Annotated in this window: 47 protein-coding genes and 3 pseudogenes (2 of these 50 running past the window's edge); 22 read left to right on the top strand and 28 right to left on the bottom strand. The window is 71.5% G+C overall.

All coding sequences use genetic code 11. From position 1 onward, the window contains the following. The 4 genes from ACIO3R_RS18910 to ACIO3R_RS18895 form a co-directional block, all read right to left on the bottom strand. Positions 1 to 684 carry the start of a glycosyl hydrolase family 18 protein gene (locus ACIO3R_RS18910; RefSeq protein WP_402106904.1) on the bottom strand. Its footprint begins 1,605 nt before the window's first position, so 684 of the gene's 2,289 nt are visible here — the first part of the coding sequence; it begins with the start codon at positions 682 to 684; its stop codon lies off the left edge, out of view. A gap of 158 nt (positions 685 to 842) precedes the next feature. Beyond that, positions 843 to 2,372: a YfcC family protein gene (locus ACIO3R_RS18905; RefSeq protein WP_402106902.1), complete on the bottom strand. Its 1,530-nt coding sequence runs from the start codon at positions 2,370 to 2,372 to the stop codon at positions 843 to 845. Next, positions 2,369 to 3,721, bottom strand: a complete 1,353-nt coding sequence (locus ACIO3R_RS18900; protein ID WP_385039542.1) for a M20/M25/M40 family metallo-hydrolase — start codon at positions 3,719 to 3,721, stop codon at positions 2,369 to 2,371. The genes ACIO3R_RS18905 and ACIO3R_RS18900 overlap by 4 nt, the downstream gene beginning before the upstream one ends. Before the next feature lie 91 nt (positions 3,722 to 3,812). Continuing rightward, positions 3,813 to 4,793 (bottom strand): fibronectin type III domain-containing protein, encoded by a 981-nt coding sequence (locus tag ACIO3R_RS18895; RefSeq protein ID WP_385039545.1) that lies wholly within the window; start codon positions 4,791 to 4,793, stop codon positions 3,813 to 3,815. Between the two features lie 185 nt (positions 4,794 to 4,978). Here ACIO3R_RS18895 and ACIO3R_RS18890 point away from each other — a divergent pair, with 185 nt between their 5' ends. The 3 genes from ACIO3R_RS18890 to ACIO3R_RS18880 all read left to right on the top strand — a co-directional run bounded on the left by ACIO3R_RS18890 (position 4,979) and on the right by ACIO3R_RS18880 (position 7,539). Then, on the top strand, positions 4,979 to 5,602 hold the full coding sequence (locus ACIO3R_RS18890; RefSeq protein WP_402106897.1) for a TIGR03086 family metal-binding protein: 624 nt from the start codon (positions 4,979 to 4,981) through the stop codon (positions 5,600 to 5,602). 143 nt (positions 5,603 to 5,745) lie between these two features. Then, entirely contained in the window at positions 5,746 to 6,537 is a 792-nt protein-coding gene (locus tag ACIO3R_RS18885) for a chitosanase (RefSeq protein ID WP_385039201.1), read from the top strand. Between the two features lie 138 nt (positions 6,538 to 6,675). Then, positions 6,676 to 7,539 carry a chitosanase gene (locus ACIO3R_RS18880; protein ID WP_402106895.1) on the top strand — a complete coding sequence of 288 codons (864 nt, stop codon included), beginning with the start codon at positions 6,676 to 6,678 and terminating at the stop codon, positions 7,537 to 7,539. A 78-nt stretch (positions 7,540 to 7,617) separates the two neighbouring features. Here the strand turns inward: ACIO3R_RS18880 and ACIO3R_RS18875 are convergent, their stop codons facing one another. The 9 genes from ACIO3R_RS18875 to ACIO3R_RS18835 form a co-directional block, all read right to left on the bottom strand. Next, entirely contained in the window at positions 7,618 to 9,066 is a 1,449-nt protein-coding gene (locus tag ACIO3R_RS18875; RefSeq protein WP_402106892.1) for a nucleobase:cation symporter-2 family protein, read from the bottom strand. Between the two features lie 222 nt (positions 9,067 to 9,288). Further along, positions 9,289 to 10,686, bottom strand: coding sequence for an 8-oxoguanine deaminase (locus tag ACIO3R_RS18870; protein ID WP_402106890.1), 1,398 nt, complete (start codon positions 10,684 to 10,686; stop codon positions 9,289 to 9,291). Positions 10,687 to 10,728: 42 nt separating this feature from the next. Next, the gene (locus ACIO3R_RS18865) at positions 10,729 to 12,126 is read right to left on the bottom strand and encodes a nucleobase:cation symporter-2 family protein (protein ID WP_402106887.1); all 1,398 of its coding nucleotides are present in this window, start codon (positions 12,124 to 12,126) and stop codon (positions 10,729 to 10,731) included. Between the two features lie 67 nt (positions 12,127 to 12,193). After that, positions 12,194 to 13,117: a factor-independent urate hydroxylase gene (pucL, locus tag ACIO3R_RS18860; protein ID WP_402106883.1), complete on the bottom strand. Its 924-nt coding sequence runs from the start codon at positions 13,115 to 13,117 to the stop codon at positions 12,194 to 12,196. Between the two features lie 7 nt (positions 13,118 to 13,124). After that, positions 13,125 to 13,517 (bottom strand): hydroxyisourate hydrolase, encoded by a 393-nt coding sequence (gene uraH, locus ACIO3R_RS18855; RefSeq protein WP_385039183.1) that lies wholly within the window; start codon positions 13,515 to 13,517, stop codon positions 13,125 to 13,127. 5 nt (positions 13,518 to 13,522) lie between these two features. Then, positions 13,523 to 14,032, bottom strand: a complete 510-nt coding sequence (uraD, locus tag ACIO3R_RS18850) for a 2-oxo-4-hydroxy-4-carboxy-5-ureidoimidazoline decarboxylase (RefSeq protein WP_385039186.1) — start codon at positions 14,030 to 14,032, stop codon at positions 13,523 to 13,525. Between the two features lie 177 nt (positions 14,033 to 14,209). Next, positions 14,210 to 14,587, bottom strand: coding sequence for a helix-turn-helix domain-containing protein (locus ACIO3R_RS18845; protein WP_385039189.1), 378 nt, complete (start codon positions 14,585 to 14,587; stop codon positions 14,210 to 14,212). Beyond that, complete coding sequence (locus ACIO3R_RS18840; protein WP_363071400.1) at positions 14,584 to 14,835, bottom strand: hypothetical protein; 252 nt, start codon at positions 14,833 to 14,835, stop codon at positions 14,584 to 14,586. The genes ACIO3R_RS18845 and ACIO3R_RS18840 overlap by 4 nt, the downstream gene beginning before the upstream one ends. 85 nt (positions 14,836 to 14,920) lie before the next feature. Then, positions 14,921 to 16,087 carry a lactonase family protein gene (locus ACIO3R_RS18835; protein WP_402106878.1) on the bottom strand — a complete coding sequence of 389 codons (1,167 nt, stop codon included), beginning with the start codon at positions 16,085 to 16,087 and terminating at the stop codon, positions 14,921 to 14,923. A gap of 232 nt (positions 16,088 to 16,319) precedes the next feature. Between ACIO3R_RS18835 and ACIO3R_RS18830 the strand changes: the two genes are divergently transcribed. The 3 genes from ACIO3R_RS18830 (at position 16,320) to ACIO3R_RS18820 (ending at position 19,826) form a co-directional block, all read left to right on the top strand. Beyond that, positions 16,320 to 17,162, top strand: coding sequence for a TIM barrel protein (locus tag ACIO3R_RS18830; protein WP_402106875.1), 843 nt, complete (start codon positions 16,320 to 16,322; stop codon positions 17,160 to 17,162). Between the two features lie 44 nt (positions 17,163 to 17,206). Beyond that, a complete protein-coding gene (locus ACIO3R_RS18825; protein WP_385039196.1) occupies positions 17,207 to 18,106 on the top strand; it encodes a 2-hydroxy-3-oxopropionate reductase in 900 nt (299 codons plus the stop codon). 262 nt (positions 18,107 to 18,368) lie between these two features. Next, positions 18,369 to 19,826, top strand: a complete 1,458-nt coding sequence (locus ACIO3R_RS18820; protein WP_402106871.1) for a catalase — start codon at positions 18,369 to 18,371, stop codon at positions 19,824 to 19,826. A 303-nt stretch (positions 19,827 to 20,129) separates the two neighbouring features. Here the strand turns inward: ACIO3R_RS18820 and ACIO3R_RS18815 are convergent, their stop codons facing one another. Together ACIO3R_RS18815 and ACIO3R_RS18810 are read right to left on the bottom strand one after the other, a co-directional pair. Further along, a complete protein-coding gene (locus ACIO3R_RS18815; RefSeq protein ID WP_402106867.1) occupies positions 20,130 to 20,402 on the bottom strand; it encodes a hypothetical protein in 273 nt (90 codons plus the stop codon). Between the two features lie 496 nt (positions 20,403 to 20,898). After that, on the bottom strand, positions 20,899 to 22,302 hold the full coding sequence (locus ACIO3R_RS18810) for a hypothetical protein (protein ID WP_402106866.1): 1,404 nt from the start codon (positions 22,300 to 22,302) through the stop codon (positions 20,899 to 20,901). A 400-nt stretch (positions 22,303 to 22,702) separates the two neighbouring features. On the opposite strand from ACIO3R_RS18810, the pseudogene ACIO3R_RS18805 reads away from it, so the two are divergent. Continuing rightward, positions 22,703 to 23,051: pseudogene (locus tag ACIO3R_RS18805) on the top strand (IS5/IS1182 family transposase); the annotation flags it as partial. 83 nt (positions 23,052 to 23,134) lie between these two features. Here ACIO3R_RS18805 and ACIO3R_RS18800 read toward each other — a convergent pair. Then, on the bottom strand, positions 23,135 to 24,409 hold the full coding sequence (locus ACIO3R_RS18800; protein WP_402106863.1) for a DUF1266 domain-containing protein: 1,275 nt from the start codon (positions 24,407 to 24,409) through the stop codon (positions 23,135 to 23,137). A 152-nt stretch (positions 24,410 to 24,561) separates the two neighbouring features. Beyond that, positions 24,562 to 26,337: a glyoxylate carboligase gene (gene gcl, locus ACIO3R_RS18795; protein ID WP_402106860.1), complete on the bottom strand. Its 1,776-nt coding sequence runs from the start codon at positions 26,335 to 26,337 to the stop codon at positions 24,562 to 24,564. Positions 26,338 to 26,630: 293 nt separating this feature from the next. Here gcl and ACIO3R_RS18790 point away from each other — a divergent pair, with 293 nt between their 5' ends. The 3 genes from ACIO3R_RS18790 to ACIO3R_RS18780 all read left to right on the top strand — a co-directional run bounded on the left by ACIO3R_RS18790 (position 26,631) and on the right by ACIO3R_RS18780 (position 28,253). Beyond that, on the top strand, positions 26,631 to 27,353 hold the full coding sequence (locus ACIO3R_RS18790) for a hypothetical protein (RefSeq protein WP_385039097.1): 723 nt from the start codon (positions 26,631 to 26,633) through the stop codon (positions 27,351 to 27,353). A 47-nt stretch (positions 27,354 to 27,400) separates the two neighbouring features. Further along, complete coding sequence (locus ACIO3R_RS18785; RefSeq protein WP_385039094.1) at positions 27,401 to 27,937, top strand: GNAT family N-acetyltransferase; 537 nt, start codon at positions 27,401 to 27,403, stop codon at positions 27,935 to 27,937. A 76-nt stretch (positions 27,938 to 28,013) separates the two neighbouring features. Further along, positions 28,014 to 28,253, top strand: a complete 240-nt coding sequence (locus tag ACIO3R_RS18780) for a hypothetical protein (RefSeq protein WP_363020875.1) — start codon at positions 28,014 to 28,016, stop codon at positions 28,251 to 28,253. A 39-nt stretch (positions 28,254 to 28,292) separates the two neighbouring features. On the opposite strand, the gene ACIO3R_RS18775 is transcribed toward ACIO3R_RS18780, so the two are convergent. After that, positions 28,293 to 29,900, bottom strand: coding sequence for an AMP-binding protein (locus ACIO3R_RS18775; protein ID WP_402106856.1), 1,608 nt, complete (start codon positions 29,898 to 29,900; stop codon positions 28,293 to 28,295). After that, positions 29,897 to 31,573 (bottom strand): AMP-binding protein, encoded by a 1,677-nt coding sequence (locus tag ACIO3R_RS18770; RefSeq protein WP_402106855.1) that lies wholly within the window; start codon positions 31,571 to 31,573, stop codon positions 29,897 to 29,899. Before ACIO3R_RS18770 ends, ACIO3R_RS18775 begins: the two co-directional genes overlap by 4 nt. Positions 31,574 to 31,702: 129 nt before the next feature. Here ACIO3R_RS18770 and ACIO3R_RS18765 point away from each other — a divergent pair, with 129 nt between their 5' ends. Next, a complete protein-coding gene (locus ACIO3R_RS18765; RefSeq protein WP_363020878.1) occupies positions 31,703 to 32,545 on the top strand; it encodes a helix-turn-helix transcriptional regulator in 843 nt (280 codons plus the stop codon). 54 nt (positions 32,546 to 32,599) lie between these two features. On the opposite strand, the gene ACIO3R_RS18760 is transcribed toward ACIO3R_RS18765, so the two are convergent. Beyond that, on the bottom strand, positions 32,600 to 33,754 hold the full coding sequence (locus ACIO3R_RS18760) for a winged helix DNA-binding domain-containing protein (protein WP_402106852.1): 1,155 nt from the start codon (positions 33,752 to 33,754) through the stop codon (positions 32,600 to 32,602). A gap of 123 nt (positions 33,755 to 33,877) precedes the next feature. Here ACIO3R_RS18760 and ACIO3R_RS18755 point away from each other — a divergent pair, with 123 nt between their 5' ends. Next, positions 33,878 to 34,759: a DMT family transporter gene (locus tag ACIO3R_RS18755; RefSeq protein ID WP_385039082.1), complete on the top strand. Its 882-nt coding sequence runs from the start codon at positions 33,878 to 33,880 to the stop codon at positions 34,757 to 34,759. 63 nt (positions 34,760 to 34,822) lie between these two features. Here ACIO3R_RS18755 and ACIO3R_RS18750 read toward each other — a convergent pair whose 3' ends face one another. Next, entirely contained in the window at positions 34,823 to 35,407 is a 585-nt protein-coding gene (locus ACIO3R_RS18750; RefSeq protein WP_385039079.1) for a TerD family protein, read from the bottom strand. 280 nt (positions 35,408 to 35,687) lie between these two features. Further along, positions 35,688 to 35,918, bottom strand: coding sequence for a DUF6296 family protein (locus ACIO3R_RS18745; RefSeq protein WP_385353999.1), 231 nt, complete (start codon positions 35,916 to 35,918; stop codon positions 35,688 to 35,690). A 272-nt stretch (positions 35,919 to 36,190) separates the two neighbouring features. Between ACIO3R_RS18745 and ACIO3R_RS18740 the strand changes: the two genes are divergently transcribed. The 3 genes from ACIO3R_RS18740 (at position 36,191) to ACIO3R_RS18730 (ending at position 38,077) form a co-directional block, all read left to right on the top strand. After that, complete coding sequence (locus tag ACIO3R_RS18740; protein ID WP_402107151.1) at positions 36,191 to 36,643, top strand: DUF5709 domain-containing protein; 453 nt, start codon at positions 36,191 to 36,193, stop codon at positions 36,641 to 36,643. A gap of 83 nt (positions 36,644 to 36,726) precedes the next feature. Next, positions 36,727 to 37,569, top strand: a complete 843-nt coding sequence (locus ACIO3R_RS18735) for an alpha/beta fold hydrolase (RefSeq protein WP_402106848.1) — start codon at positions 36,727 to 36,729, stop codon at positions 37,567 to 37,569. 139 nt (positions 37,570 to 37,708) lie between these two features. Further along, on the top strand, positions 37,709 to 38,077 hold the full coding sequence (locus ACIO3R_RS18730) for a nuclear transport factor 2 family protein (protein ID WP_402106844.1): 369 nt from the start codon (positions 37,709 to 37,711) through the stop codon (positions 38,075 to 38,077). A 48-nt stretch (positions 38,078 to 38,125) separates the two neighbouring features. Here ACIO3R_RS18730 and ACIO3R_RS18725 read toward each other — a convergent pair whose 3' ends face one another. From ACIO3R_RS18725 to ACIO3R_RS18715, 3 genes and pseudogenes are all read right to left on the bottom strand, one after another. Next, positions 38,126 to 41,950, bottom strand: coding sequence for an ABC transporter ATP-binding protein (locus ACIO3R_RS18725; RefSeq protein WP_402106841.1), 3,825 nt, complete (start codon positions 41,948 to 41,950; stop codon positions 38,126 to 38,128). Further along, positions 41,947 to 42,983: pseudogene (locus ACIO3R_RS18720) on the bottom strand (LLM class flavin-dependent oxidoreductase). Before ACIO3R_RS18720 ends, ACIO3R_RS18725 begins: the two are co-directional and overlap by 4 nt. 9 nt (positions 42,984 to 42,992) lie before the next feature. After that, positions 42,993 to 43,361: pseudogene (locus tag ACIO3R_RS18715) on the bottom strand (hypothetical protein); the annotation flags it as partial. Positions 43,362 to 43,464: 103 nt separating this feature from the next. On the opposite strand from ACIO3R_RS18715, the gene ACIO3R_RS18710 reads away from it, so the two are divergent. After that, positions 43,465 to 45,891, top strand: a complete 2,427-nt coding sequence (locus ACIO3R_RS18710; RefSeq protein WP_402106839.1) for an endonuclease/exonuclease/phosphatase family protein — start codon at positions 43,465 to 43,467, stop codon at positions 45,889 to 45,891. A gap of 19 nt (positions 45,892 to 45,910) precedes the next feature. Here the strand turns inward: ACIO3R_RS18710 and ACIO3R_RS18705 are convergent, their stop codons facing one another. From ACIO3R_RS18705 to ACIO3R_RS18695, 3 genes are read right to left on the bottom strand one after another with little or no spacing between them, the layout of a single operon-like run. Then, on the bottom strand, positions 45,911 to 46,828 hold the full coding sequence (locus ACIO3R_RS18705; RefSeq protein ID WP_402106838.1) for an alpha/beta fold hydrolase: 918 nt from the start codon (positions 46,826 to 46,828) through the stop codon (positions 45,911 to 45,913). 45 nt (positions 46,829 to 46,873) lie between these two features. Continuing rightward, a complete protein-coding gene (locus ACIO3R_RS18700) occupies positions 46,874 to 48,121 on the bottom strand; it encodes a beta-ketoacyl-[acyl-carrier-protein] synthase family protein (protein WP_402106836.1) in 1,248 nt (415 codons plus the stop codon). Continuing rightward, on the bottom strand, positions 48,118 to 48,351 hold the full coding sequence (locus ACIO3R_RS18695) for an acyl carrier protein (RefSeq protein WP_385353987.1): 234 nt from the start codon (positions 48,349 to 48,351) through the stop codon (positions 48,118 to 48,120). Before ACIO3R_RS18695 ends, ACIO3R_RS18700 begins: the two co-directional genes overlap by 4 nt. Positions 48,352 to 48,625: 274 nt before the next feature. On the opposite strand from ACIO3R_RS18695, the gene ACIO3R_RS18690 reads away from it, so the two are divergent. From ACIO3R_RS18690 to ACIO3R_RS18665, 6 genes are all read left to right on the top strand, one after another. Further along, complete coding sequence (locus ACIO3R_RS18690) at positions 48,626 to 49,387, top strand: nitroreductase family protein (protein ID WP_385036382.1); 762 nt, start codon at positions 48,626 to 48,628, stop codon at positions 49,385 to 49,387. Between the two features lie 239 nt (positions 49,388 to 49,626). After that, entirely contained in the window at positions 49,627 to 51,180 is a 1,554-nt protein-coding gene (locus ACIO3R_RS18685) for an N-acetylmuramoyl-L-alanine amidase (protein ID WP_385353983.1), read from the top strand. A gap of 261 nt (positions 51,181 to 51,441) precedes the next feature. Next, positions 51,442 to 52,884, top strand: a complete 1,443-nt coding sequence (locus ACIO3R_RS18680) for an MFS transporter (RefSeq protein WP_402106833.1) — start codon at positions 51,442 to 51,444, stop codon at positions 52,882 to 52,884. 82 nt (positions 52,885 to 52,966) lie between these two features. Next, positions 52,967 to 54,520 carry an FGGY family carbohydrate kinase gene (locus ACIO3R_RS18675; protein ID WP_402106831.1) on the top strand — a complete coding sequence of 518 codons (1,554 nt, stop codon included), beginning with the start codon at positions 52,967 to 52,969 and terminating at the stop codon, positions 54,518 to 54,520. Between the two features lie 74 nt (positions 54,521 to 54,594). Continuing rightward, positions 54,595 to 56,268 carry an FAD-dependent oxidoreductase gene (locus ACIO3R_RS18670; RefSeq protein WP_385036386.1) on the top strand — a complete coding sequence of 558 codons (1,674 nt, stop codon included), beginning with the start codon at positions 54,595 to 54,597 and terminating at the stop codon, positions 56,266 to 56,268. Beyond that, positions 56,265 to 56,983 carry the 5' portion of an FAD-binding oxidoreductase gene (locus ACIO3R_RS18665; RefSeq protein ID WP_385036387.1) on the top strand. Its footprint extends 835 nt past the window's final position, so the window shows 719 of its 1,554 coding nt (coding positions 1–719); it begins with the start codon at positions 56,265 to 56,267; its stop codon lies off the right edge, out of view. Before ACIO3R_RS18670 ends, ACIO3R_RS18665 begins: the two co-directional genes overlap by 4 nt.

The raw sequence follows: 56,983 nt of genomic DNA, 5'->3' as shown, positions 1-56,983 counted from the left end.
CGGGGCACTCTCGGCGGAGGTGTTGCCCCGGGTGTCCTTGGCCCGGACGGTGAAGGAGTAGGCGGTGGCGGGCGTCAGACCGGTGACCGTGGCGGAGGTCGTCGCGGTGGCCGAGCCCACCACCTTGCCGCCGGCCAGGATGTCGTAGGAGGCCACGGGGAAGTCCCCCGCTGTGGCGGCCGTCCAGGAGAGCGAGGCGGTGCGGGCGGTGACGTCGGTCTTCTTCAGTCCGGCGGGCGCGCCCGGCGGGGCGTCCGCGGAGCCGTCGCACTTGTCGCCGTTGATCCGGCAGCCGGTGGGCGCGGTGATCGGTCCGGTGGCGACGAACCAGAAGCTGTACGGCTCGGTGGTGCTGTGTGCGGCGACCGTGCCGTTGTAGTGGGCGTTGACCGCGGTGATGTGGCTGCCCTGGGTGGTGACGGTGCCGTTGTAGGAGCTGCTGATCGCGACTCCGGACGGCAGGTCGAATTCGAGGCTCCAGCCGGTGACGGCCGCGTCGGTGTCGTTGTGCAGGATGTATGTCCCCTTCCACCAGGGGCCGTTGTCGGCCGAGGTGAAGGTGGCCGTCAGCTTGCCCGCCGCGTGGGCGGGGGTGGCCTGGAGGGACAGCAGGGCGAGTAGGAGGGCGAGGGCGGCGACCAGCGCGGTCGCCGTTCTCCGTCTGAGGGGCATGTGCTCGAACATGGTTCTCCCTTGTGGCAGGGACCCGTGCGGGGGTCCTGAGGGGGGAGCGGGTGTCCTTCGTTCCATGGAGCACACGGGAAACTAATTGGTCTGGACCAAACCGTCAAGAGGTACAGACCACTTACGGTTCGACGGCTGTCCGCACGCCGGCCCCGCGGTCACGTCCACACCGCACCCAGCGCGACGAACCCGCAGATCAGCACGGCCAGGACGGCGAGCAGCGGCCAGACGAAGCGCAGGTACTTGTCGTATCCCACCTTGGCCAGCGCCACCCCGCCGATCGTGACCGCCGTCGTGGGCACCCACAGGTTCATCCAGCCGCTCGCCGCCTGCCAGGCCGTGACGACGACCGCGCGCGAGACGCCCGCGAAGTCGGCCAGCGGGGCCAGGATCGGCATGGCCAGGGTCGCGTGGCCGGAGGTGGACGGGATGAGGAAGGCCAGCGGGAGGTTGACGACGAACACGACGACGGCGAACACCGCGGAGGAGGTGCCGGACACCAGGCCCTCGATGGAGTGCAGGACGGTGTCGGTGATCCGTGAGTTGTTCATGATGACGGTGACCCCGCGGGCCAGCACGATGACCAGCGCCGGCGAGATGAAGTCGGCGGCGCCCTGCACGACCGTCGCGCTGATCTTCTGCTCCCCGAACCGGGCCACGATGCCGACGAGGACGGCCGCCACCAGGAAGAGCGCGGCGAGCTGCGGGAAGGACCAGCCCAGTTCGAAGCCGTACGGGGTGGCGTCGGCGTCCCCCGTGAGGGCGCTGGACCACGGGACCACCGAGAAGATCATGAAGGCGAAGGTCAGGCCGACCAGGACCAGGACGACGCGGTGGAGCGGCGTCAGTTCGGGCGGTTCGCCCGCGTCGGCCTCGGCGTGTTCGCGGTCGCCGGGCAGGAAGCCGGAGAGCGAGCGGCCCGGGACCTCGCGGACGCGCTTGGCGTACCGGATGACGTAGGCGATCGTCACCGCCGTCAGCACGACCCACATCACCGCGCGCAGCACGATCCCGTCGCCGAGCGAGATGTCGGCGGCGGCGGAGGCGACGCCGGTGGCGAACGGGTTGACGGTGGAGCAGAGCACGCCGACGCCCGCGCCGAGGATGATCGTGCCGGTGGCGACCATGCGGTCGTAGCCGAGGGCGAGCATCAACGGGACGATCAGCCCGTAGAAGCCGAGGGTCTCCTCGGCGAAGCCCTCGACCGTGCCCAGCAGCGAGAAGACCAGCATCACGCCCGCGATGAGCAGTGCGCCGCGGTCGCGGAGCCGGTGCGCGAGGCGGCCGATGCCCAGGTCGAGCGCGCCGGTGGCGAAGACGACGGTGATGAACGCGCCGATCGCGATGACGAAGAGGAACACACCCGCGCTGCCGTACAGTTCACCGGCCATGTCCGGGCCGACCTCGCCGGTCCTGGCGTCCTGCACTCCGTACAGGCCGTTGACCGGGGAGAGGAAGAGGTCGTTCAGCCGGTCGACGACGCTCCGGCCGGAGTCGACGCGGTGGTACGTGCCCTGGATCGGCGCACCGGCCTTGGTCCGGTCGTACGCGCCGGACGGGATCAGGAAGGCCAGGGCCCAGACGGCGAGCGTGACGACGACCAGCACCGTCAGGGCGCTGGGGAAGACGAACTTCCGTCCGGACGGCGGTTTCTCCTGCGGCGGGGTCCCGGTGTCCAGCGTGCTCACGCGGTGCTCCCGCCGCGGTGCGCGGCCGCGTACTCCCGCAGGAACGCGGCCTCGGCGATGACGGCGGAGCGGAGTTCCGAAAAGAGGACGCGTTCGTTGGGCGCGTGCAGATTACACATGCTGTCCTGGGCACCGAAGAGCAGGATCTCGGCGCCGGGCACGGCCTTGGCCAGGCCGTTGACGAGCGGGATCGAGCCGCCGCTGGCGACGAAGGCGGGTTCCGCGCCCCAGCCCTCGCGCAGGGCGGTCAGCGCGGCCCGGTAGGCGGGGCCGCCGGTCGCGGGCTCGAATCCGGGGCCGGTGTCGCCCGGGGTGACGGTGAGCGGAATCCCGAACGGACGCAGTGCCTCCAAGTGGGTGACGAGCAGCCCCTGCGCCTCGCGGGGGTCCTGCTCGGGGTGGAAGCGCAGGTTGAGCTTGGCCCTGGCGTACGGGACGACGGCGGAGGCGGCGTGGTCGACGCCCGGGGCGTCGATGCCGACGACGGTGACGGCGGGCCCGCTCCAGAGCCGCTCGCCGAGGCTGCCGGACCCGATCAGCGGAATCCCGTCACGGACCCCGGCCAGGGTGCGGAACTCCTCCTCCGTGTACGTCGTGCCGCTCCACTCCTCGCGGCGCAGGCCCTCGACGGCGACGTCCCCGTGCACGTCGTGCAGGGTGGCCAGCGCCTTGAGCAGGGCGAGCAGGGCGTCGGGGGCCGCGCCGCCGAACTCACCGCTGTGGCGCGGCTCGTCCATGGTCCGCACCTCGACCACGACCTCCGAGGCGCCGCGCAGGCCGGTGGTGAGGGTGGGGCTGCCGGGGCGGAGGTTTCCCATGTCGGCGATGACCATCGCATCGCAGGCGAAGCGGGCGGGGTCGGTGGGCGGGTAGTCGTCGAAGGCGCTGCCGTACTCCTCCTGGCCCTCCAGGACGATTCTGAGGCCGGTCGGCGGCCTGCCCCCGTACGCCCTCAGCACGCCGAGGTGCACGATCAGGTTCGACTTGTCGTCGGCGATGCCGCGGGCGCGCAGTCCGCCCTCCACGGGGGTGGGCTCGAAGGGCGGGGAGAGCCACAGGCTCTCGTCGCCGGCGGGCTGTACGTCGTAGTGGCCGTAGAGCAGCACGGTCGGGGCGTCCGGTGTCGGTGGCGGGACCTCCGCGACGATGACCGGTGCGGTGTCCGGCAGGTCGAGGCGCTCGACGCGTTCGACGCCCGCGCCCCGCAGCAGGTCCACGAGGAGGTCGTGGGCCTGCCGCACGGGCTCGGCGGGAAAGCCGGGGAACGCGACGGACGGGATGGCGGTCAGCCGCTCCAGGTCCGCGGTGAGTCCGTCCATCAGTGTGTCGACGCGGGAGCCGAGATCCATCGCCCATCCCCTGTTCCTCGTGGAGTCCGTCAATGAGGTTCCGGGATCAAATGGATCACAGGGGGCGGCCCCTCGCACGCCTGAGGGCCGGTCAGCCGCCGAGCACCACCGTCCGCGAGGCGGAGAAGTCCCCCCACTTGCCGTCCGGGAGTCTGGCGCGGATCTTCATGGCGTAGCGGGTGCCGCGCGGGTCGCTGACGGTGAGCCGGTAGTGTGCCCGGCCCGTGGGCGGCTTGCCTCCCCAGACGATCGTGGTGGTCAGCCGGCCGTCCAGGTAGAGCTGGTAGGACGGGATCTCGCCGCCGGTCACGGGCTGCTTCCAGTCCAGGTCGACGGCGTACTCCTTGCCCTGGGCGGTGCTGGTGATCCGCAGGTCCGTGGGGGCGGTGGCGGCGGGCGCGCCGGGGGCGGACGCGGTGGTGAGGTCGAAGGCGTTGCTGTCCTTCGACGAGGTGTCGGCGGCATCACGGGCGCGGACGGTGAAGGTGTATATCGTGCCGGGCCGCAGCCCGGTCAGCCGCGCGGTGGTCTGCGTGCCGGGCACGCTGTGGATGCGCGAGCCCTCCTGGTAGATGTCGTACGAGGTGACGCCGACGTCATCCGTGGAGCCGCCCCAGGACAGCGTGGCCGCCCGGCTGCCGTCGGCCTTGCCGCGCAGCTTCACCGGCCGGGTCGGTGCCTCGTGGTCGGCCGGGGTCGGGGCGGGCGTGGTGACGGAGGCGGCGGCGCTCGGCGCGGAGAGGTTCCCGGCCGCGTCGCGGGCGCGGACGGTGAAGGTGTACGCGGTCGAGGCGGTCAGGCCGTCGATGTCGATCATCACCCGGGCCGCCGGGACGGTCTTGACCTTCTTGCCCTTGCGGTAGATCTCGTACGCGGTGACGGCCTTGTCGTCGGTGGCCGCCTCCCACATCACGTGCGCGGAGGTGGCACTGCCGGCCTGCGCGGTCACCCCGCGCGGCACCGTGGGGCTACTGGTGTCGGCCTCGGCGCCGGAGCCGCCGCAGGCGGTGAGCGCGGCGAGGAGCAGGGCGGCTGAGCAGGCCAACGCGGCGGGTGCGTGGGGGCGTTGCACGGTCTTGCCTTCCGTCCGGCAGCAATGGTCCAGACCTGTATCGCACGGCGTGGGGGTCGCCGACAAGAGGACGGAGCGGAACGTTCCGCAATGTGCCGGTGTGCACCGCGCCCGGAGCGAGGAGTCCGGGGCACCCGGCGCGTCGCCGGGCGATGAGTTCGGGGCGCGCGGGGAGTCTGCACTGTATGGACGACAGGACGAAGACGGACGACACGACCGAGACCGCTCCCCCGCAGGATCTGGAACCCGCGGCCCGGCAGCTCACCGGGCTGCTCGACGCGGTGGACGACGCCTGGCTGTCCGCGCCGACCCCGTGCCCCGGTGTCACGGTGAGCGCCCTGCTCGCCCACATCGGCGGGCTGGCCGTGGCCTTCCGCGATGCCGCGCGCAAGGAGCTGGGGCCGACGACCGACACGGCGCCCTCGGTGGCGGAGATGGTGCTGGAGGACGACTGGCGCGGCACGCTGCCCGGGGCGCTGGATGCCATGGCCACCGCCTGGCGCTCCCCCGGCGCCTGGCAGGGCATGAGCCGGGCGGGCAGCGTGGACCTGCCGGGCGAGGTGGCGGGCATGGTCGCGCTCAACGAGCTGGTGCTGCACGGCTGGGACCTGGCGCGGTCGACCGGGCAGCCGTTCCGGGCCGAGGAGGCGCATCTGCACTCCACACTGGCGCTGCTGGCCGCCCTGGGCGACAGCCCGCCGGCCGGCTCGCCGTTCGGCCCGCCGGTCCCGGTGCCGGACGACGCGCCGCTGCTGGACCGGGCGGTCGCCCGGAGCGGCCGCCGCCCCGACTGGCGGCCCGGCGGCTGAAGGGCCGGTCGCGGGGGCGGGCGGCCGTCCGACCGGCGGACGAAGAACGCCGTGTACGGGCGAGGATCCCTCCCGCGACCTGGCAGGCTGGTGCGGTGAAGCTCAGCACGCGTTCCCTGATCGCCTCGGCCGCCGCCCTCGTCATGGCCGCGGCCGTGCTCTCCGGATGCTCGGCGGCGGGACCGGGCACCGCCTACGGCAAGGGGTCCGCGGCGACCGGCCTGGAGGATCCGGCGAAGAAGGACATCGCCATGCAACTGGTCTCCAGCGCGGAGAACTCCTCGCTGGACTGGAAGTCCCAGTACGGGTACATCGAGGACATCGACGACGGCCGCGGCTACACCGCGGGCATCATCGGCTTCTGCTCCGGCACCGGCGACATGCGACGCGTCGTCGAGCGGTACGCGAAGGCCCGGCCCGGAAATCCGCTGGCGCGGTTCCGGCCGGCGCTGCGGGCGGTGGAGGGCACCGACGCGCACACCGGGCTCGGCCGCCGGTTCACCGAGGCATGGGCGGACGCGGCCGGCGACGCGGCCTTCCGGTCGGCGCAGGACGCCGAGCGGGACGCCTCGTACTTCGGCCCCGCGGTCGCGCAGGCCAAGGCGGACGGGCTCGGCGCACTGGGCCAGTTCATCTACTACGACGCCTATGTGATGCACGGGTCCGGCGACGCGGACGGCACGGTCGGCTTCCGTACGATGCGCCGGCACGCGCTCGCGAAGGCCCGCGCGCCCTCGCGGGGCGGCGCCGAGGTGGCCTATCTCGACGCGTTCCTGGACGCCCGGGTCGCGGCGATGCGCGAGGAGCCCTCGCACCACGACACCAGCCGGGTCGAGACGGCCCAGCGGGTGTTCGTGCGCGAGGGCAGACTCGGCCTGGAGACACCACTGCGGTGGAAGGTGTACGGCGACAGCTACCGGATCGAGGGTCCTTAGCCGGCCGGCCTCCCCGTCCCCCGGTCCCGGGGCCGTTCCCAACCCATCTGTGTCACAGGGGTGTACGGCAGTCGTTCCACTCTGATAGGAAAGCTTCCTAACAGAAGAATCGGAACGACGAACTCCTTTGGAGGACTGGTGAACGCTCCCCACAAGCGCACCGCACGTCGCAACACCCGTACCCTGCGCGTCGCGCTCGTCGCACTCGGGCTGACGCTCACGGCTGTTCCCGCCACCGCATTCGCCGGCACCGCCCCCGCGCCGCCGGCCGCTCACCACCAGGAGGCTGCCGCGACCGGGCTCGACGATCCGGCGAAGAAGGACATCGCCATGCAACTGGTCTCCAGCGCGGAGAACTCCTCGCTGGACTGGAAGTCCCAGTACAAGTACATCGAGGACATCGACGACGGCCGCGGCTACACCGCGGGCATCATCGGCTTCTGCTCCGGCACCGGCGACATGCTGGACCTGGTGGAGCTGTACACGCAGCGCAAGCCGGGCAACCCGCTCGCCCAGTACCTGCCCGCCCTGCGCGAGGTGGACGGCAGCGACTCGCACGAAGGGCTCGACCCGGGCTTCCAGGCCGCCTGGAAGAAGGCCGCGGCCGACTCGGCGTTCCAGCAGGCGCAGAACGACGAGCGCGACCGGGTGTACTTCGACCCGGCGGTCAGCCGGGGCAAGAGCGACGGACTGGGCACGCTCGGCCAGTTCGCTTACTACGACGCCATCGTCATGCACGGCGACGGCGGCGACAGCACGAGCTTCAGCAGCATCCGCAAGCGGGCCCTCGCGAAGGCGAAGCCGCCGGCCCAGGGCGGCAACGAGGTCACCTACCTCAACGCCTTCCTGGACGCGCGGGTCTGGGCCATGCAGCAGGAGGAGGCCCACTCGGACACCAGCCGGGTGGACACCGCCCAGCGGGTGTTCCTGAAGAACGGCAATCTGAACCTGAACCCGCCGCTCGACTGGAAGGTGTACGGCGACAGCTTCCACATCGGCTGACGGATCCGGGCACGGCTGTGGCGCGTACGGCCCCTCTCACGGGTAGGGCCGTACGCGCCACAGCACTGTGACGGGTCGTCAGTGCACGCCCACAGAGGGCGCGTTCACCTCTTCCAGCTCCTTCACCCCCGCATCCGCCTCGGCGTCCGGCTTCCGGCCCAGGTGGTTGAAGGCCAGGTTGAGGACGATCGCCACGACGCATCCGGTGGATATCCCGGAGTCAAGCACGACGAGCAGGTCCTCGGGGAAGGCGTGGTAGAACTCCGGCGCGGCGATCGGTATCAGGCCTATGCCGACTGCGGCGGCCACGATCAGGGCGTTCTCGCCCTTCTCCAGAGCGGCGCTCGCCAGGGTCTGGATGCCGCTCGCGGCGACCGACCCGAAGAGCACGATGCCGGCGCCGCCGAGCACCGGCAGCGGTACCAGCGCGATGACGGACGCGGCCACCGGGAACAGGCCGAGCAGGATGAGGATGCCGCCGCCCGCGGCGACGACGAAGCGGCTGCGGACCTTGGTCATCGCGACCAGCCCTATGTTCTGGGCGAAGGCGCTGCACATGAAGCCGTTGAACAGCGGGCTGATGGCGCTGCCCAGGGTGTCGGCGCGCAGACCTCCCTCGATGGTCCGCTCGTCGGCCGGCCGGTCGACGATCTTGCCGAGGGCCAGCATGTCCGCGGTCGACTCGGTCATGCAGACCAGCATGACGATGCACATCGAGACGATCGCGGCGATCTCGAACTGCGGTGCCCCGAAGTGGAACGGGGTGGGGAAGCCGACCGCGTCGGCGTCCTTGATGGCGCCGAAGTCGGTGATGCCGACCGGGATCGCGACGAGTGTGCCGGCGATGAGTCCGAGCAGGATCGCGATCTGCTGGAGGAAGCCGCGGAGGAGTTTCCTCAGCGCGAGGACGATCACCAGGGTGACCGCCGCCATGATGATGTTGGTGGTGGAGCCGTAGTCGTCGGCCGTGGCGTTGCCGCCCTGGGACCAGTTGAAGGCGACCGGCAGCAGGGAGACACCGATCAGGGTGATGACCGTGCCGGTGACGACGGGCGGGAAGAACCGGACCAGTTTACAGAAGTAGGGGGCGAGGACGAAGCCGAGGAGGCTCGCGACGATGATCGCGCCGAAGATGACGGCGATGCCGTCGTGTCCCCGGTCCTTGCCGATCGCCACCATGGGCGTCACCCCGGCGAACGAGACGCCGTTGACGAACGGCAGCCGGGCGCCGATGCGCCAGAAGCCGAGGGTCTGGAGCAGGGTGGCGATGCCCGCGGTGAACAGGCTCGCCCCCATGAGGAAGGCGGTCTCCTTCGGGCTGAGGCCCACGGCGGGGCCCACGATCATGGGCGGGGCCACCACACCCGCGTACATCGCGGCCACGTGCTGGAGGCCGCTGGTGAACATCTTCAGTGGGGGAAGTGTCTCGTCGACCGGATGAGTGCGGTCGGGCCGGGCCGGCTCAGAGGTGTCCTCGGGGTCGGGTGCTGCGTCTGCGTCATTGCGAAACCTGGGCGTAGCTGCCACGGCGGTTCCTCCGGTCGGGTACACGTCTGCGGCGACGTGGGTATCAGGGAGGTGGTGCGTTGGTGCAGGTCGTGCAGCTGGTGCGGCAGCTCGGTTCAGCGGTACGGGGACGCGTACGTCTGGTACGCGTCCCCGTACCGGTTGCCGTGGGCCCCGCTCGGGTCCACGGCGGCCGGTCGAGGGCCGTCCCCCTCGGCCGGCCGGTTCGGGGGCGCCGGGCCGTCAGGCCCCGGCGGCGATCTGCGCGAGGCGGCGGGCCTCGTCGCGGGTGGCGCGGGCGAGGGCGTCCTCGTCCACGGTGATGAGGCGGTTGCCCTCGACGACCGGCTTGCCGTTGACGAGGGAGAGCGTGACGGGGGCCGCGGCGCCGAGGACCAGGGCGGTCACCGGGTCGGCGATGGAGGCGTGGGCGAGGGTGTCCAGCTTCCACATGACCAGGTCGGCCAGCTTGCCGGGCTCCAGGGAGCCGATCTGCTCGGCCCGGCCGAGGACCTGGGCGCCGCCGTACGTGCCCAGGCGCAGTGCCTGACGGGCGTTCAGGGCGCCTTCGCGGTGCGGGCCGAGGCGGTTGACGAGGAGGGCGTTGCGCAGTTCGGTGTGGAGCTCGCCGGACTCGTTGGACGCGGTGCCGTCGACGCCGAGGCCGACCGGGACGCCCGCGGCGAGCATGTCCGGGACCCGGGCGATGCCCGCGGCGAGCCGGGCGTTGGAGGACGGGCAGTGCGCGACGCCGGTGCCGGTGCGGGCGAAGGCGGCGATGTCGGAGTCGTTCATGTGGACGCAGTGCGCCATCCACACGTCGTCCCCGAGCCAGCCGGTCGACTCGAAGTAGTCGGTCGGGCCCATGCCGAACAGCTCGTGGCAGAACTTCTCCTCCTCCACGGTCTCCGAGCCATGGGTGTGCAGCCGCACTCCGCGGCGGCGGGCCAACTCGGCTCCCTGCCGCATCAGTTCGGTGGACACGGAGAACGGGGAGCAGGGTGCGACGGCGATCTGGGTCATCGCGTCGAAGGAGGCGTCGTGGTGCGCGTCGATGGCCGCCTCGGTGCCGGCCAGGGCGCCTTCGAGGGTCTCCACGGCGAAGTCCGGCGGCAGCCCGCCGTCCTTCTCGCTGCGGTCCATGGAGCCACGGGCGAGGGTGAACCGTACGCCCGTCTCGCGGGCGGCGCCGATGATCGCGCCGGTCAGGTCGCCGGAGCCCCGCGGGTACACGTAGTGGTGGTCCATCGCGGTGGTGACACCGCCGCGGGCCATCATGGCGAGCGAGCCCTGCGCGGCGGCGCGGACCATCGGCTCGTCGATGCGCGCCCAGGTCGGGTACAGCGCGACCAGCCAGTCGAAGAGGTTGTGGTCGGTGGCCAGGCCGCGGGTGATCCACTGGTAGAAGTGGTGGTGCGTGTTGATCAGACCGGGCGTGACGAGATGCCCGGTGCCGTCGATCCGGCGTACGACGTTCTCCAGACCGTCCGGTGCCCGGCCGGCGCCGACGGACTCGATGCGGTTGCCCGCGACGACGACATGGCCCGAGGCGTACTCGGTGTCGTCGGCGTCGACGGTGGCGATCGAACAGTTCTCGATGACGATGCGTTCCACGCGCTCGGGCACTGCCTGTGCTGCCATGGTGCTTCCTTCTCTCATCAGCGATGTGGGCACGGCAGGACCCTAGGAGGATTTGAGTGCCACGGCCGTGCGGCTGTGGGTGCCGAGATGGTGGAAGAAGAGATTGAGCAGGACCGCGACGAGCGCTCCGGCGCTGATGCCGGAGCCCAGTACGGTCTGTGCCCAGGAGGGGAATCCGGCGTAGAAACCGGGTGCGGCGAGCGGGATGATGCCCGCGCCGAGCGCCACGGCGACCAGGATGATGTTCGAGCTGTCGTCGAGCCCGGCCTCGGAGAGCGTGCGGATGCCGCTCACCGCGATCGAGCCGAACAGGACGATACCGGCGCCGCCGAGCACGGGCATCGGGACGAGCGAGACGACCGCGCCGAGCACCGGGAAGACGCCGAGGATCAGCAGGGCGCCGCCGGCTGCCGCGACGACGTAGCGGCTCCGTACCTTCGTGAGGGAGACCACGCCGACGTTCTGCGCGAAGGCGCTCGTCGGGAAGCCGCCGAAGACCGGTCCGATCAGGGTGGCGATGCCGTCGGTGCGCAGCCCGCGGGTGATGGTGCGGCCGTCGGTGCGCCGGTCGCAGATCTCGCCGAGGGCCAGCATCCCGGCGGACGACTCGGTCATCAGGACGAGCATCACGATGCAGAGGGAGAGGATCGCGGCGGGCCTGAACTCCGGTGCGCCGAAGGCGAAGGGGGTGGGCAGTGCGGCGAGCGGCGCGGAGCGCAGGGCGGAGAAGTCGGCGAGGCCGAAGGGGATGGCGGCCAAAGTGCCGATCAACAGCCCCACCAACAGGGCCACTTGCTTGAGGAAACCGCGTCCGAACCGCTGGATGACCAGAATGACGGCCAGGGTGAAGGCGGCCAGCGCGAGGTACTTCGTCGCGCCGAAGTCCGCCGCGGTCTTGTCACCGCCCTGCGCCCAGGAGACCGGGACCGGCATCAGGGTGACGCCGATGAGGGTGATGACGACGCCGGTGACGAGCGGCGGGAAGAACCGCAGCAGCCGGCCGAAGAACGGACCGATGAGCAGACAGAACACGCCTGCGACGAGCACCGCCCCGTAGATCGCGGGGAGTTGGTGACCCGGCGCGCTGGTCTCCGCGATGGCGAGCATCGGGGCGATCCCCGCGGACGAGGCGGCGTTGACGAACGGGAGCCGGTTGCCGGCGAAGCCCCCGATGCCGAGGGTCTGCAGGAGGGTGGCGCAGCCGGCGATGAGGAGGCTCGCCGCGATCAGCCGGGTCATGCCGGCCGGATCGAGTCCGACGGCCTGTCCGATGACGAGCGCAGGGGTGACGACGCCCGCGTACATGGCGGCGATGTGCTGGAGCGCGGCGGGCAGGAGCCGCGACGGAGCAGGCTTTTCGTCCACCGGATGGATCGGACCGTCCGGCTGGGTGGGACCTGGGCCTATCGCTTCCGCGGGCCCAAGTGCAGGCTGTGCCATGGGAGTTCCCTCCGGCCCGACCGGTCCCCGCCCGCTGTGGACGGACGGGAACCGGCGCGGTGCCGCGTCAGAGGTTGGTCATGTCGACCGGGATCCGCGGCTCGATGCCGTCCCTCAGTACGGTGGCCTCGATGAGCCCGTACGGACGGTCGGCCGCGAAGTAGACCTCATTGTCGTTCTTGAGGCCGAACGGCTCCAGGTCCACCAGGAAGTGGTGGTTGTTCGGCAGCGAGAAGCGGATCTCGTCGATCTCGCTGCGGCTGTTGATGATGCGCGAACCCATCTGGTAGAGGGTCTGCTGGAGGGAGAGGGAGTACGTCTCCGCGAAGGCTTCGAGCATGTGCTTGCGCGCCTGCTCGAAGGACTTCTCCCAGTTCGGCATGCGGGCCTCGTCGCTGGTCCAGTTGTAACGCCACCGGGCGGACACGTCGGTGGCCAGGACGCGGTCGTACGCCTCCTTGAGCGTCGTGTACTTGTCCTTGACGTAGCCCCAGAACTCGGAGTTGGTCGAGTTCATCACCGAGAGTTCCTTGAGGCCGGAGATGACCTCCCACTTCTCGCCGTCGTAGGTGATCTGGGAGGTGCGGGTCTCCTGGCCCTTGCGGACGAAGGAGTGCTTCACCTCGTCGGCGCCGATGAACCGCGAGTTGCCGCCGGAGGTCTCGATGCGCTCCCAGGAGTACTCCTCGATCCGGATCCGGGCGGTCTGGATCGGCTCCTGCGACGACACGAAGTGCCGGGCCAGGTGGATACCGAACTGCTCGGCGGACTCGATGCCGTACTCCTTGGCGAACGCGAACACCGTGTTCTTGGTGGTGTCGGTCGGCAGGACGTTCGCGTTGGAGCCCGAGTAGTGGACGTCGTCCATGTCGCCGGAGAGGGCGACGGAGACGTTCAGGTCCTTGATGTGGTGGGTGTCGCCGTCCCGCGTGATCCTGACGACGCGGTTCTCCGCTTTGCCGTACTGGTTCTGGCCGAGAATCGTGGGCATGTGTCTGCTAGCTCCCTCGGTATACGGAGTAGCCGAACGGGTTGAGCAGCAGCGGTACGTGATAGTGCTCGCCCGGGGTGACGGCGAAAGTGATCGCCACCTCCGGGAAGAACGCACCGCTGTCCCTTACGCGGGGGGCGTCCTGCTGCGCCTCGGCTTGCTTCTTGGCTGTGAAGTACGACTCGGTCTCGAAGTCGAGCCGTACGTGGGTGGTGCCCTCCGGCAGGGCCGGCAGGTCCTTGCAGCGCCCGTCCGCATCGGTCGCCGAGCCGCCGAGCGCCACCCACCGCGCGTCGCTGCCCGTGCGGGCCGCGAGCGAGACGGGAACGTCCGCGGCGGGGCGGCCGGTGCTGGTGTCCAGGATGTGGGTGGACACCGATGCGGTGGCGAAGGTGGTCAAGGCCTTCACTCTCCTTCTGTGACGAGACGGGTCAGCCTGATGCGGTTGATCTTGCCCAGTTCGGTGCGCACATGTCCGCGCTCCTGCTCGGGCGAGTTCCCGGACCGGGCCTTCACCGCGTCGCGCATCTGCTCACCGGTGGCCCCGGTGGCGCAGATCAGGAAGACGTGTCCGAACCGCTCCTGGTAGGCCAGGTTGAGTTCGAGCATCTCGGCCTTGAGCTCCTCGGTGGCGCCGGCCATCCCCCGCTGTTCGCGGGAGGAGGTCGGGTCCCCCGGCTTCGGGCGGCCGATGGGCGGGTGACCGGCCATGGCCTCGGCCAGGTCCTGCGCGCCGAGGGCCGCCGTGGCGGCGTCGCTCGCGGAGAACAGGGCTTCGGCCGTGGCGTAGGGGCGCCCGGAGAGGATCGCTCTTCCCCAGGCCGCACTGGCACAGACCTCGTGCAGCGCGGCGGCCGCCTCGTGGTCCGCCAGGGTGTTGAACCGGGCCGGGCCCGGTGTGGAGCTCGAAGTCACGGGAGCCTCCGTGGCTGTCTTTCGCTGTGCGTCGGTCGGGCTGCGGATAGCTAACGCCCTCCACAACACCACGTCAACACTTTGTTGAAATTACGTTCATGTAAAAGGCCGTCGCCCGATGATCCGGACGACGGCCTTCCGTGACGCAGCGCGGACCGCACCCGTCCGCGGGCCCGACTACTCGCTCTTCGGGCCGATATCCCTGTTCAGGTAGTTGTAGACGGTGAACCGGCTGACCCCCAGGGCCCCCGCCACCGTCTCCACCCCATGACGTACGGAGAAGGCACCGCGTGCCTCCAGGCTCCGCACGACCGTCTGCTTGGTCCTGCGGTCCAGCTCGGCGAGCGGCATGCCGTGTCGGCGCTCCATGGCGGCCAGGATGTGATCCAGCGAGTCCGAGAGCTGCGGCAGCCGGACCGCTATGACGTCCAGCCCCTCCCAGGCCAGCACGACGTCGTCGGGCTGCGCCTGCTCGGGGCCGAGCAGCTCGCCCCCCATGGCGTCGACGAGCGGCTTGACCGCGGCGACGAGGGGGTGGTCCGCGGACTCGGTCACTTGGAGTCCTCCCCGATCACGTTGACCTGAAGGGAGACCCGGGTGGCACCTGATGCCAGGGCCTTGCGCAGGAGGGAGTCCACCGCGGTGAGCACCTCGTCGGCGCCGCCCTCGGCCGTGTTGCCGAAGGGGCCGACGTCCACGGCGTCCAGGTCGGCGGACTGGACGACCTCACGGGCGACGACCGCGTGGGCGGGCGCCTCGTCGAGATCGAAGGGCTCGGTGGTGAACTCCACTCTCAAGCGCACGGTGCCTCCATGGTGCGTGTTCACCGCGGCGGGGAACCCCGCGGCTCGGGCACGACACTAACGGACGGGCACCCCCGCACGGCCCTCAGAGCGGGAGCACGCAGACCGCCGCCGGGGCGGCGAACGGTGTCCCCGCGGACTCCAGCGCGCCGCTTCCCCCGTCCACCCGGAACACCGTCACCGTGCCGGACTTCTGGTTGGCGGCCAGCAGCAGCGACTCGTCCGGGGAGAAGGCGATGTGCCGGGGGAAGTCGCCACCCACCGGCACGGTGTCCAGCAGCCGGAGCGCGGCCCCGCCGTCCTCGACGGCGTACCTGGTGAGGCTGTTGTGCCCGCGGTTGGCGAGGTAGGCGAAGCGGCCGTCACCGGTGACCAGGAGCTGGGCGGGGTAGCTGGTGCCGCTGCCCGTTCCGGTGGACTGCGGGGCGCCCGGGGTCAGCACGCCGGTCGCGGGGTCGTATCCGCAGACCACGACCGTGTTGTCGACCTCGCAGGCCAGGTACGCGTAGCGGCCGCCGGAGTGGAAGGTGAGCGAGCGCGGTCCGGCGCCGGGGCGCAGCGCGGCGTACGAGAGCTGCTCCAGGGTGCCCCGCTCCTCGTCGAGCCGGTAGGTGTACACCGTGTCGTTGCCCAGGTCGACGGCGAGGATGTGGCCGCCGGGGGCGGTGATGATCTGGTGGGCGTGCGGCCCGTCCTGGCCGGGTCCGGGCGCGGGTGCCGTGTGGGCGACCAGGTCGGTGCGCTCCCCCGGCGTGCCGTCGGCGGCCAGGGGGTGCACGGCGACGCTGCCGGAGGTGTAGTTGGCGCTGAACAGCCACTTTCCGCCGGGGTGGACGGAGAGGTGGCAGGGTCCCGCGCCACCGGTGTCCCGCGTGCCCAGCACCCGGAAGGTCCCGTCGCCGGCGAGCGCCACCGCCGTGACGCCGCCCTGCTGCTGCTCGTCGACCGCGTAGAGCGTGGTGCCCGTGGGGTGCAGCGCGAGGAACGACGGGTTCTCGACGCCGGTGACGACGGTGCGGCCGGTGATGGTGCCGGCGGCCGGGTCGTAGGAGGCGACGCCGATTCCGGTGCCTCCCGGGGTCGTCGAGGTGTAGGTGCCGAGGAAGAGCGTCGCGGTCCCGCGCGCCCCCTCTCCGGCCGTGCGCGGGGACCGTGCCTGACGTCCGGAGCGGGGAAGCGAGGGGGCGGCGGCGAGGGCACCGCCCGCCAGGAGTGCTCCGAGAAGGGTGCGGCGGCTTGTGGGGGTGGTCATGCGAGGCACCTCGTGGGGTCGGCTGCGTCGGATGTGTCAGCCACAGTGGCCTCCCCCGACAGCTGCCGCAAGAGGCGCACCGGCCATTGCGCAGGGCGCAACGGCAGTCGGCGCCGACCGGTCCGACCGGCCCGAATTCCGGGCACCCCCTTGACAGCCCGCCCACCCCCCGGGCAATCTTCCGTTAAGCAGAAACTAACTTCCGCAATACGGAAGGAGCGCCGAAACCCTCATGGGCTACCCGGACCAGCGCTTCGATGTGAACCTTTCGATCCTCTTCACGGAACTCCCGCTCCTGGAGCGCCCCGCGGCAGCAGCCGCGGCGGGCTTCACCGCGGTCGAGCTGTGGTGGCCGTGGATCGAGACCCCCACCCCTCCGCAGGCCGAACTCGACGCCCTCAGGAAGGCGCTCGACGACGCGGGCACCGAACTGGTGGGGCTGAACTTCTACGCCGGACAGCTGCCCGGCCCCGACCGCGGCGCACTCTCCGTGCCCGGCACGGAGTCGGACCGCTTCCGCGCCAACATCGAGGTGGCGGCCGACTTCGCCGCCTCGACCGGCTGCAAGGCGCTCAACGCGCTCTACGGCAACCGGATCGACGGCGTGGACCCCGCCGTGCAGGACGAACTCGCCCTGGAGAACCTGGTCCTGGCCGCCCGCGCGGCGGACCGGATCGGGGCGGTCCTGCTGATCGAGACCCTGAACGCGCCGGAGTCGCCGCGCTATCCGCTCGTCAGCGCACCGGCCGGGATCGAGGTCGTCGACCGGATCAACGCGGCGACCGGCCTCGGCAACGCGAAGTTCCTGATGGACCTGTACCACCTGTCGATGAACGGTGAGGACCTCAGCCAGGTCATCACCGCGTACGCCGACCGGACCGGTCACGTCCAGATCGCCGACAATCCGGGGCGCGGCGCGCCCGGCACCGGCTCGCTCCCCCTGGAGCGGCTCCTGGACGAGCTGGCGAAGGCCGGTTACGACGGCTGGGTCGGCCTGGAGTACAAGCCCGGGGACCGGCCGAGCGCCGAGTCCGTCGAGTGGCTCCCGGCCACCGCGCGGGCCGCCCGCCGATAGCGGCGGACTCCCCCTCGTACACACGCTTATCGGAAGGCACCCTCATGAGCAACAACCTCCCCAAGGTCGCGTGGATCGGCCTCGGGATCATGGGCTCGCCCATGTCCGAGAACCTGATCAAGGCCGGTTACGACGTCACCGGTTACACCCTGGAGCAGGACAAGGTCGACCGGCTGGCCGCGGCCGGCGGCACCGGCGCCTCCTCGATCGCCGAGGCGGTCGGGAACGCGGACGTGATCATCACAATGGTGCCCGCCTCCCCGCAGGTCGAGGCCATCGCGTACGGCCCCGACGGCATCCTGGAGAACGCGAGGCGCGGCGCGCTGCTGGTCGACATGTCCTCGATCACCCCGCAGACCTCCGTGGACCTCGCGAAGCACGCCGCCGAGAAGGGCATCCGCGTGCTGGACGCCCCGGTCTCCGGCGGCGAGGCCGGTGCGATCGAGGCCGTGCTCTCCATCATGGTCGGCGGCGAGCAGGCGGACTTCGACGCCGCACGGCCGGTGCTCGACGCGCTGGGCAAGACCATCGTGCTCTGCGGCCCGCACGGCTCCGGCCAGACGGTGAAGGCCGCCAACCAGCTCATCGTCGCGGTCAACATCCAGGCCTGCGCCGAGGCCGTCGTCTTCCTGGAGAAGTCCGGGGTCGACCTCGCCGCCGCGCTCGACGTCCTCAACGGCGGACTGGCCGGCTCGACCGTGCTGACCCGCAAGAAGGCCAACTTCCTGAACCGGGACTTCGCGCCCGGCTTCCGGATCGACCTGCACCACAAGGACATGGGCATCGTCACGGACGCCGCCCGCAATGTCGGTGCCGCGCTGCCCGTCGGCGGAGTCGTCGCCCAGCTCGTCGCCTCGCTGCGCGCACAGGGCGACGGCGGCCTGGACCACTCGGCGCTGCTCCGCTCGGTCGAGCGCCTCTCCGGCCAGCCCGTCCAGGACTGACCCGCGGGCGCGCGGCCGGGCCCCGAGCGCACCCGGCCGGCACGACCCCGCCGGGTGCGCATCCCCCCGGCCCACAGACTTCCGGACGGCATCGGCGCTGACACCTGTCCTGTCGCGCCCAGGCGCCGGCGCCGTCCGGAACACCTCTCCACCAGGAATTTCAACAAACTGTTGACGTTTGGTTCGGGGCGTACCTACGCTCCTGGAGCCCCCAGGACGTCGCAGTTCAGCAGCTCCCCGTACGGAAGGTCGCCCCGACACCATGACGCAGCGTGTGCTTACGACCGAGTCAGGCGCCCCGGTCGCCGACAACCAGAACTCCGCCACCGCCGGCGTCGGTGGCCCGATCCTCCTCCAGGACGGTCACCTCCTGGAGAAGCTCGCCCGCTTCAACCGGGAGCGCATCCCGGAGCGCGTGGTGCACGCCCGGGGCTCCGGCGCGTACGGCTACTTCGAGGTGACCGACGACGTCACCGGCTTCACCCGCGCCGGCTTCCTCTCCGAGGTGGGCCGCCGCACCGAGACCTTCATACGGTTCTCCACGGTCGCCGACTCGCTCGGCGGCGCGGACGCGGTACGCGACCCGCGCGGCTTCGCCCTCAAGTTCTATACGGACGAGGGCAATTACGACCTGGTCGGCAACAACACCCCGGTGTTCTTCATCAAGGACCCGATCAAGTTCCCCGACTTCATCCACTCCCAGAAGCGCGACCCGTTCACGGGCCGTCAGGAGCCCGACAACGTCTGGGACTTCTGGGCCCACGCCCCCGAGGCGACGCACCAGGTGACCTGGCTCATGGGCGACCGCGGCATCCCCGCCTCGTACCGTCACATGAACGGCTACGGCTCGCACACCTACCAGTGGACGAACGCGGCGGGCGAGGCCTTCTTCGTCAAGTACCACTTCAAGACCAACCAGGGTGTGCGCTCGCTCTCCGCAGAGCAGGCCGCGGAGCTCGTCGGCAAGGACGCCTCCTCGCACCAGACGGACCTGCTCCAGGCGATCGAGCGCGGCATGAACCCGTCCTGGACCCTGCACGTGCAGGTGATGCCGGCCGCCGACGCCGCGGACTACCGGTTCAACCCGTTCGACCTGACCAAGGTGTGGCCGCACAGCGATTACCCTCTCCAGCGGGTGGGCCGGCTCGTACTGGACCGCAACCCGGACAACGTCTTCGCGGAGGTCGAGCAGGCCGCGTTCTCCCCGAACAACTTCGTGCCCGGCATCGGCCCCTCGCCGGACAAGATGCTCCAGGCCCGACTGTTCGCCTACGCGGACGCGCACCGCTACCGCCTGGGCGTCAACCACACCCAGCTCCCGGTGAACGCGCCGCGCACGGCCGTCGTCGACAACTACGGCCGCGACGGTCTGCACGCCACGCGGCAGGGAGCGCGGCACGACAAGAACTACGAGCCCAACTCGTACGCGGGCCCGGCCCAGACGGACTCCGCGTTCTCCGCGCCGCTGGCCGTCCAGGGCTGGACCGGCACCCACGAGGCGCCCGCCCACACCAAGGACGACGACTTCTTCCAGGCGGGCGAGCTGTACCGGCTGATGTCGGACGACGAGAAGGGCCGGCTGATCGCCAACATCGCGGGCGGCCTGTCCCAGGTCACCCGGGACGACGTGATCGAGAAGAACCTCGCCCACTTCCACGCCGCCGACACCGAGTACGGCAAGCGCGTGGAGGAGGCCGTCCGCGCCCTGCGCGAGGACTGAGCACTCTCGTTGGGCCCCCAAACCCTGCTCGCGTCGTTGCACCCGCCCGGATGAGGGGTTGCGCGGGGCGCGGGCAGGACGGGGGTGTCTGGCGGATCCCCGCGGCGTCGCGGGGATCCGCCAGACATCCCCGGGGCCGCGGCGGGTGTGCGACGCCAGTGCGGTGGTGCGGGTGGCGGTCCGGGTTCCAGACCTGAAGGCCCCGGACCCGCTTTCCTTCGCCCCCGCCGCGGCCCCTGTTGTCTTCCCCGAACCGGGCGTGGAGTACGGATTACGGTCCCGTGCTCCACGCCCTTCTCGGGTTCACGGAAGGGCGTGCCTCGTAGCCTCCAGCAGTACGGCGGTGCTCGCCTCGGGATCGCGGTTCATGGTGAGCGCCTGATGGGGCAGCCGGGCCAGGCGCCCGGCGAGATCCTTGGTGGAGGTTTCGGCGGGCAGGAGCCCGAAGACGTCCGGGTACCGGTCCTCGGTGGCCGAGCCGAAGAAGTCGGCATCGGCCACGCCCTGGGCCGCCGTGGTCAGCGCGGGGACGGCGCCCGGAACGATCTCCGGGAAGAGGATTCCGACGACCGGCAAGCACGCGGGCTCCAAGCGCGGCGTGCTGTTCCTCGTCGACGTCGGCGCGGATCACCGGGCCGGTCGCGGTGCCCGGGTCGATGTCCGCAGCCGTCCACCACAGGACCAGGTACCTGCTGACCCAGTCGGTGATGGCCGAGGCCTGGCTGATGACGGTGACCGATTGGTTGCCGGCCGTCGTGATCCGGGTCGCGAAAGTCACGAAAGGGACATCTCCTTGAGTGTCGAGCAGAGGTGGTGGTAGGCGGCCCCCACCTTGGCTTCTGCCGCCGCGAGGCCGCGTTTCTCTTCGGCGCCCGAGCCCGGGAGACACACGGTGGGGTTGCCGCAGGAGAAGTGCAACGGCATTCCGAGACAGGCGCCGTTCCACGGGGCGGAGGTGGCCACCCGGCCCGGCCGATACCGGCGGCGATACGGCCGGGCCGGGTGGCCATCTCCGCCCGGATCGCCTGGACGGAGATGTGGACGGCCCGACCGTCGAGACGCACGCCTGGGGCTACTTCTGGGTGGAGCAGGGGTCGCAGCAGGAGGGGGCCGGTTCGACGCAGATGGTGACGGTGTCGGTGTTGTTGGTGGTGTCGGGGTCCTTTTCGTTGCTGGTGGCGGTCGCGGTGTTGCTGGTCCGGCCGGCCTTGGTGGCCTTGGCCCTCAGTACGAGGGTGGCGGTGGCGCCGTCGGCCAGGTCGCCCACGGCCAACTGCCCGGTGGCCGGGTCATAGCTTCCGGGTGTGCCGTCGGCGGACAGGAAGGTGAGGCCGTCGGGGAGCTGGTCGGTGACGGTGACACCGGTGGCCTGGTTCGGGCCGGTGTTGTGGACGGTGATGCGGTAGGTCACGGTCTGGCCGACGGTGACGGTGGTCGCGTCGGCTGCCTTCGTCACGGTCAGGTCGGCGGCCGGTTTGACCTGTGTTACCTGCTCGTTGGAGGTGGACGTCAATGGCTCTGGCTTGTCGCCGAGCCTGTTCTCGTAGGAGGCGGTTGCGGTGTTGCTGATCTGCTTGCCGCCGCTGGCCCGGTCGATGGTGACCCGGTACTCCGCCGTCGTTCCTGCCGGCAGGGACTCGGTGTTGGGCAGGCTGCCCCCCTCCGCGCCGGAAGCACCGTTGCCGAGGTGGAAGGCGACCCTGTTCGCCTGAGCGTCGTAGTACGCCTGGTCGTCACCTTGCGTATCGCTCTTCGCCCCGGCATTCGGGCCGTCGACGATACGCAGGGAACCGGGCAGATACGTTGTTCCCTGCGGGATGACGTCGGTCAGGATGAGGTTCTCGGCCCCGCCGCCTCCCTCGTTCTTGGCGGTGATGCGGTAGGTGACGACGTCGCCCACCTCCAGCGGCCCCGCGGGAACAGCGGTCTTGGCGAGCACCACGTAAGGGGCGGTGCCGAAGAAGATGCCGTCCAGGAAGTTGCCGATGCTGGGATTGCCGCCGGCGGCAGAGATGGAACGGAAGGCGAAGCGCGTCAGCGTCTGGCCCGCGGGGACGGTGTAGATGCCTGTGTAGTAACCCCATGCGGTGTTGCCGTCGGTGAAGCGCCTCTGCTGCACCGTGGAGCCCGGCGCGCCGATGTCCAGCGCCATGGTGTCATCCCCCTGGCGGCCACGGTGATACAGCCGCCAGTACAGCTTCGTACCGGGCGTAGTCGGCAGGTCCTGGTAGAGCGTGGAGACCTGGTACGCGTTGAGTTCGGCGAACTGGGCGCCCTCAGCTGCCGGCACACCGTTGAAACCCGAATGCCACAGCTCAATCATGTGGTCGGAGGCGGTGGTGAGCCAGCCCGGGACCCGCTTGGCCGCCTGCGTCTGCGAGGAGTCCGGCAGGATCTCCACACCGGTCACGGCGGGTTGTTCGAAGCTGCCGTTGACCAGGGCGACCCGGAGCGGAGCAGCAGGAGGTGTAGTCATGGTTCTTCCCTTCGAGACGACACTGCTGGAGTGCACCGCCGACCGGCCGAACATCTGCGCACCGTGGCGGAGCCGAGACCCCCAGAAGCGCACCGCATTCGAGTGAACACGTAAAGTGATACTCGAATGGGGTCAGCCACCCCCGCGCGGAAAGTTTGCGAAGCCGGCCCCGGGACGCCCCCGCCATCGGCACACCGCTCCCGCCACACACGCCTCCCATCTCTCTCGTGCCACCACTGTCTTGACCGAAAGCCCCTGTTGCACCCCTTACGCCCACCCTTGCTCAGGGTGAATCAGCTACCGAGAAGTTGACGCTCCCGGCACAGTGGCGGCGGCCGCGCAGGAACCAAAGGCCCGGCACTCAACCTGGCCGGGTATCCGGTCCAGGACCGGATCGGACTCCGGAGCCAACGTGCGCGACAACCAGGCCTTCACTCCGCCCGTGCAAGGGATACCGCCCATCCGCTCTCGGCGCGGACCGCAGTGTCGTAAACCTGGGAAGCGACATGCCGACAAGGGCTACGACTACTCCCACCTGCGGCGATGACTACGCGAGCGCGGGATCCGGCAGCGCATCGCTCGCAAGGGAGTCGAGCCCTTGCAACGACACCGGGCCGTCACCGCTACGCACCTTGTCGTGGCTCACCGACTACCGCCGACGCCATCGAGGCAGAGCCGACCACTTCCACGCCTTCACGAGCATCGCCTGCACTCTCGTCTGCTACCGCAGACTCACCCCAATGAGATGACTCCCAAATCTCGAGCCAAGAGCCGCCCCCGGCAGCGCCGTCCGCACACCCCGGGCCCGCCTGCCACGACCCGCCCGCACACCTCAGGTCCAGGGGAGCGTGCGCCACGGGCTGGCCGGGTCCCCGGTCAGGGCACGGTGGGTCGCGAGGGCAGTCTCGTACCACTCGCCGAACTCCTCTTCGTCGAAGTGGAGGCAGCGGCCAAGAACGTAGGCGGCCGAGAAGCTCTCCCACGAGCGGTAGTTGAGCTGGACGAGACGGCCGGCACCGACCACGGCCGCCTCCGCCTCCTGCAAGGAGCACAGACGCGCGGCGAGGCCCCAGCGGGCCATGCCGGACGCCCGGCCGTAGTCCCAGGCCTCGACGCTATGGACGAAACCCCCTTCGGGCAGCAGGTCGTCGGCACGGAACCGCGCCTCGTAGCGGGCGATGCGGCCGATCAGCCGCTGCACGCCGGTCACTTGGCCCTCCAGCTCCGCGGCGGTGACGGTGCGGCCCTGGGTGACGCCGTCCGCGGTCAGGCGGGGTTCGGTGGCGGCCTCTGTGCGGCGGCGCACCACATTCGCCGCAGCCTGGCGCCAGTGGTCGACGTCGACGGGGCCCGCGAAGTCCAGGGCCATGGAGCGGCGCAGTCGCAGGACGAACTCCCAGACGCCGCTGACCATCCCGGCGCTCAGCAGCAGCTCCTGAGTGTCCTGCCAGTCCTCGCGGGTGCTGACGCCCCACCAGCGTTCCAGCGTGCGCTTCTCGTTGCGGTAGCCGCTGCCGTGGTAGGCCATCGAGTTCCAGTAGTGTCCGTTGCGCACGTTGATGTGCGCGCCGGCCGCGAGACCGAAGGCCACGAGGCCGGTGCGTGGCCCGCCCGTCTCCAGGGTGTGGACGGCGTCCCGGGCCAGCCCCGGCCGTTCCACCGAGGCGAAGTGGCGCTGCCACAGGGCGCGGCCCTCCGGCCCGGCCGGCAGGACGCCCTCGCAGGGGCTGCCGGGGTTGACAACGAGGTAGGGCGGGTCGTTTGGACGCCAGGCCTCCGCGAACCAGCCCAAGTCATAGCAGTTGTGGACGGGGTCGGCGACGGGCGGTGGCAGCATGCCGCCGGTGTAGACGGCCAGGCACATGGTCTGGGTCTGCGGGCTCCAGTAGGGGTGGAAGCGGTTGTTGCCCGGGTTCGCGTCGACCCACTCCCGCGACTGCATCATGTACAGGTCTGCCTGGGCGACGAGGTCGTAGTACGCGGGCCAGTCGCCGCGCGCCTTCGCCTCGTACAGCCCCCGTTCGACCGCGCTCGGCGCCTGCCAGCCCTGCGCCGGGGCCGTCGGACCGGGCAGGGCTCCTCCGTTGTGACCTGCTGTCAAACCCATGGGCAAACCTTAAGGGGGGCTCGGCACGGCCGCCCTGCCGAACTCCTCAAGCGGGTGCCACAGGTGCGAGTCCTGGCGGGGCGCGAGCCGAAAGAGCACCTACGGACCTCCGTAGGTGCTCCTTCCGAGACGGGACCGCGGGCCCGGCGAACTCAGGCCTTCGCGTACGGCCTGATCGCCGTCGGGGCGTGCCCCGGCTCCGTCGCCAGGTCCTCGAACTCGTTGACCGACGCGATGTCCGTACCGCTCATCGAGATGTTCGTGATCCGCTCCAGGATCGCCTCGACGACCACCGGCACCCGGAACTCCGCCGCCAGCTTCTTGGCCTCCTCGAGGGCCGGCAGCAGCCGGTCCGGCTCGGTGACGCGGATCGCCTTGCAGCCCAGGCCCTCGACGACCTTGACGTGGTCCACGCCGTAGGCGCCCAGCTCCGGCGAGTTGATGTTCTCGAACTCCAGGTTGACCTGGAAGTCGATGTCGAAATTGCGCTGCGCCTGCCGGATCAGCCCCAGGTAGGAGTTGTTCACCAGGACGTGCACGTACGGGATGTGGTGCTGCGCGCCGACCGCGAGCTCCTCCAGCATGAACTGGAAGTCGTAGTCGCCGGAGAGCGCGACGACGGAGGCCTCGGGGTCGGCCGTCGCGACACCCAGCGCGGCCGGGATGGTCCAGCCGAGCGGCCCCGCCTGGCCGCAGTTGATCCAGTGGCGCGGCCGGTAGACGTGCAGCATCTGCGCGCCCGCGATCTGGGAGAGGCCGATGGTGGTGACGTACCGGGTCTCGGGGCCGAAGGCCCGGTTCATCTCCTCGTACACCCGCTGCGGCTTCAGCGGCACGTTGTCGAAGTGGGTGCGCCGCTGGAGGGCCGCCCTGCGCTCCTGGGTGGACGCGGCCCACCTTGAGCGGTCCTTCAGTTCGCCGGCCGCCTTCAGCTCGCGCGCCACCTCGACGAACAGCTCCAGCGCGGCCCCGGCGTCGGAGGCGATACCGAGGTCGGGGGCGAAGATCTTGCCCAGCTGGGTGGGCTCGATGTCGACGTGGACGAACTTCCGGCCCCGCGTGTAGACGTCCAGCTTGCCGGTGTGGCGGTTGGCCCAGCGGTTGCCGATGCCGAGGACGAAGTCGGACTCCAGGAAGTTCGCGTTGCCGTAGCGGTGCGAGGTCTGGAGGCCGACCATGCCGGCGTTCAGCTCGTGGTCGTCGGCGAGGATGCCCCAGCCCATCAGGGTCGGGACGACCGGGACGCCGGTCAGTTCGGCGAACTCCACCAGGAGTTCGGAGGCGTCGGCGTTGATGATGCCGCCGCCCGCGACGAGCAGCGGCCGCTCGGACGCGTTCAGCATCTCCAGCGCGCGCTCGATCTGCTTGCGGCTCGCGGCGGGCTTGTGCACCGGCAGCGGCTCGTACAGATCGGGGTCGAACTCGATCTCGGTCATCTGCACGTCGATCGGCAGGTCGATGAGGACCGGGCCGGGACGGCCGGTGCGCATCAGGTGGAACGCCTGCTGGAAGACGCCGGGGACCTGCGCGGCCTCCAGGACGGTGGTGGCCGCCTTGGTGACCGGCTTGGCGATCGACGCGATGTCGACGGCCTGGAAGTCCTCCTTGTGCAGGACCGCCGTCGGGGCCTGGCCGGTGATGCACAGGATCGGGACGGAGTCGGCGATGGCGGAGTAGAGGCCGGTGATCATGTCGGTGCCGGCGGGGCCCGACGTACCGATGCAGACACCGATGTTCCCCGGGCGGGCCCTGGTGTAGCCCTCCGCCATGTGGGAGGCGCCCTCGACGTGGCGGGCGAGCGTGTGATGAACCCCGCCGGAGGCCTTGAGGGCCGCGTAGAAGGGGTTGATCGCCGCGCCCGGCACACCGAACGCGTTGCTGACGCCTTCGCGCTTGAGGATCTCAACTGCCGCTCGGGCAGCGGTCATTCGAGGCATTGAGTGCTCCTGCTCGGACCTGGGTGGAGTCGGGCTCTGTCGCGCCACCTGAGAGCGCCAATTCCGCATTACGGAAACTTGATTCTGCTATACGGAAGCAAATCTAAAGTGCGCCCGGACAGCCGTCAAGGGAGGCGGCTCAGTGCGGGACCCGAGCGGAGGCGGTGGCGCGAAGTGGCTCAAGTCCCTCCCCCGGACCTCGCTCTTGGTGGAGCATGGGGGTACGGAGCGGAGTCGGCCCGGAACCCGGGCCGCCCGCGGTCCGTGCGGCGAAGGAGGCCAGGGTGGAGTCAGTGCCGGTACGGTGCCCGGCCTGCCGCCGGGACCACACGTACGCCACACCCGCCTACCCGTGCCCGTGCGGCTCGCCGACCGCCCCGCCGCTGATGCGCGGCGCCCCCGTCACGACGATCACCCACCGCACCTGGAACGACGACTGGGTGACGGTGCGCTGTCGGGCCTGCGGGCGGCACGACCAGTGGCCGCAGCCCGAGCTGTGCTGCCCGTGCGGCGCGGTGCTGCGGCTCCCGGTCCGCCCCGTGGCGTCCCCCGGCCGCCCGCCGGGGACCGGGTCGCGGCCGGTGCGCCCGTCGCACATCCCGCTGCCACGTACGGCCGCGGCCCCGAGGCCGGCGTTCCGGCCGCTGACCATCCGTACGGCTCGTGACGCGGTCGGCGCCGCCGCGCTGTATCTGAGGTGGCTCGGCTACCGGGATGTCCTCCAGCCAGCCGAGCGCCCCGCGTCCCGGATCGACCTGCGGGCGGCCGGGCTGATCGCCCAGGTCGACTCCACCACCAGGGCGACCCCGCTGCGCGAGGTCGAATGCCTGTGGCTCAACGCGCTGAGCACCTCGGTCTCCGCGGTGCTCTTCTCGCTCGCCGGATACACGCCGGACGCCCGGGAGCGCGCGGACGGGCTCGGCATCCCGCTCTTCGTCATGGATCTCACCGGGAGCCCGCAGCCGGTGAACGGCCCGGCGGACGAACTGGTCAGCACGGGCGCCTGAGCGCCGTTCCCGTACCGCTCGGCGGGCGGCACGCTCCATACTGAGGTATGCGTATCCGCCCCGCCCGACGCTCGGATCTCCCACTGCTTCAGGACATCGAGCGTGCCGCGGGCGAGCCCTTCCGCACCGTCGGCATGTCCCGCGTGGCCGACGACGAGCCGCCGTCCCTGGACGTTCTGGACGAGTACCGCCGGGCCCGCCGCGCCTGGGTGACCGTCGGCGCCGACGACCGGCCGCTGGGCTATCTCGTCGCCGATCCGGTCGACGGCGCCGCCCACATCGAGCAGGTCTCGGTCCATCCGTCGGCCGCCCGGCGCGGGCTGGGCGGCGGCCTCATCGGCCATACGGACGGCTGGGCGGCGGCCGAGGGGCTGACCGCGCTCACCCTCACCACGTTCTCCCACGTTCCGTGGAACGCGCCGTACTACGCCCGGCTCGGCTTCCGTGTGCTGACGGAGTCCGAACTCACCGACGGACTGCGGAAGATCCGTGCCGAGGAGGCGGAACACGGCCTGGACCGGTGGCCGAGGGTCTGTATGCGCCGGAACGTGCCGCACCTCACAGAAATCAACCGGCCACAGTGAGTGCTATCGGTCACGTTCGAGCCAGGGGCCACAGATGTTCGGTCGGTTGTCGGTGGCGGGCCTTACAGTGGGGCGCATGGTCTTAACTCCACGGCTCACTCCACCCAATGCGCCGGCGCACGCCACCCAGCCCGCCCACCTCGCCCAGCCGGCCCACCCCGCCGCTGTCGAGGCGAACGAGGCGATCCGCGCGCTTGTGGACGCACGCGCCGGACAGGACTGGTCCTCCGTGGAGTCCGCGGCGTACGAGGTGCTCCTCATCGAATGGGCGGCCGCCACCCGGGCCGCCGCGGGCGACATCATCGAAGCCGCCTGACAGCGCCCCGGCCCCGCTCGCACGGACCCCGCCGGGGCACTACCGGCCGTAGTTCTCACGCAGTTCGATCTTCCGGACCTTCCCGCTGACCGTCATCGGGAAGGTTTCGAGAATCTCCAGCAGCCGCGGCACCTTGTAATGCGCCAGCTGTCCGCGGCAGAACGCCGCCACCTCCTCCAGGGTCGGCGGGTCCGCCGGGTCCCCGGGAATGACGCAGGCCAGGATCTCCTCGCCGTACCGCTCGTCCGGCACCCCCACGACCTGCACATCCGCGATCTTGGGGTGGCTGTAGAGGAACTCCTCGATCTCGCGCGGATACACGTTCTCACCACCGCGGATGATCATGTCCTTGATCCGGCCGACGATCTGCACGTACCCGTCCTCGCGCATCACCGCGAGGTCCCCGGTGTGCATCCAGCGCCCCGCGTCGATCACTTCGGCGGTCCGCTCGGGCTGCTCCCAGTAACCGAGCATCACGCTGTAGCCCCGGGTGCAGAGTTCACCCGAGGCGCCGCGCTCCAGTGTCACGCCCGTCGCCGGGTCGATGACCTTGACCTCGATGTGCGGCATCACGCGCCCGACGGTGCCGGTGCGGCGCTCCAGGTCGTCGTCACGGCGGGTCTGGGTGGAGACCGGGGAGGTCTCCGTCATCCCGTAGCAGATGGACACCTCGTCCATGTGCATCTCGGCGACGACCCGCTTCATCACCTCGACCGGGCAGGGCGATCCGGCCATGATGCCGGTCCGCAGCGAGGAGAGGTCGTACGAGGCGAAGCCGGGGAGGTTCAGCTCGGCGATGAACATGGTGGGGACGCCGTACAGCGAGGTGCAGCGCTCCTGCTGGACGGCGGCCAGCACGGCGGCGGCCTCGAAGGCGGGGGCCGGGATCACGATGCAGGCGCCGTGCGAGGTGATCCCGAGGTTGCCCATGACCATGCCGAAGCAGTGGTAGAAGGGGACCGGCAGACAGACCCGGTCCGCTTCGGTGTAGGCGACCAGCTCCCCCACGAAGTAGCCGTTGTTGAGGATGTTGTGGTGGGAGAGGGTGGCCCCCTTGGGGAAGCCCGTGGTGCCCGAGGTGTACTGGATGTTGATCGGGTCGTCGCAGGACAACCCGTCCTCGCGCGCCGCGAGTTGTTGCGGAGTCACCGCCTCTTTGGCGGCCAGCAGCTCGTCCCAGGTGGGGTCGCCGATGTAGTGCACGGCGCGCAGCGCGGGGCAGTTGGGGCGGACCTCGTCCACCAGGGCCCGGTAGTCGCTGGTGCGGTGCGCGAGCGTGGCGACCAGGAGCGTGATCCCGGCCTGCTTCAGTACGTACTCCAGCTCGTGCGCCCGGTACGCGGGGTTGATGTTGACCATGACGGCGCCGATACGGGCGGTGGCGTACTGGACGAGCACCCACTCGGGGCAGTTGAGGGCCCAGATGCCGACCCGGTCCCCCTTGGCCACCCCGGACGCCATCAGCGCGCGGGCCAGGCCGTCGACGGCCGAGCCGAACTCCGTGTACGTCCAGCGTCGCCCGGAGACCACGTCGACCAGCGCCTCGCGCGCGCCGAACGCGTCGATCGCCCGGTCGAGACTGCGTCCGATGGTGTCGCCGAGCAGGGCGGTGGTGCCGGTGCCGTGGGCGTAGGACAGCTCGGTCACGTCAGGTCTCCCTCGGCGTACTCGGCGCCGGTGCCCCGGGCCGTGGCCTCACGCAGCTCGATCCGGCGGATCTTGCCGGAGACGGTCTTGGGCAGCTCGGCGAACTCCAGCCGCCGGATCCGCTTGTACGGGGCGAGGACCGCGCGGGAGTGGGCGAAGAGCACCTTGGCCGTGTCGGGTCCGGGCTCCCAGCCCTCGGCCAGCACGACGTACGCCTTCGGGACGGCGAGCCGTACCGGGTCGGGGGCCGGTACGACCGCGGCCTCCGCGACGGCCTCGTGCTCCAGCAGGGCGCTCTCCAGCTCGAACGGGGAGATCTTGTAGTCGGAGGCCTTGAAGACGTCGTCCGCGCGGCCCACGTAGGTGATGTAGCCGTCCTCGTCGCGGGAGCCGATGTCCCCGGTGCGGTAGTAGCCGCCGGCCATGGCCTCCGCGGTGCGGTCCGGGTCGCCGTGGTAGCCGGTCATCAGGCCGACCGGCTGGGTCGACAGATCGAGGGAGATCTCGCCCTCGCCGGCGCCGGGCTCCCCGCTGACCGGGTCCAGGAGCACCACCTTGAAGCCGGGGCTCGGGCGGCCCATCGAGCCGGCCTTCAGCGTCTGGCCGGGGGTGTTGGCGACCTGGACGGCCGTCTCCGTCTGGCCGAAGCCGTCACGGATGGTGACGCCCCACGCGCGCCGGACCGTCTCGATGACCTCGGGGTTGAGCGGTTCGCCGGCCGCGACGACCTCACGCGGCGGGGTCTTCAGCTGGGAGAGGTCGGCCTGGATGAGCATCCGCCAGACGGTGGGCGGGGCGCAGAAGCTGGTGATCTCCGAGCGGTCCATCTCGGCCATCAGCCGGCCCGCGTCGAAGCGGGTGTAGTTGAAGATGAAGACGGTCGCCTCGGCGCTCCACGGGGCGAAGAGGTTGGACCAGGCGTGCTTCGCCCAGCCGGGCGAGGAGATGTTGAGGTGCACGTCGCCGGGCTTCAGCCCGATCCAGTACATCGTCGACAAGTGGCCCACGGGGTAGGAGACATGGGTGTGCTCGACCAGCTTGGGGCTGGCGGTGGTGCCCGAGGTGAAGTAGAGCATCAGCGGTTCGTCGGCGTCGGTCTCCCGGTCCGCGGTGAAGGTCTCCGGCTGCTCGTCGGCCCCGCTGTAGGAGAGCCAGCCCTCGGTGTCCGCGCCGACGGCGATCCGGGTGTAGCGGCCGGGCACCTCGGCGAACTTGCCGGTGTCGGCGTCCCTGACCAGCACATGGCGGACCCGGCCGCGCTCCACCCGGTCGCGCAGGTCGGCCGGGCCCAGCAACGGGGTCGCGGGGATGACGACGGCGCGCAGCTTCATCGCGGCGAGGGCGGTCTCCCACAGCTCCACCTGGTTGCCGAGCATGACGAGGATGCGGTCGCCCTCCCGTACGCCCTGGGCGCGCAGCCAGTTCGCGGCCTGGTTGGAGCGGGCGGACATCCTGGCGAAGGACGTCTCGGTGCGCCCGCCGTCCTCCTCCACGATGTGCAGGGCGGTGCGGTCGTTGTTCCTGGCGATGACGTCGAACCAGTCCAGGGCCCAGTTGAAATGGGCGCTCCGGGGCCAGCGGAAGCCCTCGTAGGCCGCGTTGTAGTCCTCGCGGTGCTCCAACAGGAAGTCCCGGGCGGCCCGGAACGTCTCCGTCGCACTGGTTGCCGACATGTGCCCTCCTCATTGCGGACCGGACCGGTCTCTTAACATGATGTAAACAGTGACCCAGGTCTCACCACCCCCGAACGGGGGTGCCGCTCAGTCGGCTGAACCTCTGGGGCCGGGGAGAGAGGCGTCATCGTGCCGGAATCCGTCGATGCGGTGGAGATGCAGGCCGCGCTGCTGCGGCTGCGCCGGACGAGCGGGCTGCCCGTGGCGTTCGGGGGGCTGCTCTCCGACACCCGCCATGCCAGGATCGCCGAGCTGAACGGGGCGCACACCGCGGCGCTGCGCGGGCTGGTGATCTCGGCCGGCAGCGGACTGGGCGGCAAGGCGATCGCCCTGTCCCGGCCGTGCGCGGTGACCGACTACCACTCCTCGCGCCACATCAGCCACGAGTACGACACGGCCGTGGCCGCGGAGGGCCTGCGCTCGGTGGTCGCGGTACCCGTCGTCGTACGCCGCAAGGTGCGGGGCGTCCTGTACGGGGCGCTGCGCGAGCCCCTCACGCTCGGGGACCGGACGTTCGACGCGGCGGTGGCGGCGGCCCGCGACGTGGAGCAGGCGCTCGCCGTACGGGACGAGGTGCAGCTGCTGCTGGCCGTGACCCGCGAGGAGGTGACCGACCCGAGGGCCGCCCCGGAGGCGTGGGAGGGCGTCCGGGAGGCGCACCGGGAACTGCGCGCCCTGGTGCCCAAGGTCCTCGATCCGGCGCTGCGCGACGAGCTGCTCGCGGTGTGCGGGCGGCTCGCCTCCGCGGCCGGAACCCGGGTGCCGGGGTCCCGGGAGGTGCAGTTGGCGCCGCGCGAGCTCGACGTCCTGTCCTGTGTCGCGGCGGGCGCGACGAACGCGGTGGCGGCGGACCGGCTCGGGCTGCGCCCGGAGACGGTGAAGGGCTATCTGCGCTCCGCGATGCGGAAGCTCGGCGCGCACACCCGGCTGGAGGCGGTCGTCGCGGCCCGGCGGGCGGGGCTGCTGCCGTAGCCGCGGCGGCGGGGCCGGAACAAGGCTCCCGTCCCCGTTCACACGGTCACGCCGTCACCCGTCGAAGTCGACGAACGAGGCGAACCTGATGTCGTACCCGCTGCCGTCCCTGGTCGCTTCCGTCATCACGGTGAGCAGGGCGACGGCCTCCTTCGTGACGGCGTCGCGCCCGGCCGCGTCGAGGCGTCGCAGCTCCTGCACGGTGACGGTGGCCGGTGCGCCGCCCCGTCCGGTGTCCAGCCGCCAGAGGGCCGCGAGGAAGCCGTCGGCCAGGACGCTTCCGTAGCTCTGGTTTCCCACCCCGTTGCGCCCCTTGAAGCGTGGCGGGATGACGCGGGTGCGGTCCGCGTGGCCGAGCAGCACGTTGTCGAACTCGGGCAGGAAGCGCGGCGGGGCGGGGGTGTCCTCGTCGGGGCGCGGGGCGTCGGGCAGGTCGAAGAGCTCGACGCCGTTCTCGTCCCGGAAGGTGACGAGCCGCGGACGGAGCCGGTCGAAGACCTCCCCCAGCCGGGTCAGACCGGCCCATGTCTGCATGTCCCGCACCGACGCCGGACCGAAGGCGCAGAGGTAGCGCAGCACCGTGGCGTCGGGCGCGGGCACCGGCCCGGAGGGCCTGGCGAGCCAGTGCTCGACGGTGGTCAGCGCCACCCGGCCGCTCTTCCCCCACACCCCGCGCGGGGTCACCTGGACCAGCGGCAGCACACAGCGGGCCGCCGTGCTCAGGGCCTGCGGGTCCGCGTCGGGCCACTCGGTGAGCAGCCTCTCGCGGATCTCCTTCGGGGTGCGGGGTGCCTCCTCGACGTACTCCCGGCTGATGTCGCGGAGCCGGTCCAGGTCCACGCCCACGAGCCGCTTCCGGAAGATCCTCAGCTCCCGGTCGCGGGCCTCCTGGACGAGGGGGCGCAGGGTGAGCGCGTCGTCGGCGGTGTGGGTGTGGATGGTGGAGCGCAGGGTGACGATGCGGACGGCCTCGCGCGACTCCATCAGGGCGGCGAGCTCGGCCGGGTCGAAGCCCTCGATGCGGGCCAGGAGCTGGAAGTACGGCGGCCGGGTGTTCTGCGCCTGGAGGCCGACGAGGTGCCGGATCGCCTCCGCGGCCGTCATCGGGGCGCGGCGGAGCAGCAGTTGGCGTTCCAGGGTCGCGCGCCCCAGTGCCCGTGGCGAGAGCACCGCGGGGGCGGAGGCGGAGGTCTTCTTCTGCACGGCCATGGGCGGCACGGTACGCGGCCGTCGGGCCTGTTTGCCGTCCTGGTGCGCGCGGCTCTTCGTACTCCGCCGTGCCGTTGGGCGCGGTACCCGGATCTCGGCGCCTTCCGCCCGCATCATGGACCGGTGATCAGTGTCCTCTTCGCCGTCCTGACCGCGCTCAGCAACGGGTCCGCCTCCGTTCTCCAGCGCCGAGCCGCCATGAACGTCCCGGACCGGGAGGCGATGCATGTGTCGCTGATCGGCCATCTGCTGCGCCAGAAGGTGTGGCTCGCGGGGATCTCGCTGGTGATCGTCGCGGCCGTCTGCCAGGCCGTGGCGCTGGCCACCGGGCCGATCGCGGTGGTCCAGCCGATCTTCGTGATCGAGCTGCCGGCGACCCTGCTGCTGGCGGGGTTCGTGATGCGGGTGCGGGTGCCCCGGCCCGTTTGGTTCGGGGCGGCCGCCGTGACGGCCGGTCTGGCTCTCGGCATGGCGTCGGCCGCTCCGGGCGGCGGGAGCACCTCGGTGCACGGGGCGGCGTGGGTTCCGGCGCTGATCCTGACCGGTCTCTTCGAGGCGGCCCTGATCGCCGGGTCACGGGTCACCCGCGGCAACCCCCGGGCCGCCCTGCTCGGACTGGCCGCCGCCTGCGGATACGCGCTCACCGCCGCCCTCATGAAGGACGCCATGGCGCGGCTCAGCGACGGCGACGGGGTGGTGGTGCTCTTCGAGTCCTGGCAGCTGTACGCCACCGCCGCGGCGGGCGTCGGCGCGCTGTTCCTCCTCCAGAACGCCCTCCAGGCGGGCACCCTGGTCGCGGTCCAGCCGTGCCTGACCCTGGGCGACGCCCTCATCAGCGTCCTGTACGGGGTCACCCTGTTCGGCGAGGAGCTGCGCACCGGCTGGTGGCTGTTCCCCGAGCTGCTGGCCCTGGGCCTGATCACCGCGGGCTGCGTCGAACTGGCCCGGTCACCGCTGGCCTCCGGAAACGCGACGCCCCCGTCCCGCGCGCGCCGGGTGAACTGAACACCACCGCGGTTGCGGAACGGGGACCCCGTGTTCCAGGAACACGCCCCGGCTGTCTGCCGGCTACTTGCTCACGGCGAAGCGCATCAGGGCCTGCTCGTCGCCCTGCTTGATCTTCCCGGTCTCGTTGATCACCTCAAGCTTCCAGCTCCCGCCGACGCGGAACGCCTTGGCCACGGCGCAGCCGTTGTCGTTGCTGAGCAGGCTCGGCCAGATGTCGGCGACCTGCTGGGTGGAGCCGCCCGTCGCGTCGTACACCTTGAAGCTGATGTTGCGCGCGTTCTGGAAGGAGCTGTGCTTCTTGTACGCCGCCGCGATGAAGACGATGGACGTGATGTTGGACGGCACCCTGGCGAAGTCGACGGTCACGGTCTCGTCGTCGCCGTCACCACGCCCGGTCTGGTTGTCGCCGCTGTGCGCCAGCGAGCCGTTGCCCAGCGGGTCCAGCGAGTCGAGCCCGGCCAGCCGCACCGGCTCCGCGCCCTGCATCGCGATGGCGATGAGGTCGAGGTCCGTGCCCTTCTTCTGACGGATCTTCCCCATCAGCCCGCCACTGCTGCCGACAGTGGGATCCCAGGACGCCCCGATGGACAGGTGGGTCACCCCGTCCAGATCCGCGGGGCCGTCTTCCTTCTTCAACGTGATCATGCGTGATCCTCTTCGTGGCGAGATTCCTACAGCTTGAGTGTGCCTGGTGTCTCCCGCGCGCAGCCCACCAGGGGCAAAATTTCGACCAAGTGTTTGACGCCTCGGAACGGATTGTCCTGCGTCGGCACGATGTCATCGGACATGGGCACGTGATACGGGTCAACGGTGTCCATGACTCCCCGGGCGCACGCCTGCCCGCTCCGGGGCGCTGTGCGCCCCGGAGCGGGCAGGATCCGCTCGCCGGGCCGGCCTCCGCGGTGACGTGCGGGCCGGCTCCGGCTCATTCGGCCGGTGTACGCACCACCAGGGGCGTCCCGAGGCGCTGGTGCCCGCCGCTGGCGAGCATCCGCACCTCCGAGCGCTCACTGATCTCCGCCCGGACGATCCCGGTCTCGTCCTCGTAGACCGGGTATCCGCCGGCCCCGGACTGTGCGGTCCGCCGGACGGTCACCGTGTCGTCCTCGACCGCGGACGACTGAAACACCAGCTGGTAGCTCTCCGGGTAATCCATGACGGCCTCTCCGTGGCTGCGTCTGCGGACGGCCTCTCCACACGGCTCTCCGCGCCGGTCCCGCGCTGCTGGGGCGCTCGGCCCACACCTTCCATCGTCCCTCACTCCGGCCGTCACCGCCCACTCGCGGCCGCACGGCTGCGGGCCGGGCACGGGGCCCCCTATCCTGAGGAGGTACGCGAAATCCGAAGGCGATTGGGCTGCTGTGCCCCCTTCTCCCGCGTCGTACGGTGGGCATGACCGGGATCCCCGACATCGGGAAGGGACTCATCATGAAGGATGCCGACCAGGGCGACGAGGTCTACCAGCCCCAGCAGCCGGAGGCCTCCGACCCCGCCGATCTGCTCGACGCGGAAGAGACCCTGGACCACCACGACGTCCCCGACGTCCTCGACCAGGGGTACTCCCCGCCCGAGCGGCCGTGGGCCGTGGAGGACCGGGGAACCACCGCGTCCGAGCAGCACAGCGGCGAGGCCCTGGCGGGCCGGCTGGCCCGGGAGCTGCCCGAGATCGGCGACGAGCCCGGTGACGGCATGGGTGACCTTCCGGACGGGGACGGCGAGCCCTGGGACGACGAGGTCGGAACCGTACGCGCCGGACGCCTCACCAGGGAGCTGGACCGGAACGACCCGGACACCACGGCGGGCGAGGACGTCGGGATCGACGGGGCGGCTGCATCGGCCGAGGAGGCCGCCATGCATGTCGTCCCGGACGGCCGGGTGTGACGACGGCCGAGGCCCGGGAACCCGCCGCTCCCCCGCCGCTCCGCCCGTCCGCAGCGGCAGTGTCGTACCGAAGGAGAGTCAACATGCCGTACATCACCGTCGGCCGGGAGAACTCCGCCGCCATCGAGCTGTACTACGAGGACCACGGCGCGGGCAGGCCGGTCGTCCTGATCCACGGGTTCCCGCTGAGCGGCGCGTCGTGGGAGAAGCAGCTCCCGGTCCTGCTCGGCGCCGGGTACCGAGTCATCACCTACGACCGGCGCGGTTTCGGCCGGTCGAGCAGGCCCGTCACCGGGTACGACTACGACACGTTCGCCGAGGACCTGAACACCGTGTTGGAGACGCTCGACCTCCAGGACGCGGTGCTGACCGGGTTCTCCATGGGTACCGGCGAGGTCACCCGCTACCTCGGCAACCACGGCTCGCGCCGGGTCGGCCTGGCCGTCCTGGTGGCGCCCGTGCCGCCCTTCCTGCTGAAGACGGACGACAACCCCGCAGGCGTCGACCAGAGCGTCTTCGACGGCATCATGAGCGCCGCCGTCGCGGACCGGCCCGCCTATCTGACGGAGTTCCTCGACGCCTTCAACAACACCGACAAGCTCGGGGGCACCCGGATCAGCGAACAGGCCCTGCGGATGCAGTGGAACGTGGCGGCGGACGCCTCGGCCCACGCCACGCTGGCGTGCGTGCCGACCTGGCTGACGGACTTCCGCGACGACCTGCCGAAGAACGACGTACCCACGCTCGTCGTGCAGGGCGACGAGGACCGCATCCTGCCCATCGACTCCACCGGGCGGCGGCTGCCGGACCTCATCCACGACAGCCGCCTCGTGGAGATCCCGGGCGGTCCGCACAACATCGGCTGGACCCATGCCGAGGAGCTCAACACCGCGCTGATGGGCTTCCTGGACGAACACCGGCGCTGACCGGTCCGGTGCCCTCGCCGCTCGCCCGGCCCGCGCTTACTCCGGAGGTAATCGACCGGTTCCGCGAGGTCGGACATCGTGTTCCTCACGAGCACAACCCGCCCGGCGCACCCGCCGGGACCGACGAGAGGACCCCACGATGACCGCCTACGACGACGCCGTCCAGCGCTACTTCGCCGCCTGGAACGCCACCACCCCCGAGGAGCTGGAGAAGGCCGTCGCCGCGGCGTTCACCGAGGACGCCACCTACACCGATCCACTGGCCGCTGTACGGGGACACGACGAGCTGGCGGCCGCCATCAGCGGCGCCCAGCAGCAGTTCCCCGGCTTCGCCTTCCGTCGGACCGGGGCCGTCGACGGGCACCACGCCCTCGTCCGCTTCAGCTGGGAGCTGGTCGCCGCGGCGGACGGCTCGGCGCCCGTCGCCGGTTCGGACGTGGTCACGCTCGCCGACGACGGGCGGATCAGCTCGGTGAGCGGATTCCTGGACCGGGTACCGGGCGCCTGACTCCCGGCACCGGGGGCGCCGACCCGGCCGGCGGACGCACGGTCTCCGTCATCCCGCGTTCCCCTCGACGCGTGCCATGGCGTTCAGGTGGTCGACCGGCGCCGCCGGGCCGTTCTCCCGGAAGGCGTCCCACAGCCGCCGGTAGGGGCCGTGGGCGGCGAGCAGTTCGGTGTGGGTGCCGGTCTCGACGACGGCTCCCGCGTCGAGCACCACCACCCGGTCGGCCCGGACCGCCGTGGTCAGCCGGTGGGCGACGACGACGGTGGTACGGCGACGGGACAGCACCTCCGTCGCCGCGGCCACCCATCGTTCGGTGGCCAGGTCCAGTGAGGCGGTGGCCTCGTCGAGCAACAGGACGTCGGGGTCGACGAGTTCGGCGCGGGCCAGGGCCAGGAGCTGGCGCTGTCCGGCGGAGAGGTTCCGGCCGCGCTCCCCCACCTGCTGGAGGTAGCCGAGCCGCAGTCCGGCCACCATGTCGTGCGCGCCGACCGCGCGGGCCGCCTGCTCGACCTCGGCGTCGGTGGCGTCGGGGCGCCCGTAGGCGATGGCGTCACGGACGGTGCCGCTGAACAGATGGGCCTCCTGCGGGACCACCCCGAGTCTGCGGCGGAAGCCGGGGAGATCGAGCGCGCGCAGATCGTGCCCGTCCACCCGGACCGTGCCGGCGGAGGGGTCGTAGAACCGGGCGAGGAGCTTCACAACCGTCGACTTGCCGGCCCCGGTCGCACCGACCAGGGCGACGGTCTCTCCGGGCGCGATGCGCAGGGAGACCCCGTGCAGGACCTCCTGCCCGCCACCGCCCGCGTAGCCGAAGGAGACCGAGTCGAACTCGATCTCGCCGCGCAGTGCGCGGACCGGCCGGGCGTCCTTCGCGGGCGGGGTGCCGGCGGGGGTGCGCATCAGTGCGCGCAGCCTGCCGAGACCGACGACGGCCTGCTGATACCCGTCGAAGACCTGGGAGAGCTGCTGGATCGGGGAGAAGAACAGCTCGACGTAGAGCAGGAACGCGATGAGCGTCCCCGCGCTCAGCTCCCCCGAGCGGACCTGTCCGGCGCCGACCGTGAGCACGGCCGCCGAGGAGAGCGTGCCGAGGAACTCGACGAACGGGAAGAACGTGCCCATGTAGCGCTGGGCGCGCAGCCTGGAGTCCCGGAAGGACCAGGCGAGTACGGCGAAGCCGGCGGCGTTTCGTTCCTCGCGGCGGAAGGCCTGGGTGACCCGGATCGCGGTGACGTTCTCCTGGAGGCAGGCGTTGACGGCGCTGATCCGCTCCCGGGCCTCGCGGTACGCGGGCACGGAGAAGTGACGGAAGACGGCGGTGGCCACGATCAGCAGCGGCAGCGAGGCGAGCAGCACCAGTGCCAGCTCGGCGTCGATCACCAGCAGGCTGGCCAAGACGCCGAGGACCGTCAGCAGGCTCACCACGGCGGTGATCAGGCCGGTCTGGAGGAAGTTCGACAGGGCGTCGACGTCGGTGGTCATCCGGGTCATGATTCGGCCGCCGAGTTCACGCTCGTAGTAGTCGAGGCCGAGGCGCTGGAGCTGCGCGAAGGTCTTCACGCGCAGGGTGTAGAGGAGGCGTTCGCCGGTGCGTCCGGTGGTACGGACCTGGGCCACGCCGATCAGCCAGTTGGCGGCCACCACGATGCCCGCGGCCGCTGCGGCGGTCATCAGGACGGCCCCGGAACGGTGGGCCACCCCGTGGTCCACTCCCTGCCGGACCAGGACCGGCACGGTGATCTGGGCGGCGGCGTCCAGGGCGACGAGCAGCAGGCCGAGGAGCAGCGGCAGCCGGAAGGGTCTCAGCAGGGCCGCGAGGCCGAAGTCCGCCTCGGCGGCGGTCGCCTGCCGGGTGGACACCTCGGGGTCCGCCGCGGACAGCGGGAGCCTGGACAAGGCGGCGATGAGTTCGGGGCTCGGCGGGGCGGAGCCGAGCACCCCGGCACCGGGGCCCGCGCGTCCGGGCCCGGACGCCGCCACGGCAAGTGCCTGGGCGGCCCGGACAGAGGTGCCCTCCCGCTGTTCGCCGTCCGTCCCCTCGGGGCGGAGCCAGAGGTGCGGGGTGGGGCAGCCGGGCGGTGCGCCGGGGGCGGGAACGGTGGCGGCAGCGGTGGCGTCCGCGTCGGATGAGAGGAGCTGCCGGAACAGGGCTGATCTGTCGCGGAGTTCGTCCGGTGTCCCGGTGTCCGTGATCCGGCCGCCGTCCAGGATCGCGACCCGGTCGGCGAGTTCCAGCGTCGATCTGCGGTGGGCGATGATCAAGGTGGTGCGGCGGCGGTCGTCCTCCCGCAGCCGGTGGTGGATCTCCGCCTCCACCCGGGCGTCGATGGCCGACGTGGCGTCGTCCAGGACGAGCACGGCCGGGTCGCCGATCAGGGCGCGGGCCAGGGCCATCCGCTGGCGCTGGCCGCCGGAGAGCGTGAGGCCCTGCTCTCCGACCACGGTGTCGTACCCCTGTGGAAGGCGTTCGATGAACTCGTCGGCGCGGGCGATCCGGGCCGCGGCGCGGATCCGCTCGTCGGTGGCGTCCGGCACCCCGTAGGCGATGTTGGCACGCACCGTGTCCGACAGCAGCAGGCTCTCCTCGAAGACGTAACCGATGCCGGAACGCAGGGAGTTCAGGGTGAGGTCGCGGACGTCGCTGCCGCCCACCCGTACCGATCCGGACGGCACGTCGTAGAACCGGGGCAGCAGGGCGGCGGCGGTGGATTTCCCGGAGCCGGCCGGGCCGATCAGGGCGAGGGTCTCGCCGGGGCGGATGTCCAGGGTGAAGTCGTCAAGGAGCGGTTCGCCGTCCCCGTGGCCGAAGGTGACGTGCTCCCAGGCGATGGCGGGCGGTTCGTCCGGGAGTTCGCGGGCCCCCGGTGCGTCGGTGATCACCGGGGCCTCGTCGACGACCTCCAGGACCCGTTCCGCACCGGTCCGTGCCTGCTGCCAGACGGTGAGCAGCGTCGCCACCTGGCGTACCGGGGTGACGAAGGAGCCGAGGTAGGTGGTGAAGGCGAGAAAGGTCCCGAGCGAGATCCGGCCGTGCAGGGCCATCCAGCCGCCCAGGGCGAGCACGGCGACCTGGCCGAGCGCGGGGACCGCCTGGAGCGCCGGGTTGTAGCGGCTGGTGAACCGTACGACCCGCAGCCGGGAAGCGAAGAGCCGGCGAACGCGCTGTTCGAGACCGGCGAGTTCGCGCTGCTCCTGGCCGAAGCCCTTCACCACCCGGACGCCGGTGACGGTCGCCTCGACGGTGGAGGCGACCTCTGCGGCCTCCTGCTGGGCATGCCAGTTGGCGGGGAAGAGGTCGCGGCGGCTGCGCAGCGCGATCAGCCAGAGCAGCGGGCCGACGACCAGGGCCACGACGGTCAGCAGGGGTGACAGCACCGCCATGAAGACCAGCGAGAAGAGGAACATCAGCGCGTTGCCGGTGAGGTTCGGCAGGAACTGCAGCAGCGTCTGGATGAGGGTGATGTCGGAGATGGACCGGCTGACCACCTGTCCGGTGCGCAGATCGTCCTGCTGGGCGCCGCCGAGCCGGAGCAGGGCGGCGAACGCGTCGTTGCGGAGGTCGTACTGCACCCCGAGGGACAGCCGGCCCGAACGGTAGCGGCGGGTGAAGCTCGCGCCGAAGCGGACCGCGCCGAGCGTGGCGAGCAGGACGGTCCAGGGGGCGAGCGAGGCGGTGGTGCCGGCCGCCACCCCGTCCACCACGTGCCGCAGCACGAGCGGCAGGGTGGCGGTGGCGACGGCGCCGACCACGGCGGCGCCGAAGGCGAGGAGCAGATCGGTGCGGTGGAGCAGGCAGTAGCCCAGCAGGCGCCGGGCCCATCCGGGCGACTGCTGTGCGGGCGTACCGGTTTCCGGGTTCGGACAGTCCGTCACCGGGCCTCCGCCAGAGCGATGCCGAAGTGGCCCTCACCGCTGTCGACGCTCTCGAACAGCCGGTTGGCGGGCCGGGGCAGTCCGTAGTGGCCGCGCAGGGTCCTCGCGGTGTACTGGGTGCGGAACAGGCCCCGCTCCTGGAGGATCGGCACCACCCGGTCGACGAAGGCCTCCGGGCCGGAGGGCAGGACGGCGGGCATGATGTCGGAGCCGTCGGCGGCCCCGCTGTCGTACCAGTGCTCGATGGTGTCGGCGACCTGCTCGGCCGTGCCGGCGAACGTGCGGTGGCCGCGACCGCCGCCGAGCCGGCCGATGAGATGACGCGCCGTCAGGTACTGGCGCCTGGCCGGCTCCAGTCCGGCGTCCAGCGCGAGGGCCTCGGCCTCGGTGTCACCGATGACGGGCTCGATGCCGGGCAGGATCTTGATGCCGTCGGGGTTGCGGCCGATGGCCTCGGCGCGCTGCTTCACATCCTTGTGGAACGCGATGCCTTCCTCCAGGGTCTGCTGGGCGGTGAACACCGCCTCCGCGTACCGGGCGGCGAAGTCCTTGCCGTCCTCGCTGGACCCGGCCTGTACGAGCAAGAGATACCCCTGTGGGGGGCGTTGTACGTTCAGCGGGCCCTCGACGCGGAAGAACTCGCCCCTGTGTTCGATCTTCCGTCCCGGCCGCCCGAGGCATGGTCCAGCGAGGCGAACCGGCGGGCCAGGTTGCAGGGCTCGTTGTAGCTGGTCGACACGGTGGCGTTGAGGCCGATGTGGCGGGTGGCCCCGGCGAGCGCGGTCAGCGGGACGGTGGGTTCCAGTTCGGCGGACGGCCGCCGGCCGGGGTCGCCCATCAGGACCGGGCTGTCGGCGAGGAACAGCGAGTCCAGCCGGCCGCGTTCGGCGATCCGGGCCGGGTTCTTGTAGTGCTCGATGTCGGAGTTGGCCCCGGCCGGGCTCTCCGGCAGCCGCCAGGACGCCTCGTGGTGGCCGGTGGACATGAGGAAGGCGTTGAGGTGCAGCGGCTTGCGGTCAGGCGTGCGGGACATGGGATTCCTTCACTTCGGAGCGGGTCCGGGGCCGGGACTGGGATTGGGGCTCCGGGATTGGGGCCGGGGCACGCCGAGGGCGTCGAGCAGCGTGTCGCGGTACACCTGGAACCGGGGGTCGCGCCGGGCGCGCGGGGCGGGCAGATCGACGGTGAGGCCGACGGAGATCCGGCCGTCCTCCAGGACGAGTACCCGGTCGGCCAGTTCGACGGCCTCGTCGACGTCATGGGTGACCAGCAGCACCGCGGGGCGGTGGCGCTCGTACAGCTCGCGCAGCAGACCGTGCATCCTGATCCGGGTGAGGGCGTCCCGCGCGCCGAACGGCTCGCCGGCCAGGAGCGGGGCCGGTCCGGATCGCGGACGGCGGCCACGTTGGGCCGGATGGCGCAGCGATTTCTGGAATTAACCTCTGATGCCTTGTCATCGCCGGTTCTACGCGCATAGCTTGTGCTCCCTCATCACACTCTGAGGGGCAGTTTCCGTGCGCATATCCAGACCACGTTCCGTCCTGCTGGCCGGCGCGGTCGCCGTGACCCTCTCGGCGACCGCGCTGCCCGCCGCCTTCGCGGCCCCGTCCTCGACCGCCGTGATCTCCGAGGTGTACGGGGGCGGCGGGAACTCGGGAGCGACACTCACCCGCGACTTCGTCGAGCTGGCCAACGCCGGCTCCGCCGCGTACGACCTGTCCGGGTTCAGCGTCCAGTACCTTCCCGGGGCGCCGTCCGCCGGTTCGCAGTGGCAGGTGTCCCCGCTCACCGGCGCCGTCGCGCCCGGCGGCCGCTATCTGGTGGCCCAGGCCGCGGGCACCGGCGGTACCGTCGGCCTGCCCGCACCGGATGCCACCGGCACCGTCGCGATGGCCGCCGCGAGCGGCACGGTCGCACTGGTCTCCGGCACCGCGCCGCTGACCTGCAAGACGGCGGCCGACTGCGCCTCCGACACTCGTGTCGTCGACCTGGTGGGCTACGGCTCCGCGGTCGTCCGGGAGGGCAGCGGACCGGCGACGGGCGCCTCCGCCACCGCCTCCGTGGCGCGTGCCGCCTCGCTGGCGGACACCGACGACAACGCCGCCGACCTGTCCGCGGGCGCCCCCACGCCGGTGAACGCGGCCGGTGAGACGTCGGGCGGCGAGGGCCCCGGCGACCCGGACAACCCGACCGAGCCCGGCACCGTGCGCGTGCACGACATCCAGGGCACCACCCGGGTCTCCCCGCTGGACGGCCAGGCGGTGACCGGGGTCCCCGGCGTCGTCACGGCGGTACGCACCACGGGTTCGCGCGGCTTCTGGATCCAGGACCCCTCGCCGGACGCGGACCCCCGTACCTCCGAGGGCGTCCTCGTCTACACCGGTTCCGCCGCCCCGACGGTCTCGGTGGGCGACTCGGTGCTGGTCAGCGGCACGGTGGACGAGTACTACCCGTCGGCCACCACGCAGTCCGTCACCGAGATCACCGCCCCCAGGACCACGGTCCTCTCCTCGGGCAACGCGCTCCCGGCACCCGTGGTGCTCGACGCGGCCTCGGTGCCCGGCGGCTATGTCCCCTCCGCGGACGGCGGCTCGATCGACGCGCTGCCCCTCGAACCGGCGAAGTACGCCCTCGACCTCTACGAGTCGCTCGAAGGCACCCGGGTCGAGACCGCCGACACCCGGGTCACGGGCGCCACGAGCTCGTACGGCGAGGTGTGGGTGACCGTCGAGCCGAAGCAGAACCCGACCCGGCGCGGCGGCACGCTGTACGCCTCGTACACCGACCAGAACACCGGCCGGATCAAGGTGATGTCGCTCGACAGCACCCGGCCCGTCCCGGTCGCGAACGTGGGTGACGTGCTGTCCGGCACCACCACCGGGGTGCTGGACTACGACTCCTTCGGCGGTTACAGCCTCCAGGCCACCCGGCTCGGCACGCTCACCGACCGGCACCTGAAGCGCGAGGTCACCAGGGAGCAGAAGCGCGACGAACTCGCCGTCTCCACGTACAACGTGGAGAACCTCGACGCGCTCGACGACCAGGGCAAGTTCGACACCCTCGCCAAGGGCGTGGCGGTCAATCTGGCCTCCCCCGACATCGTGTCGCTGGAGGAGATCCAGGACGACAACGGTGCGGTCAACGACGGCACGGTCGGCTCCGAGGCCACCCTGAAGCGGTTCACCGACGCGATCGTCGCGGCGGGCGGACCCAGGTACTCCTGGCGCTATGTCGCTCCGCAGGACGGCAAGGACGGTGGCGAGCCCGGCGGCAACATCCGTAACGTCTTCCTCTTCAACCCCGCCCGGGTCTCCTTCGTGGACCGGGCCGGCGGCGACGCGACCACCGCGGTGAAGGCCGTACGGACCAAGAAGGGCGTCACCCTGTCGGCCTCGCCCGCCCGGATCAGCCCGCTGGACGAGTCCTGGTCCGACAGCCGCAAGCCCCTCGTCGGTGAGTTCCGCTTCCGCGGGGAGCCGGTGTTCGTCATCGGCAACCACTTCACCTCCAAGGGCGGCGACCAGCCGCTGCACGGCCGCTACCAGGCACCGGCCCGCAGCTCGGAGACGAAGCGGGTCAAGCAGGCGGCGCAGGTCAACACCTTCGTCAAGTCACTGCTGGCGGCGGACAAGTCGGCGCGGGTCATCACGCTCGGCGACCTGAACGACTTCGCGTTCTCGCCGACGATGTCCGCGCTGACCGCCGGGAAGGCGCTCAAGCCGCTGATCAGCACGCTGCCGGCGAACGAGCGGTACAGCTATGTGTACGAGGGCAACTCGCAGACGCTGGACCACATCCTGACGAGCCCCGGCATCCGGCGCTTCGACTACGACGTGGTGCACATCAACGCGGAGTTCGCGGACCAGGCGAGCGACCACGACCCGCAGATCGTGCGGGTACGGGCCGACGGACCCGGCCACGGACACCACGGGCACCACTGATCCCGCGCGGGCGGGCGGCTCAGCCGCCCGCCTGCGGCAGGGCCGCTCCCGCCGAGCCCGCACGCGGACGCGGCATCGCGAGGGGCCCCAGGGCGGGCGCCGCCTCCAGCGGGCGGTCGGTGAAGAAGCGGGCGACCAGGTCCGCGACGTCATCGGGGCGTTCCAGCACCACCCAGTGGTCGGAGTCGCCGATGGTCAGGAACCGGCTGCCCTCGATCGTCGCGGCGAAGGCCCGCTGCCGTTCGGGTGAGGTCACCGTGTCGTGCTCGCCCGCGAAGACCAGCGCGGGCACACCGCTCAGCCCGCCGGAGTAGTCCGGCCGGTGGCCCAGCGCCCGGCGCAGCGACTGCGCGGCGTGCGGGGAGTGGGTGAGCGCGTGCAGGAACGAGCGCCGGACGTAGCGCCGGGCGAGCTCCCTGCGGTGCACGGTGCGCTCCGGGTCCAGGCACATCAGGGCCTCCGCGGTCAGGGTGGCGAGCCCCTCCATGTCGCCGGTGGCCAGCCGGTCGACGGCCCGGCCCCAGTGGGCCCGCTGGGCGTCGCTGATGTGGGCCGGTACGCCGCCGAGCGCCAGCCGGGCGATGCGGCCGGGATTCTGCCGGGCGCAGCCGAACGCGATCGACGTGCCGTAGGAGAAGCCGAAGAGGTTGACCCGGGCCGCGCCCAGGTCGTCGATGATGCCGGTGACGGCCGCGTACAGGATGTCGTCGCCGGTGCCGGGCGGCAGCGGATCGGCGCCGCCCATGCCGGGCAGGTCGGCGGTGACGACGTCGGCCCGCGGTCCGAGGTGCTCGTCCATCTGCGGCCAGCCGTACATCCCCTGGAGCGCGCCGCCGAGGACGATGACCGGCTCGGTGCGGGGCGAGGGCTGTCTCAGGGTCCGGTAGCTGTAGCGCAGCCCGTGCACCGACAGGTTCCGGATGATCTCGTCGGGCATGGTGACCGTCCTTAGAAGGTCCGGCGGTTGGGGTGCGCTGCGTGGTCAGGCCCTGGTGAGGACAAGTGCGGCGTTGTGCCCGCCGAAGCCGAGCGAGGTCTTGACGGCCGCGTCGAACGCTCCGGGCTTGGCCTCCTTGCTCACCACTTCGAGCGGGATCTCCGGGTCGGGGGCGTCCAGGTTGACGGTGGGCGGGACCAGTTGGTGCTGGAGTGCGAGCACGGTCAGCGCGGTCTCGATGCCGCCCGCGGCGCCGAGGGTGTGCCCGGTCATGGCCTTCGTGGACGTGACGAGGGGGTGCTCGCCGAGCACCCGGCGCAGCATCGTCGTCTCGATCAGGTCGTTCGCCACGGTCGAGGTGCCGTGGGCGTTGACGTGTCCGATGTCCGCCGCGCCGACTCCGGCGTCCGCGAGGGCGGCGCGCAGGGCCCGTTCGATGCCGAGGCCCTCGGGGTCCGGCGCGACGGCGGAGTACGCGTCGCTGGACGCGCCGTATCCGGCGAGGTGCGCGCGGACGGTGGCGCCGCGGGCGCGGGCGTGTTCGGGGCGTTCCAGTACGAGGAGTCCGGCGCCCTCGCCGACGACGAAGCCGTCGCGGTGGGTGTCGAACGGGCGGCAGGCCGACTCGGGGTCGTCCCGGCGGGTGGAGACGGCCTTCAGCTGGCAGGCGCTGGCGATCAGCAGCCGGGAGCGGACCGACTCGGCGCCGCCGGCGACGACGATGTCGCACGCCCCGGTGCGCAGCATCTGGTGCGCGGTGCCGAGGGCGACGGTGCCGGACGAGCAGGCGGTGGAGACGGCCTGGCTGGGGCCGTGTGCGCCGAGGTCGGTGGCGACGCTGCTGGCGGCGCCGTTGACGACGGTGAGCGGGGCGAGTTTGGGCGAGACCCGGCGGGCGCCGCGCTCGGTGAGGGCGGTGTGCTGCGCGTCGTAGAAGGGCAGACCGCCGTGCGCGGAGCCGATGACGACGGCGACGCGGGAGCTGTCCCAGACCGAGGGGTCGAGCCCGGCGTCCGCGACGGCCTCGCGGGCGGCGATGACGGCGAGCTGCGAGAAGCGGTCCATGAGGCGCTGGGTCGCCACCCCGAGCACGGCCCGCGTGTCGAGGTCCGTGATGGTGTACATGAAGTCGCAGGGCAGGCCCTGGAGTTCGGGCAGGTGCGGGACACAGGGCGCGGTGGCGGCCTCGGACACCCCGCGCCAGGTGGCCTCGGTGCCGACGCCCGCCGCGGTCACGAGGCCGATGCCGGTGACGGCGGCGGCGAACGGCTCGGGGCGGTACCGGGCGGTCATGCCGCGGCCTTGCGTTGCACGGCGTCGACCAACTGGGCGACGGTGTCGCGCGAGGTGAGCTCGACGTCGTCCAGGTCGACGCCCATCCGGTCCTCGATGAGGAGCCGCAGTTCTTCCAGGGCCAGGGAATCCAGCCTGAGCTGACGGAGCGACGTTTCGGGGCGGATCGCCACGGGATCGGTTCCGAAGTTCGCCACCAGCAAGGTGCTGATCTCGTCTGCCGTGCTCATGGGCACTCCTCCGCTGTCGTACGCGGTGACGCCTTGCCGCGTGAGAGGTCACTGCCATCGGGGGACGCCGGCCGGTCCGGAGGCACCCTTTATACGCCCTGTCGGCAGTGGCTCAGGTCCGCGTTCCCCCGTGCGGTGGGAGGGTTGGGCAGGTGTACGAATCCTCGGGACGCGGGCCGGGCCGGATCGGCGGGGGCGGAACGGGGCCGCCCGCCACCGGGGACCGGCGGACAGGGCTCCTCCTGGAGGGGGTTCGCCCGTAAACTCCGCGATCATGAACACCGAATCCACACAGGCCGCCTCGGTACAGGCCGAATCGGCACCGTCCGCCGAGCTCTCCGCCGACGCCCGCGCCCTGTTCTCCACCATGTCCACGATGCGCGCCATGCGCCGCCTGAGACCGGAACCCGTGCCGGACGAGACGCTGGAGCAGCTCATACAGGCCGCCGTCTGGGGTCCCAGCGGCGGCAACATGCAGTGTTACGAGTACGTCGTGGTGACGGACCGTGAGGTGATGGCGCGTCTGGCACCTTTGTGGAAGCGGTGTGTGGACGCGTATCTGGCGACGACCGGGAAGTACGCGCCGAAGGGCATGGACGACGCGGCGTACGGCCGGATGGTCGCCGCGATCGAGTACCAGCGCGACCACTTCGCCGAGACGCCCGTGCTGGTCGTGCCCTGTTACCGGTTCCCGGAGCCCCGGATCGAGGAGGAGGGCCTGGTCGCGTACGCGCAGGCGCTCGGCCCGGCGGGCGTGGAGCACATGACGAGCACGCAGACGAGGTTCCAGGCGCTCGCCGAGGGCTCCTGCGTCTACCCGGGGGTGCAGAACCTGCTGCTCGCGGCCCGCGCGCTGGGGCTCGCGGCGAACGTCACCATCTGGCACCTGATGCTGGAGCAGGAGTGGAAGGAGGCCCTCGGCATCCCCGAGGACATGCAGACCTTCGCCGCCGTTCCGGTCGGGTGGCCGCAGGGCAACTTCGGTCCGGTCCGGCGCCGCCCGGTGGCGGACGTCATCCACCGCGACCGCTGGTAGGCAGGCCCACCGGCCCGGATCCGGGTATCCCCCGGGTCCGGGCCGTCACCCGGCGGCACCGGGTGCGTGCACCCAGAGCCACACGTCAACTCCATTGGGGTGAAAGAGGGTTCGACACGCGGCACGTTGATTGTCATGCACTCGACAGATCGCTAGCCTGAGCGGGCTCGGCGGCCCCTCGGCCCAACCCTCCCAGGGCCCCGGGGCCGTTCTTCTCCCCCCACAGAGCAGGAGCAGGTATGCCCAGCCGCCCCGCAGCCCACACCAAGGCCCGCGCATCCGCGCTGGCGGCCCTCACCGCCACCGTGCTGGCCCTCACCGGCACCCCGGCCCTCGCCGCCCCGGACCCCGGCCACCCGATGAACCGGGCCTTCGAGCGGGCGGCGAGCCGGTTCGGCGTGCCGCGCGATCTGCTCGCCGCCGTCGGATACGGCGAGACCCGCCTCGACGGCCACTCCGGACAACCCAGCCAGGCCAACGGCTACGGCGTGATGCACCTCGCAGACAACCCCGAGAACCGGACCCTGGAGCGGGCCGCCGACCTCACCGGCGAGTCCCCGGACGACCTCCGCACCGACACCGGGGCCAATATCCTGGGCGGCGCTGCGGTGCTGCGCGGTTACGCGGACAAGCTGGGCCTGGACGCCCGGGACCGGGCGGACATCGACGCCTGGTACCCGGCCGTCGCCCGGTACAGCGGCACCGGGGGTCCGGCCGCCGTCCTCTACGCCGACACGGTCTACACCTTCCTCGCGGACGGGCTCGACACCGTCGCCCCGGACGGCGAGCGCGTCTCGGTGACGGGCCGCCCGGTCTCCCCGCACAAGGGCTCCCTCGCCGGCGCGGAGCCGGGCACCCGCAGCGCCGACTACCCGGCCGCGCTCTGGGTCCCGGCCGACGCGAACAACTTCGCGACGGGCCGCTCGGCAGCGATCGACAAGGTGATCATCCACGTCACGCAGGGCTCGTACGCGGGCTCGATCAGCTGGTTCCAGAACCCGGCGTCCGAGGTGAGCTCGCACTACGTGGTGCGCTCCTCCGACGGCCAGATCACCCAGATGGTCCGCGACGGCGACACCGCCTACCACGCGCGCAGCGCCAACTCCTCCGCGCTCGGTATCGAGCACGAGGGATTCGTCGACGACCCGTCCTGGTTCACGGACGCGATGTACCGGTCGTCGGCGGCCCTGACCGCGTACCTGTGCGACCGGTACGGGATCCCGAAGGACCGGGCGCACATCATCGGCCACAGCGAGGCGCCGGGCAACGACCACACCGACCCCGGCCCGAACTGGGACTGGACGCGCTACATGCAGCTGGTGGGCGGCAGCACCGGGGGCGGCACCACCCCCGACGGGCTGAGCTTCACCGCGTACGCCACCCAGCGCAGCGGCTCGACGGGTGCCCAGGTCAAGGCCGTCCAGCAGCTTCTGAACGAGCAGGGCCAGGCGGCCGGCGCGGCCGACGGCGCCTTCGGCCCGGCCACTACGGCTGCGGTGGCGGCCTACCAGGCGGCGCACGGGCTGGACCGGGACGGCGTCGTGGGAGCCAGGACCTGGACCGCCCTGCTGTCGGCGGGCAGCACGGCGACGCTCCGGGAGGGCGCGACGGGCGACGGTGTGAAGCGGCTCCAGCGGGCGCTGACCGCGACGCTCGGCTCGGCCGTCGGCATCGACGGGAGCTTCGGCCCGGCGACGACGACGGCGGTGCGCGGCTACCAGACGAGCCGGGGCCTGACGGCCGACGGCGTCGTCGGGCCGGACACCTGGGCGGCGCTGCAGGCGGGCCGCTGACGGACCCGGTCACGGGCGGGGCGCGGCTCCCCGCCCGTGACGTGCGGGAACGCCAGAACGTCACGTTTGAGTAACCCGCCGGAAACCCTTGACGTTTCTCCTGACGTCTTCCTAATCTCCTCGTGTAGTCGCACTTCACGTGCTGCGGCGCTTTCCGCAGTGTTTTGACAGGCACAGACATAGACCACCTGTCGGTGGTTTCGTCATGCCTGTTTTTTGTGCTCCCCGTGCCGCCGATGGGTCTTCCTCGAAGGCGGATTCATGGCACAACGTCCGAGCGTCAAAGGCGTCGCCGACGTCGTTGCGCTCATCGATGGGCTGGGAAAGATCACCGGCCGGGCGCAAGTCATCTGGTTTCTCGTGTTCGGCGGGCTGTTCCTCGACGCCTACTCGAACGCGGCGCTGAGCGCCGGTCTGGGACCGATGACGTCCCAGATGGAGCTGACCAGTACGCAGGTCTCGATCCTCACGGCCACCGCTCCGGCCCTGGCGATCATCTTCAACCCCATCGGCGGCTGGCTCGCCACCCGGATCGGCCGGGTCCCCCCGCTGCTCATCGCCAAGGTCTTCGCCATCGCGGGCGCCCTGCTCGCCGCGTTCGCCGGCGACTTCACCGTGGTCTGGCTCGGCCGGGTCCTGGTGGGCATCGCGTACGGCATCGACTTCGCCGTCGCCATGGCCCTGCTCGCCGAGTACACCCCCGCCAAGCTCGGCGGCCGGCTGAACCTGTGGCAGGCCGTCTGGTACGTGGCCACCACCAGCAATCTCGCGCTGGCCCTGCTCTTCTTCAACCTGGACGTCGGCGCGGACATCTGGCGCTGGTCGGTGGGGTCCGCCGCGGTCGTGGCGCTCGCACTGCTGGTGGGCCAGTGGCTGATGCTCAGGGAGAGTCCGACCTGGCTCGCCAGCAAGGGCCGGCTGGACGAGGCCGTCCTCAACCTGGACCGGATCTACCGGATCAAGGCCGTCGCCGGGAAGCCGGACGAGGCGACCCGCGCCGCGGCCGCCGGTCCCGCCATCGGCTTCCGCCAGGCCGGGCTGCTCTTCAAGGGCGAGTACCTGCCGCGCACCATCCTCTCCTCGGTGATCTCGCTCGGGCAGTCGATGCAGTACTTCGCGGTCGGCTGGTACCTCCCGCTGATCAGCCTGACGATCTTCGGCGAGAGCTTCGAGAAGGCCACGATCGGCTCGATGGTGTTCAACGCCTTCGGCATCGCGGGCGGGCTGCTGTCCGCGTACTTCGGCCGCCGGCTCGGGCTGCGGCTCAGCTCCGCCGCCGGTTTCGGCGGGGTCTTCGTCGCCCTGATCGCGATGGGGCTGACCTTCGAGAAGGTCCCGACCGCGGTGGCGTTCCTGCTGCCGGTGCTGTTCATCCTGTGCCACTCCGCGGGCCCCGGCGCCAACGGCAAGTCCATCGCGGCGCTCTCGTACAGCAGTGACGTGCGTGCGCTCGGCACCGGTGTCACCGGAATGGTCGGCAGCTTCGGCAGTGTCGCCGGGCTGTACCTCTTCCCGCAGATCAAGGAGTCGCTCGGCCTGGCCGACACCTTCCTGGTCCTCTCCGTCGTGCCGCTGCTCGGCATGATCACCTGTCTGGCCATCAAGTGGGACCCGATGAAGGCCGCGTCGCCCGACGAGGCGGCGTCGCCGCGCACCGCCGCGGCGGACGAGCGGGAATCCGCGGAGTCCTCGACCGCGCGCTGACCGTCCGCCGCGCCTGCCGCACCACACGATGGTCCCTCTCCCCCTCCGTACAGCTCGCGATGCTCGCAATGAAAGGGCTGCAATGACGCAGACGCTCCCCGGCGCCGCCCCACGACGCGGTGTGCTGGCCATCGACGAGGGCACCACCGGCACCAGGGCCGGAGTCGTCCTCGACTCCGGCGCCGCGCACGAGGTGTTCTACCGGTCGATCAAGGTCAGCCATCCGGACGACCTCTCGGTCGAGCAGGACCCGATGGAGATCTGGACCACCACCCTCGAGGTGGCGCGCCGGGCCATCGGCGCCGCACGGGCGGAGGGCATCGCGATCACCTCGGTCGCGCTCTCCACCCAGCGGGCCACCGCGATGCTCTGGGACCGGGTCACCGGGCGGCCGCTGCTGCCCGCCGTGGTGTGGCAGGACCGGCGGTACGCCACCGAGCTCACCGCTCACGAGGCGGAGTGGGACGCCACCCTCACCGCCCGCCAGGGCCGGCCGGTCGGCGCCCGCGCACCCTTCCTCTGGGCGGCCCGGCAGATCGCCGCGCACCCGGAGGCGGCCGCCGCCCACCGCGAGGGCCGGCTGCTCTTCGGCACCGTCGACACCTGGCTGATCTGGCGGCTGACCGGTGGCGCGGTGCACGCCACCACCCCGACCAACGCCGCGTCCAGCGGGGGCTACCTGCTGGAGCGGCACGCCTGGGACGAGGAGTGGATCAGCCACCTGGGCTTCCCCCTCGACCTGCTTCCGGAACTCCGCTCGGACGACGCCGGATTCGGCACCACCGACCCGGCCGCCCTCGGCATCGCCGTCCCGCTGGCCGCCTCGATGGGCGACCAGCACGCCGCACTGATCGCGCTCGGCGGCCTGGCCGCCGGGCAGGGCATGTGCATGTACGGGACCGGCGCGTTCGTCGACGCGGCGACCGGCACCACACCCGCCCTGCCCCGGCCGGACATCTCCGGGGTGCTCGCCCAGCCCGGCCGGCGGCAGGGCGACATCAGCCACTACAGCCTGGAGGCCTACACCTCCACGGCGGGTTCGGCGCTGCGCTGGCTCTGCGACGACCTGGGCCTGTTCGCCTCGCCGAAGGAGCTCGGTGAGGAGGCCGGCCGGGTCCCCACCCGGCCGGGCCGCACCCCGCGTTTCGTCCCGGCACTCGCCGGGGTCCGTACGCCGGTCTGGCATCCGGAGGCCACCGCCGCCCTCACCGGGCTCACCCTCGCCACCACCCGGGCCGATCTGGCCCGCGCCGTCCTGGACGGCATCGCGCACTCGGTGTGCGACCTCGTCGACGGGGTCGCCGCCACGATGAACGCCCCGTTCACCCGGCTCCGGGTCGGCGGCGGAGTCGCGGGCAGCGACCCGCTGCTGCGCATCCAGGCCGACCTGACCGGCCTGCCGCTGGAGCGGGTCGCCGACTCGGCCACCGCGAGCCTGCGCGGCACCGCCTATCTGGCCGGCGTCGCCCAGGGCCTGTGGGGCTCGCTCGAAGAGGTCGTCGAGGCGCAGCCGCACGGCCGGATCTTCGAGCCGTCACTCGGCGCGGACGAACGGACCGCCCAGCGGGCCGCCTGGCGCGACGTGCTGATCGCCCACCTCAAGGATCCCGCGCTCACCCCCCTCACCCCCCACTGACGGCCCCTCACCGTCAGCCGGCGGCCGGTACCCGACCACGCGGCCGCCGCACCGAAACACCAGGAGTTGATGTTGTGATCACCATGCCCGCCCGGAAGCCCCGGCGCAGTGCCGCGGCCACCCGCCGGACGCCCCTGCTGCTGGACCGCGCGGCGGCCAAGCGCCGGCTGGCCGACGACACGTACGACGTGCTCGTCATCGGCGGCGGTATCACCGGCGCGTACGCCGTGCTCGACGCGGCCTCGCGCGGGCTGCGCGCGGCGCTGGTCGAGAAGGACGACTTCGCCTCCGGCACGTCGTCGAAGTCCTCGAAGATGGTCCACGGCGGCCTGCGCTACATCGAGCAGGGCAACGTCAACCTCGTACGCCACTCGCTGCTGGAGCGGCACCGCTTCCGCAAGAACGCCCCGCACCTGGTGCACCGGCTGCCGTTCCTCTTCCCGATCCTGGAGAAGGAGGGCATCTTCGACGCCCGCCTCGCCAAGGGCTTCGAGGGACTGCTGTGGACGTACGACCTGGTCGGCGGCTGGCGGATCGGCAAGCTCCACCAGCGGCTCACCGTGCCGGAGGTCCTCGCGCAGGCGCCGACGCTGCGCTCGGAGAACCTCCAGGGCGGGCTGATGTACTTCGACGCCCGCACCGACGACGCCCGCCTCGTCCTCACCATCGTGCGGACCGCGGCGGCGCTGGGGGCCACGGTCCTCAACGGTGCCAAGGCCGAGGGGCTGCTGATGCGGTCCGGCAAGGTCGCCGGGGCCAGGGTCGAGGTGGACGGCGACAGCGTCGACATCCGGGCGGACGCCGTCGTCAACGCCACCGGGGTGTGGACCGACGAGCTGGACGCGAAGGCCGTCGACGGCCACAAGCCGCAGGTACGGCCTGCCAAGGGCGTCCACATCGTGGTGCCGTGGGACAAGGTCCGGATCAACTGCACGGTCACCGTGCCGATCCCGGGCCGCGCCCGCCGCGCGACCTGCACCCGCTGGGGCAACAGCGTCGTGCTGGGCACCACGGACGAGGACTACCAGGGCTCCCCCGACGACGTGCACTGCACCCGTCAGGAGATGGACTTCCTGCTGGAGGGCGCCAACACCGCCTTCGAGGGGAAGCTCACCCCGGACGACGTGACCGGTTCCATTGGCGGGCTCCGCCCACTGGTCGGCGGCAAGGAGGGCGCGACGCTCGACATGCGCCGCGACCACCACATCAGCATCGGCCGCACCGGCATGGTGACCGTGACCGGCGGCAAGCTCACCACCAGCCGGCACATGGGCGAGCTCGTCATCGACAAGGTGATGACGGTCCTGGGCCGCAAGGGCAGGAGCCGTACCAGCGACCTCCCGCTGCTCGGCGGCGCCGGGTACGACGCCGAGGCCGTGGCCGCCTCCGGCGGTATCGCCGCCCACCTGGGCGAGCGCTTCGGCACCGAGGCCCGCTTCGTCGGCGACCTGATCCAGGAGGACCCGACGCTGGCCCGGCCGGTCGTCGAGGGACTCCCGTACACCAGGGCCGAGGTCGTGTACGCGGCCCGTGCCGAGCTGGCCCGCTCGGTCGACGACGTCCTCTCCCGCCGGACACGCGCCCGGCTCTTCGCCCGGGACGCCTCCGCCGAGGCGGCGGGCGAGGTCGGCGCGATCCTCGGCCGGGAACTGAACCTCACGGAGGCCGAGGTGGACCGCTCGGTCTCCGAGTACCTCGCGGCCGTCCGTCACGAAAAGTCCGTACTCCTCGAAGGGGCAGCAGCATGATCAGCCGTCAGACCATCACCCACCCGTTCAACCGGGGCAACTACACGATCGGCGCCCCCAGCTTCGCCAAGTGGGCGCAGAACACCCCCGTCGGGGACGGCGAGGCCGCGCTCCAGGTCGACCCGGTGCAGGTTCCCGAGACCGTGATCGAGGCGCTGCGCGAGGCCGCGCACGCCGTGCACGTGGAGCGCGACGAGGTCGTCACCCGGACCCGTGACTGGTGGGCCGGTTCGATGATCGGCGAGACCGAGGGCCGTCCCGCGACGCCGGACGCCGTGGTCGTCGAGGCCGCCGACGCGGACCAGATCGCGGCCGTGCTGCGGATCTGCCACGAGGCGGGCATCCCGGTCACCCCGTCCGCGGGCCGCTCGAACGTCACGGGCGCGGCGCTGCCGGTCTTCGGCGGTGTCGTCCTGGACGTGTGCGGGCTGAACCGGATCACCGGCTTCGACGCCGGGTCGAACGTCGTGGACGTCGAGGCCGGCATGTTCGGCGACCTCTTCGAGAAGCAGCTCCAGGAGGAGTACGGCGTCACGACCGGCCACTGGCCCTCCGCCTTCGCCGTCTCCACGGTCGGCGGCTGGATCGCCTGCCGCGGCGCCGGTCAGCTCTCCACACGCTACGGCAAGATCGAGGACATGGTCGTCGGTGTGGACGTGATCCACGCGGACGGCACCCGCGCCACGTACGGCGACTACGCCCGCGCGGCGGTCGG

Origin of the sequence: Streptomyces sp. NPDC087428, from assembly GCF_044744085.1 — a bacterium.
GTDB lineage: Bacteria > Actinomycetota > Actinomycetes > Streptomycetales > Streptomycetaceae > Streptomyces.
The sequence above is the reverse complement of the archived record's forward strand: the minus strand, read 5'-3'. Positions and strand labels throughout refer to the sequence as shown.

What these genes read in the sequence shown, in the direction of transcription:
- ACIO3R_RS18900 (WP_385039542.1), bottom strand. Translation starts at nt 3,721, where the DNA reads ATGGATCTCGGCTCCCGCGTCGACACACTGATGGACGGACTCACCGCG.
- ACIO3R_RS18890 (WP_402106897.1), top strand. Translation starts at nt 4,979, where the DNA reads ATGGACGACAGGACGAAGACGGACGACACGACCGAGACCGCTCCCCCG.
- ACIO3R_RS18885 (WP_385039201.1), top strand. Translation starts at nt 5,746, where the DNA reads ATGGCCGCGGCCGTGCTCTCCGGATGCTCGGCGGCGGGACCGGGCACC.
- ACIO3R_RS18870 (WP_402106890.1), bottom strand. Translation starts at nt 10,686, where the DNA reads ATGGCAGCACAGGCAGTGCCCGAGCGCGTGGAACGCATCGTCATCGAG.
- ACIO3R_RS18865 (WP_402106887.1), bottom strand. Translation starts at nt 12,126, where the DNA reads ATGGCACAGCCTGCACTTGGGCCCGCGGAAGCGATAGGCCCAGGTCCC.
- pucL (WP_402106883.1), bottom strand. Translation starts at nt 13,117, where the DNA reads ATGCCCACGATTCTCGGCCAGAACCAGTACGGCAAAGCGGAGAACCGC.
- ACIO3R_RS18835 (WP_402106878.1), bottom strand. Translation starts at nt 16,087, where the DNA reads ATGACCACCCCCACAAGCCGCCGCACCCTTCTCGGAGCACTCCTGGCG.
- ACIO3R_RS18830 (WP_402106875.1), top strand. Translation starts at nt 16,320, where the DNA reads ATGGGCTACCCGGACCAGCGCTTCGATGTGAACCTTTCGATCCTCTTC.
- ACIO3R_RS18825 (WP_385039196.1), top strand. Translation starts at nt 17,207, where the DNA reads ATGAGCAACAACCTCCCCAAGGTCGCGTGGATCGGCCTCGGGATCATG.
- ACIO3R_RS18820 (WP_402106871.1), top strand. Translation starts at nt 18,369, where the DNA reads ATGACGCAGCGTGTGCTTACGACCGAGTCAGGCGCCCCGGTCGCCGAC.
- ACIO3R_RS18810 (WP_402106866.1), bottom strand. Translation starts at nt 22,302, where the DNA reads ATGACTACACCTCCTGCTGCTCCGCTCCGGGTCGCCCTGGTCAACGGC.
- ACIO3R_RS18800 (WP_402106863.1), bottom strand. Translation starts at nt 24,409, where the DNA reads ATGGGTTTGACAGCAGGTCACAACGGAGGAGCCCTGCCCGGTCCGACG.
- gcl (WP_402106860.1), bottom strand. Translation starts at nt 26,337, where the DNA reads ATGACCGCTGCCCGAGCGGCAGTTGAGATCCTCAAGCGCGAAGGCGTC.
- ACIO3R_RS18785 (WP_385039094.1), top strand. Translation starts at nt 27,401, where the DNA reads ATGCGTATCCGCCCCGCCCGACGCTCGGATCTCCCACTGCTTCAGGAC.
- ACIO3R_RS18780 (WP_363020875.1), top strand. Translation starts at nt 28,014, where the DNA reads ATGGTCTTAACTCCACGGCTCACTCCACCCAATGCGCCGGCGCACGCC.
- ACIO3R_RS18770 (WP_402106855.1), bottom strand. Translation starts at nt 31,573, where the DNA reads ATGTCGGCAACCAGTGCGACGGAGACGTTCCGGGCCGCCCGGGACTTC.
- ACIO3R_RS18760 (WP_402106852.1), bottom strand. Translation starts at nt 33,754, where the DNA reads ATGGCCGTGCAGAAGAAGACCTCCGCCTCCGCCCCCGCGGTGCTCTCG.
- ACIO3R_RS18750 (WP_385039079.1), bottom strand. Translation starts at nt 35,407, where the DNA reads ATGATCACGTTGAAGAAGGAAGACGGCCCCGCGGATCTGGACGGGGTG.
- ACIO3R_RS18745 (WP_385353999.1), bottom strand. Translation starts at nt 35,918, where the DNA reads ATGGATTACCCGGAGAGCTACCAGCTGGTGTTTCAGTCGTCCGCGGTC.
- ACIO3R_RS18740 (WP_402107151.1), top strand. Translation starts at nt 36,191, where the DNA reads ATGAAGGATGCCGACCAGGGCGACGAGGTCTACCAGCCCCAGCAGCCG.
- ACIO3R_RS18735 (WP_402106848.1), top strand. Translation starts at nt 36,727, where the DNA reads ATGCCGTACATCACCGTCGGCCGGGAGAACTCCGCCGCCATCGAGCTG.
- ACIO3R_RS18730 (WP_402106844.1), top strand. Translation starts at nt 37,709, where the DNA reads ATGACCGCCTACGACGACGCCGTCCAGCGCTACTTCGCCGCCTGGAAC.
- ACIO3R_RS18705 (WP_402106838.1), bottom strand. Translation starts at nt 46,828, where the DNA reads ATGCCCGACGAGATCATCCGGAACCTGTCGGTGCACGGGCTGCGCTAC.
- ACIO3R_RS18700 (WP_402106836.1), bottom strand. Translation starts at nt 48,121, where the DNA reads ATGACCGCCCGGTACCGCCCCGAGCCGTTCGCCGCCGCCGTCACCGGC.
- ACIO3R_RS18695 (WP_385353987.1), bottom strand. Translation starts at nt 48,351, where the DNA reads ATGAGCACGGCAGACGAGATCAGCACCTTGCTGGTGGCGAACTTCGGA.
- ACIO3R_RS18690 (WP_385036382.1), top strand. Translation starts at nt 48,626, where the DNA reads ATGAACACCGAATCCACACAGGCCGCCTCGGTACAGGCCGAATCGGCA.
- ACIO3R_RS18685 (WP_385353983.1), top strand. Translation starts at nt 49,627, where the DNA reads ATGCCCAGCCGCCCCGCAGCCCACACCAAGGCCCGCGCATCCGCGCTG.
- ACIO3R_RS18680 (WP_402106833.1), top strand. Translation starts at nt 51,442, where the DNA reads ATGGCACAACGTCCGAGCGTCAAAGGCGTCGCCGACGTCGTTGCGCTC.
- ACIO3R_RS18675 (WP_402106831.1), top strand. Translation starts at nt 52,967, where the DNA reads ATGACGCAGACGCTCCCCGGCGCCGCCCCACGACGCGGTGTGCTGGCC.